Source organism: Sporosarcina sp. NCCP-2222 (assembly GCF_023168145.1).
Lineage (GTDB): Bacteria > Bacillota > Bacilli > Bacillales_A > Planococcaceae > Sporosarcina.
In genome coordinates this window covers 150,043-207,713 of the sequence record NZ_BQYK01000004.1, presented here as the reverse complement: position 1 = coordinate 207,713, position 57,671 = coordinate 150,043, and the positions used below count along the sequence as shown (strand labels likewise).

At 45.5% G+C, this 57,671-nt stretch carries 54 protein-coding genes, 1 pseudogene, 2 riboswitches and 1 other annotated feature (2 of these 58 only partly in view); of the genes and pseudogenes, 49 read left to right on the top strand and 6 right to left on the bottom strand.

Going from position 1 to position 57,671, the window contains the following annotated elements; translation table 11 throughout:
* A protein-coding gene (locus NCCP2222_RS10695) for a hypothetical protein (RefSeq protein WP_248512228.1) crosses the window boundary here: on the bottom strand, positions 1-381 show its 5' portion. The gene continues 150 nt to the left of window position 1, outside the view; the window shows 381 of its 531 coding nt (coding positions 1-381); the start codon lies at positions 379-381; its stop codon lies off the left edge, out of view.
* Positions 382-493: 112 nt separating this feature from the next.
* Between NCCP2222_RS10695 and NCCP2222_RS10690 the strand changes: the two genes are divergently transcribed.
* From NCCP2222_RS10690 to NCCP2222_RS10630, 13 genes are all read left to right on the top strand, one after another.
* Positions 494-994, top strand: coding sequence for a GNAT family N-acetyltransferase (locus tag NCCP2222_RS10690; protein ID WP_248512226.1), 501 nt, complete (start codon positions 494-496; stop codon positions 992-994).
* Positions 994-1,875, top strand: coding sequence for a phosphotransferase (locus NCCP2222_RS10685; protein WP_248512225.1), 882 nt, complete (start codon positions 994-996; stop codon positions 1,873-1,875). Before NCCP2222_RS10690 ends, NCCP2222_RS10685 begins: the two co-directional genes overlap by 1 nt.
* Complete coding sequence (locus NCCP2222_RS10680; protein WP_248512224.1) at positions 1,868-2,260, top strand: GNAT family N-acetyltransferase; 393 nt, start codon at positions 1,868-1,870, stop codon at positions 2,258-2,260. The genes NCCP2222_RS10685 and NCCP2222_RS10680 overlap by 8 nt, the downstream gene beginning before the upstream one ends.
* Positions 2,261-2,433: 173 nt before the next feature.
* The gene (locus tag NCCP2222_RS10675; RefSeq protein ID WP_248512223.1) at positions 2,434-3,534 is read left to right on the top strand and encodes an endospore germination permease; all 1,101 of its coding nucleotides are present in this window, start codon (positions 2,434-2,436) and stop codon (positions 3,532-3,534) included.
* A 17-nt stretch (positions 3,535-3,551) separates the two neighbouring features.
* Positions 3,552-5,018, top strand: a complete 1,467-nt coding sequence (locus NCCP2222_RS10670; protein WP_248512221.1) for a spore germination protein — start codon at positions 3,552-3,554, stop codon at positions 5,016-5,018.
* Positions 5,008-6,168 (top strand): Ger(x)C family spore germination protein, encoded by a 1,161-nt coding sequence (locus NCCP2222_RS10665; protein ID WP_248512218.1) that lies wholly within the window; start codon positions 5,008-5,010, stop codon positions 6,166-6,168. The genes NCCP2222_RS10670 and NCCP2222_RS10665 overlap by 11 nt, the downstream gene beginning before the upstream one ends.
* 138 nt (positions 6,169-6,306) lie before the next feature.
* A complete protein-coding gene (locus NCCP2222_RS10660; protein ID WP_248512217.1) occupies positions 6,307-6,831 on the top strand; it encodes a GrpB family protein in 525 nt (174 codons plus the stop codon).
* Between the two features lie 12 nt (positions 6,832-6,843).
* Positions 6,844-8,136, top strand: coding sequence for an acyl-CoA thioesterase/bile acid-CoA:amino acid N-acyltransferase family protein (locus tag NCCP2222_RS10655; RefSeq protein ID WP_248512214.1), 1,293 nt, complete (start codon positions 6,844-6,846; stop codon positions 8,134-8,136).
* A gap of 177 nt (positions 8,137-8,313) precedes the next feature.
* On the top strand, positions 8,314-8,826 hold the full coding sequence (locus NCCP2222_RS10650) for a D-glycero-alpha-D-manno-heptose-1,7-bisphosphate 7-phosphatase (protein ID WP_248512211.1): 513 nt from the start codon (positions 8,314-8,316) through the stop codon (positions 8,824-8,826).
* Positions 8,827-8,838: 12 nt separating this feature from the next.
* The gene (locus NCCP2222_RS10645) at positions 8,839-9,360 is read left to right on the top strand and encodes a shikimate kinase (RefSeq protein WP_248512209.1); all 522 of its coding nucleotides are present in this window, start codon (positions 8,839-8,841) and stop codon (positions 9,358-9,360) included.
* A 90-nt stretch (positions 9,361-9,450) separates the two neighbouring features.
* The gene (locus NCCP2222_RS10640) at positions 9,451-10,362 is read left to right on the top strand and encodes a nuclease-related domain-containing protein (RefSeq protein ID WP_248512204.1); all 912 of its coding nucleotides are present in this window, start codon (positions 9,451-9,453) and stop codon (positions 10,360-10,362) included.
* A gap of 459 nt (positions 10,363-10,821) precedes the next feature.
* On the top strand, positions 10,822-11,301 hold the full coding sequence (locus NCCP2222_RS10635; protein WP_248512202.1) for a DUF6530 family protein: 480 nt from the start codon (positions 10,822-10,824) through the stop codon (positions 11,299-11,301).
* A gap of 23 nt (positions 11,302-11,324) precedes the next feature.
* A complete protein-coding gene (locus NCCP2222_RS10630) occupies positions 11,325-12,701 on the top strand; it encodes an MATE family efflux transporter (protein WP_248512201.1) in 1,377 nt (458 codons plus the stop codon).
* A 28-nt stretch (positions 12,702-12,729) separates the two neighbouring features.
* On the opposite strand, the gene NCCP2222_RS10625 is transcribed toward NCCP2222_RS10630, so the two are convergent.
* A complete protein-coding gene (locus tag NCCP2222_RS10625) occupies positions 12,730-13,323 on the bottom strand; it encodes a uracil-DNA glycosylase (RefSeq protein ID WP_248512200.1) in 594 nt (197 codons plus the stop codon).
* A gap of 185 nt (positions 13,324-13,508) precedes the next feature.
* Between NCCP2222_RS10625 and NCCP2222_RS10620 the strand changes: the two genes are divergently transcribed.
* The 4 genes from NCCP2222_RS10620 to NCCP2222_RS10605 all read left to right on the top strand — a co-directional run bounded on the left by NCCP2222_RS10620 (position 13,509) and on the right by NCCP2222_RS10605 (position 17,677).
* Positions 13,509-14,030 carry a cysteine hydrolase family protein gene (locus tag NCCP2222_RS10620; RefSeq protein WP_248512199.1) on the top strand — a complete coding sequence of 174 codons (522 nt, stop codon included), beginning with the start codon at positions 13,509-13,511 and terminating at the stop codon, positions 14,028-14,030.
* Positions 14,031-14,056: 26 nt separating this feature from the next.
* Positions 14,057-14,830, top strand: coding sequence for a nucleotidyltransferase domain-containing protein (locus NCCP2222_RS10615; protein ID WP_248512197.1), 774 nt, complete (start codon positions 14,057-14,059; stop codon positions 14,828-14,830).
* Between the two features lie 131 nt (positions 14,831-14,961).
* Entirely contained in the window at positions 14,962-15,729 is a 768-nt protein-coding gene (locus NCCP2222_RS10610; RefSeq protein ID WP_248512196.1) for an ABC transporter ATP-binding protein, read from the top strand.
* Entirely contained in the window at positions 15,716-17,677 is a 1,962-nt protein-coding gene (locus NCCP2222_RS10605; protein WP_248512194.1) for an ABC transporter permease, read from the top strand. The genes NCCP2222_RS10610 and NCCP2222_RS10605 overlap by 14 nt, the downstream gene beginning before the upstream one ends.
* 28 nt (positions 17,678-17,705) lie before the next feature.
* Here the strand turns inward: NCCP2222_RS10605 and NCCP2222_RS10600 are convergent, their stop codons facing one another.
* Both NCCP2222_RS10600 and NCCP2222_RS10595 read right to left on the bottom strand, forming a co-directional pair.
* Positions 17,706-18,731, bottom strand: coding sequence for a sensor histidine kinase (locus NCCP2222_RS10600; protein ID WP_248512190.1), 1,026 nt, complete (start codon positions 18,729-18,731; stop codon positions 17,706-17,708).
* Positions 18,728-19,402: a response regulator transcription factor gene (locus tag NCCP2222_RS10595; protein ID WP_248512188.1), complete on the bottom strand. Its 675-nt coding sequence runs from the start codon at positions 19,400-19,402 to the stop codon at positions 18,728-18,730. Before NCCP2222_RS10595 ends, NCCP2222_RS10600 begins: the two co-directional genes overlap by 4 nt.
* Positions 19,403-19,849: 447 nt before the next feature.
* Here NCCP2222_RS10595 and NCCP2222_RS10590 point away from each other — a divergent pair, with 447 nt between their 5' ends.
* From NCCP2222_RS10590 to NCCP2222_RS10480, 23 genes are all read left to right on the top strand, one after another.
* Entirely contained in the window at positions 19,850-20,260 is a 411-nt protein-coding gene (locus tag NCCP2222_RS10590; RefSeq protein WP_248512185.1) for a hypothetical protein, read from the top strand.
* A gap of 986 nt (positions 20,261-21,246) precedes the next feature.
* The gene (locus NCCP2222_RS10585; RefSeq protein ID WP_248512547.1) at positions 21,247-21,924 is read left to right on the top strand and encodes a response regulator transcription factor; all 678 of its coding nucleotides are present in this window, start codon (positions 21,247-21,249) and stop codon (positions 21,922-21,924) included.
* On the top strand, positions 21,921-22,967 hold the full coding sequence (locus NCCP2222_RS10580) for a sensor histidine kinase (RefSeq protein ID WP_248512182.1): 1,047 nt from the start codon (positions 21,921-21,923) through the stop codon (positions 22,965-22,967). The genes NCCP2222_RS10585 and NCCP2222_RS10580 overlap by 4 nt, the downstream gene beginning before the upstream one ends.
* A gap of 135 nt (positions 22,968-23,102) precedes the next feature.
* Entirely contained in the window at positions 23,103-23,876 is a 774-nt protein-coding gene (locus NCCP2222_RS10575) for an ABC transporter ATP-binding protein (RefSeq protein ID WP_248512180.1), read from the top strand.
* Positions 23,854-25,800: an ABC transporter permease gene (locus NCCP2222_RS10570; RefSeq protein WP_248512178.1), complete on the top strand. Its 1,947-nt coding sequence runs from the start codon at positions 23,854-23,856 to the stop codon at positions 25,798-25,800. The genes NCCP2222_RS10575 and NCCP2222_RS10570 overlap by 23 nt, the downstream gene beginning before the upstream one ends.
* A 319-nt stretch (positions 25,801-26,119) precedes the next feature.
* Positions 26,120-27,514, top strand: coding sequence for an alanine/glycine:cation symporter family protein (locus tag NCCP2222_RS10565; RefSeq protein WP_248512175.1), 1,395 nt, complete (start codon positions 26,120-26,122; stop codon positions 27,512-27,514).
* Positions 27,515-27,672: 158 nt separating this feature from the next.
* The gene (locus NCCP2222_RS10560) at positions 27,673-29,136 is read left to right on the top strand and encodes a sensor histidine kinase (RefSeq protein WP_248512173.1); all 1,464 of its coding nucleotides are present in this window, start codon (positions 27,673-27,675) and stop codon (positions 29,134-29,136) included.
* Positions 29,105-29,674, top strand: coding sequence for an ANTAR domain-containing response regulator (locus tag NCCP2222_RS10555; protein ID WP_248512171.1), 570 nt, complete (start codon positions 29,105-29,107; stop codon positions 29,672-29,674). Before NCCP2222_RS10560 ends, NCCP2222_RS10555 begins: the two co-directional genes overlap by 32 nt.
* Before the next feature lie 159 nt (positions 29,675-29,833).
* Positions 29,834-31,126, top strand: coding sequence for an ethanolamine utilization protein EutH (gene eutH, locus NCCP2222_RS10550; RefSeq protein ID WP_248512168.1), 1,293 nt, complete (start codon positions 29,834-29,836; stop codon positions 31,124-31,126).
* A 30-nt stretch (positions 31,127-31,156) separates the two neighbouring features.
* The gene (gene eutS, locus NCCP2222_RS10545) at positions 31,157-31,498 is read left to right on the top strand and encodes an ethanolamine utilization microcompartment protein EutS (protein WP_238079619.1); all 342 of its coding nucleotides are present in this window, start codon (positions 31,157-31,159) and stop codon (positions 31,496-31,498) included.
* A gap of 13 nt (positions 31,499-31,511) precedes the next feature.
* Positions 31,512-32,024, top strand: a complete 513-nt coding sequence (locus NCCP2222_RS10540) for a EutP/PduV family microcompartment system protein (RefSeq protein WP_248512166.1) — start codon at positions 31,512-31,514, stop codon at positions 32,022-32,024.
* Positions 31,984-33,600: an ethanolamine ammonia-lyase reactivating factor EutA gene (locus tag NCCP2222_RS10535; RefSeq protein WP_248512162.1), complete on the top strand. Its 1,617-nt coding sequence runs from the start codon at positions 31,984-31,986 to the stop codon at positions 33,598-33,600. The genes NCCP2222_RS10540 and NCCP2222_RS10535 overlap by 41 nt, the downstream gene beginning before the upstream one ends.
* Positions 33,601-33,614: 14 nt before the next feature.
* The gene (locus tag NCCP2222_RS10530) at positions 33,615-34,979 is read left to right on the top strand and encodes an ethanolamine ammonia-lyase subunit EutB (protein WP_248512161.1); all 1,365 of its coding nucleotides are present in this window, start codon (positions 33,615-33,617) and stop codon (positions 34,977-34,979) included.
* 14 nt (positions 34,980-34,993) lie between these two features.
* Complete coding sequence (gene eutC / locus NCCP2222_RS10525; RefSeq protein ID WP_248512160.1) at positions 34,994-35,983, top strand: ethanolamine ammonia-lyase subunit EutC; 990 nt, start codon at positions 34,994-34,996, stop codon at positions 35,981-35,983.
* 13 nt (positions 35,984-35,996) lie between these two features.
* Positions 35,997-36,641 (top strand): ethanolamine utilization microcompartment protein EutL, encoded by a 645-nt coding sequence (gene eutL / locus NCCP2222_RS10520; protein WP_184204826.1) that lies wholly within the window; start codon positions 35,997-35,999, stop codon positions 36,639-36,641.
* A 36-nt stretch (positions 36,642-36,677) separates the two neighbouring features.
* Complete coding sequence (locus NCCP2222_RS10515; RefSeq protein ID WP_282570697.1) at positions 36,678-38,183, top strand: acetaldehyde dehydrogenase (acetylating); 1,506 nt, start codon at positions 36,678-36,680, stop codon at positions 38,181-38,183.
* A 202-nt stretch (positions 38,184-38,385) separates the two neighbouring features.
* The gene (locus NCCP2222_RS10510) at positions 38,386-38,673 is read left to right on the top strand and encodes a BMC domain-containing protein (protein ID WP_184204830.1); all 288 of its coding nucleotides are present in this window, start codon (positions 38,386-38,388) and stop codon (positions 38,671-38,673) included.
* A 38-nt stretch (positions 38,674-38,711) separates the two neighbouring features.
* Positions 38,712-39,575, top strand: a complete 864-nt coding sequence (pduL, locus tag NCCP2222_RS10505; protein WP_248512158.1) for a phosphate propanoyltransferase — start codon at positions 38,712-38,714, stop codon at positions 39,573-39,575.
* A gap of 15 nt (positions 39,576-39,590) precedes the next feature.
* Positions 39,591-39,893 carry a EutN/CcmL family microcompartment protein gene (locus tag NCCP2222_RS10500; protein WP_184204834.1) on the top strand — a complete coding sequence of 101 codons (303 nt, stop codon included), beginning with the start codon at positions 39,591-39,593 and terminating at the stop codon, positions 39,891-39,893.
* Positions 39,868-40,215: a BMC domain-containing protein gene (locus tag NCCP2222_RS10495; protein WP_248512156.1), complete on the top strand. Its 348-nt coding sequence runs from the start codon at positions 39,868-39,870 to the stop codon at positions 40,213-40,215. Before NCCP2222_RS10500 ends, NCCP2222_RS10495 begins: the two co-directional genes overlap by 26 nt.
* Before the next feature lie 93 nt (positions 40,216-40,308).
* Positions 40,309-41,250, top strand: a complete 942-nt coding sequence (gene mdh / locus NCCP2222_RS10490; RefSeq protein WP_248512154.1) for a malate dehydrogenase — start codon at positions 40,309-40,311, stop codon at positions 41,248-41,250.
* Between the two features lie 213 nt (positions 41,251-41,463).
* A complete protein-coding gene (locus NCCP2222_RS10485) occupies positions 41,464-43,569 on the top strand; it encodes a methyl-accepting chemotaxis protein (RefSeq protein WP_248512151.1) in 2,106 nt (701 codons plus the stop codon).
* A 20-nt stretch (positions 43,570-43,589) separates the two neighbouring features.
* A riboswitch (cobalamin riboswitch) is annotated at positions 43,590-43,765 on the top strand.
* Between the two features lie 152 nt (positions 43,766-43,917).
* Positions 43,918-44,733: a hypothetical protein gene (locus tag NCCP2222_RS10480; protein ID WP_248512149.1), complete on the top strand. Its 816-nt coding sequence runs from the start codon at positions 43,918-43,920 to the stop codon at positions 44,731-44,733.
* A 46-nt stretch (positions 44,734-44,779) separates the two neighbouring features.
* Here NCCP2222_RS10480 and argS read toward each other — a convergent pair whose 3' ends face one another.
* Positions 44,780-46,444 carry an arginine--tRNA ligase gene (gene argS, locus NCCP2222_RS10475; protein ID WP_248512148.1) on the bottom strand — a complete coding sequence of 555 codons (1,665 nt, stop codon included), beginning with the start codon at positions 46,442-46,444 and terminating at the stop codon, positions 44,780-44,782.
* 46 nt (positions 46,445-46,490) lie between these two features.
* Positions 46,491-46,700, bottom strand: a binding site (T-box leader).
* Between the two features lie 355 nt (positions 46,701-47,055).
* Here argS and NCCP2222_RS10465 point away from each other — a divergent pair.
* From NCCP2222_RS10465 to NCCP2222_RS10425, 9 genes and pseudogenes are all read left to right on the top strand, one after another.
* Positions 47,056-48,266: pseudogene (locus tag NCCP2222_RS10465) on the top strand (IS3 family transposase).
* Positions 48,267-48,626: 360 nt separating this feature from the next.
* The gene (locus NCCP2222_RS10460; RefSeq protein WP_248512145.1) at positions 48,627-49,874 is read left to right on the top strand and encodes an erythromycin esterase family protein; all 1,248 of its coding nucleotides are present in this window, start codon (positions 48,627-48,629) and stop codon (positions 49,872-49,874) included.
* A 183-nt stretch (positions 49,875-50,057) separates the two neighbouring features.
* A riboswitch (cobalamin riboswitch) is annotated at positions 50,058-50,235 on the top strand.
* Between the two features lie 178 nt (positions 50,236-50,413).
* On the top strand, positions 50,414-52,630 hold the full coding sequence (locus NCCP2222_RS10455; protein WP_248512544.1) for a ribonucleoside-diphosphate reductase subunit alpha: 2,217 nt from the start codon (positions 50,414-50,416) through the stop codon (positions 52,628-52,630).
* Entirely contained in the window at positions 52,615-53,064 is a 450-nt protein-coding gene (locus NCCP2222_RS10450) for a flavodoxin (protein ID WP_248512144.1), read from the top strand. The genes NCCP2222_RS10455 and NCCP2222_RS10450 overlap by 16 nt, the downstream gene beginning before the upstream one ends.
* Positions 53,034-54,071, top strand: coding sequence for a ribonucleotide-diphosphate reductase subunit beta (locus NCCP2222_RS10445; RefSeq protein ID WP_248512143.1), 1,038 nt, complete (start codon positions 53,034-53,036; stop codon positions 54,069-54,071). The genes NCCP2222_RS10450 and NCCP2222_RS10445 overlap by 31 nt, the downstream gene beginning before the upstream one ends.
* A 197-nt stretch (positions 54,072-54,268) precedes the next feature.
* Positions 54,269-54,571: a hypothetical protein gene (locus tag NCCP2222_RS10440; RefSeq protein WP_248512142.1), complete on the top strand. Its 303-nt coding sequence runs from the start codon at positions 54,269-54,271 to the stop codon at positions 54,569-54,571.
* A gap of 158 nt (positions 54,572-54,729) precedes the next feature.
* Positions 54,730-55,314 carry a TetR/AcrR family transcriptional regulator gene (locus NCCP2222_RS10435; protein WP_248512139.1) on the top strand — a complete coding sequence of 195 codons (585 nt, stop codon included), beginning with the start codon at positions 54,730-54,732 and terminating at the stop codon, positions 55,312-55,314.
* A gap of 13 nt (positions 55,315-55,327) precedes the next feature.
* On the top strand, positions 55,328-55,966 hold the full coding sequence (locus tag NCCP2222_RS10430) for a CPBP family intramembrane glutamic endopeptidase (protein WP_248512136.1): 639 nt from the start codon (positions 55,328-55,330) through the stop codon (positions 55,964-55,966).
* A 42-nt stretch (positions 55,967-56,008) separates the two neighbouring features.
* Complete coding sequence (locus NCCP2222_RS10425) at positions 56,009-57,277, top strand: serine hydrolase domain-containing protein (RefSeq protein ID WP_248512133.1); 1,269 nt, start codon at positions 56,009-56,011, stop codon at positions 57,275-57,277.
* A gap of 111 nt (positions 57,278-57,388) precedes the next feature.
* Here NCCP2222_RS10425 and NCCP2222_RS10420 read toward each other — a convergent pair whose 3' ends face one another.
* Positions 57,389-57,671: the 3' end of an MOSC domain-containing protein gene (locus tag NCCP2222_RS10420; protein WP_248512130.1), read on the bottom strand. Its footprint extends 401 nt past the window's final position; 283 of the gene's 684 nt are visible here — the last part of the coding sequence; the start codon falls outside the window, past its right edge; the stop codon is at positions 57,389-57,391.

Genomic DNA, 57,671 nt, shown 5'->3' with positions numbered 1-57,671 from the left:
ATAGCTGTGTCCCATGTCAGGAGCAGATTCGAATGACACTCCTTCTGTTACAAAAGGGAGGGAGCTCTTTCTCGAATCAATGAAAATGGTGGGGATTGTCAATTGCTTATAAATCTCGGCTAGTTCATCATCGGCAGCTTCGGATAATTCTTCCGGCATGATGAAGATCGCATCGAATTGTTCAGGGATACTCTTCACTTCATAAAGTAAATCATCGAACGATAGCTCTTGGAATCGAATTTTATCTGAATCGACGTCCGGTTGTTCCCCAATAATGCCTATCATTAAATCTTCTCCTTCATATGGTGGAAACTCGACGGACTTATCCTTGCTACAAGCAGCTAAAAGAAACATGATCAAAAGTAGGGCAATTCTTTTCATTGGCCATCCTCCTATGCTGGATGTATTCGACGCGCTTACAAATTCACCTCTCTAGAAAGAGGTATGTGAAGGGTAGAACGCGAAAGTAAGCAGTAAGAAAAGGGGGGATCTCATGTCAAAACAAGCACTGGATATTCGAAAAGCAACGGATGCTGTAGCGGTCATCACTTTATTAAAAGAAGTAGCGGCATGGTTGAAAGCGAATGAGATCGATCAATGGGGCTTTTTGTTGGAAGGTGGAGAAGATGAAGAGATCAGGCAGGCCATCCTGTCGGGAGATACATATGTGGTTCATCTGGAGAACGAGATGGTTGCTACCTTTACGCTTTACCCGCGCCAAAGTGAATGGGACGAATATATATGGGGAAAAGAGGACCAAGCTGACGTCCTGTATCTCCATCGGCTGGCAGTTGCACCTCGCATGATGAGGAAGGATCTTGGGAAGGAAATCTTGCATTGGATTTTGGATAACCATTCTCAACCGATCCGTCTGGATTGTGTATCAGGACATAAAAAGTTGGCGAAATTTTATGCCGAAAATGGGTTTACTCTCATTGGTGAATCGGAAGACGGCCATTATAAGTTTCAAAAAGAAGGTCAGGTGCTAAATTGATGATTGATACGCTACAAAACAAGGGCATTATCCCGAATGGAAACTATGAGCTTATAGAATTGAAAGGAGGGACAACAAGTGGACGTGTGTATCTCATTGTTGGGGAAGAAAAATTCATTTTAAAGTACGATCAACCAATCGGAATCGGGATTGTCGATCATTTTTATAACACCTATGGAACAATATATTTATTCCCGAGAGTATATGCTGTTGACATGGAAGAGGGATGGATACTGTATGAATACACGGATGGCACGACACATACGAATCGGGGACAGAAATCGGAATGGATGAAAATTCTAGTGACAAGGGTGTTAAACCAGTACAAACCATCTGACCCACAAGCGCCATGGGGCCGGGTTGGAGGCGAGCCTCGGTCGGCTTGGTCAGATTTTAATCGAAAGAGCTTAGAATATGCATATGAAAATGTAGGGGATTTATTATCCAACGAAGATTATTCCAGAATGGAATCATTTGTCGAGGAACTGGCGATGTATGATGCGAACGAATTAAAATATTACTTACATGGGGATACGGGTGTCCATAATTTCGTGTTCCAGAATGAGTGCCTGGCAGGTGTCATTGACCCTTCTCCTATGGTTGGCCCTATCCTCTATGATTTTACGTATGCATTTTGTTCCTCTCCGGATGACCTGACAGTAGAAGCGCTTCTTTCCTCTTTTGAACTGTTGGAATCAGTTCAGATGGAAACATCCCGGCTGATCAAGGAAGTTGTGTTCCAGTTATACACCCGGATCGGCATTTGTAAGCAAGCGCATCCTCATGATTTGGATGCCTATTTGGAGGCTTGGGCTTATTGGAGAGGGCTGTTGGATGCATGTCAGAAGACAACAGTTTCACAGGGCGATTTGAATGTATGAGGCAGTAATTAATCTAAAGATATCTGCTGAAGAAGTTCCTTTATTGAGAGAGTCCGTCGGTTGGGAAAAGCGGGAGACTGATTATCCGCTTCTGTTTGAACGATGCAACTTTTGGGTTGGTACCCGAAATGAGAAAGGTATGCTCGTTGGTTTTGGGTATATTGCAGGCATGAAGTTGCAACATGGGTATATGGAGGATATTATCGTCCATCCTAATTTTCGGAAATTAGGGATTGGCGTGAAGCTTGTCAGGACGCTGATAGATGAGGCAGACAGAAGAGGCATCGAAATCGTAACCACAACGTATAGTGATAAGCATGCACGGTTTTATGAGAAATGCGGATTTACTACTTGTAGCGGAGGACTATGGAGAAAAGACAAATAAATAAACTTTAGTAATGGATGATCTCGAATACTGAGGTCATCTTTTTTTCATTCAAACATTCATATTCTTATGCGGATACAAATTGAACAGACATAACTGTCTTTCTTGGCTGGTTATATTTACATTGTATGGTGTCAAGAATAAGAGGACAAACAAACGATAGAGGTTGTTACATGAAAAACACGGGCACGATCGGTATTTTGCATATCATCTTTTTAGCGATGACTGTTGTTGGTTTGAAAAATCATGTCACCATACTGCCGCCTTTGATAACTAAGGTAGGAAGGGACGGTTGGGCATCCGTTTTGATGGCAGCAGGTGCAACATCGCTTTGGTTGCTTCTTCTTGCATATGTAGTAAAAAAAATGAATGGCGTTCCGTTAAAAGATTGGCTGCAAGAAAAAATCGGGAAAGCTGGTTCTCGCTTTGTTAGATATGCAATTGCGTTGTTCCTTCTTATTTTAGCTTCTTTCACTTTAGATGAGACTTTACAATGGGTGAACGCGACCTTTTTGCCTGAGACTCCGTTTATTTTCATGTTACTCATTTATGTTACGCTGTGTGTTTATTTTGCTACGACGAGTCTACCCATTATTCTAATGGCTAATGTTCTTGTTTTGGCTGTTGTGGTCGTATTAGGTTTTTTTGTTTCATTTACCAATATTAAAGTAAAAAATTATGATTTATTACAGCCTTTTTTTGAACATGGGTTACGACCGATTGCGGAAGGGGCGATTTATCCAGGCTCTGGGTTCATTGAAATCACCTTGTTGCTGTTGATCCAGCACCGGAGTAAAAAACCACTTCGTTTTAAACATTTTTTCATCATACTCATGATTTTGTTGTTTTTAACATTAGGCCCGTTGATAGGCGCTATCACAGAATTTGGGCCGACTGAGGCTGCGAAGCAGAGGTATCCAGCGTATGAAGAATGGGGTCTTGTCAGCATCGGGCGGTTTATCGAACATGTTGACTTCCTCTCCATTTATCAATGGTTGACGGGGACTTTTATTAGGGTCGGTTTCCTTTTGTATATCGTAATTGATTTACTTGGGTGGGAGAAAAAGAAGAAACAAGTATGGAGGGTGATTGCTCCTGCTTTCTTTTTTATTTGTATCCCTCTACTGTCTTTAAGTGATCATAAATTTCTCATCCTAAAAGGCGAATTCCTGTTAAAGGGGAGCTTTGCAGTCTTCTTGCTGATGTCACTATTTTTTTTCGTCCTAACTATGTTCTCCCGCAAATCAAAGAAGAATGAAAGTGAGTCTAACTGAAGAGGGGGGAGTAAAGAATGCAACCAGATGAAGACATGATCACGATAGAGACATTAAGAAAGTTATTTGAAAAGTCAGCTGACATCTCATTTCAAGAGTATATGTTCAATGGCCAAAAAATTGATTTTATCATTTGTGAAGCGATGGTTGATCAACAAATGCTTCATGGGGTAGTCGTAAAACGAGTGCAAGAGTTTTGTGAAACGATGGAATTGGAAAAGGGACAATCTGCTACAAATATTCTGGAATATTTACATGTACCGGGATTGCAACAAGTGACAGAAAAAAGTGAAATCATCTCGTTAGTTTATACAGGTAATGTCATACTTTGTTTTTCCGAATCCAATATAATTCTCTCAAGCAATATTGCCAATAAGCCGAATCGAAAACCGGAAGAAACCAAATTAGAATCGGCCGTAAAGGGACCCCGTGATAATTTTATCGAAGATGTTGCTACGAATATCGCGATTATTAGGAAGAGGCTTCCTACAAATTCATTATGTGTAGAGAAGTTTACATTAGGCAAACGAAGCAAGACAACGGTCGCTCTTCTTTACTTTGACGACATAGCAGATAAGAAAACATTAAGTACACTTCAACAACGGTTGGGAGAAGTGGATACAGATATAGTGTTCAGTGCCGATGTTCTAATGGAAATGGTGGAGAAGAGCCCTCTTTTATTACCCTTACATGATTTAACAGGTCGGCCGGATAGTGCAGTTGAAGCTCTTGCGAGAGGGCGATTTATCATTTTTGTCGATGGTTCTTCATACGGCGTTATCACGCCGATGAATATCGGACTTCCTCTGAAGACGGGGGAAGATACTGAATATCCTATCATTACTAGTTCCTTTGAACGGTTGCTCCGTTATGCAGGATTGTTAATAGGTGGGATGCTTCCGGCATTTTGGCTGGCACTTACTACGTACCATCAGAATCAATTGCCGCTGCAACTCTTGGCAACAGTCGTTGAATCGGGAATCGGCCTGCCATTTCCAGCTGTAATTGAAATGCTGCTTATGATTTTTATGTTTGAGTTATTTCGAGAAGCGGGCTTGCGACTTCCTTCAGTCATTGGAGGAACCATTAGCGTGGTGGGAGGTCTCATCATCGGAGATGCGGCCATTAATGCAGGAATTACCAGTCCAGCTATGATAGTCGTGATTGCTTCTTCGACAATTGCCACATTCACTTTGGTCAATCAATCTCTTGTCACTGCGGTGAGTGTGATACGACTATTTTTTATAGCTTTTACTGCGTTTTTTGGACTGTTCGGTTTTTTTATAGCGTTTTTCTTTGTGCTTACTTCTTTAGCAAAAATCAGGATATATGACGTTCCCTATCTAAATTTTACTGCTGATCTAAGTTTATCAAATATTTCCAAGACGTTTTTGCGTCTTACCCCAGCACAGTATAACAAACGGCCAAAAATGTTGAAGCCCACGGATGAGACAAGGGCGAAAGAGGCAGATCGTGAATCATAAGAGAAAAAGTTTATTTATTTTAATAGTAGTAAGCCTTTTCCTTACAGGTTGTTGGAACCAAACTGAGCCAGAACGATTGCTTTATGTTCATGGTTTAGGAATTGATTACAAGGATGGAGAATTCCATGTATATGTTCAAATTATCGACTTTGCGAGCACAGCAAAATTGAGTCAACCGGCTCATTCCCGTGCACAATCAGAAGTTGGGCATGGAACCGGAAAAACAATGGACGAGGCAATTTTTAAACTTTATAATTCAGTGGATCGGCGTGTCTACTGGGGTCATTTATCATATATTGTCTTTTCGGAGAATGCCTTGGATGGAGGAGCGGTAAACTCAGTAATGGATAGTTTTATTCGATATCGCGATACACGTTATGAAGTCCAGTTATATGGAACAAACGATTCTGTCAAAAACGTATTACTGACTACTCCTATTATTAATACCGCTATTACCTTGTCGAAATTAGGAGATCCTCGTAGTTCATATGTACAAAATTCTTTTATCCATCCTACTACAATGCGTACAATGATTATCGGTTTAGATGAACCTGGTCATGACATGACAATCCCCTATGTAACCATAAAAGAGAATTGGGAAAGTGTGGAACAGAAAAGCCAGGTTGCAGATTTGGCAGGTTTCGGCATTCTGACGCCCAAGGAATTTAAAGGTTTTATCACACACGATAAGGCAAGAGGACTTCAATGGATGTCTAACAAATCAAAGAGAATTGAAGTATCCCTGAAGTCTGGGGAAAATGAAAAAAATCGGCAATCTTTAATTATAAATGGAGTTAAAACGAAAGTTAAACCCAAAGTACAGGGCTCCGAAGTTACTTTTGCAATTGACGTTAGTTTCGACATAGTTGTAGCATCGGTGCAAGGGAAAACGACTTATGGGAAGCTAATCAAAGAAGTCGAAGATCAAGTAGAGAAGGAAATTAGAGAGACCTATGATGAGGGGTTAAAATTAAATGCTGATGTCTATCGGTTATCCGAATATTTGTACCGGAAGGACGTGAAGTCGTGGAAACGTCTGCAGAAAGAAGGAAAGGTAGAGCTATCCGAAGAATCAATCGACTCCATAAATGTTCACGTAAGAAGGGTTAAATCGGGAAGAAAGTCATTGACCGAAAATTATGGTCCGTAAAAAAGGATTTACCATTGTTCCTCTCGAAGAAATCAGAGTCGGAACAGATAAAAAATTGGCATACGATACAAAGGCTCGTTCCGGTTCAAGGGGTGAGCTATTTTTTATGGAGAGAACTACACATGGTGAGGTGATTGGATGAGAAAAGTGGAGGTACTGACCTATTCGGATGAGTGGCCATTGAAGTTTCGAGAAGCTGCTAAGGAATTGCAACGTGTGTTTGGTTCCGAATTGCTCGCCATTCATCATATCGGCAGCACATCGGTCGTCGGCTTATCCGCAAAGCCAATTATCGATATCATGCCCGTTGTGAAGGAGATTGCGAGAATTGATTTCTTTAATCAAACTATGTTAGAGCTTGGGTATGAAGCAAAAGGGGAGAATGGTATTGTCGGGCGACGCTATTTTCAAAAAGGCGGGGATGAACGGACGCACCATATCCATGTATATGAAGAGGGGTCTCCGGAAATCGGGCGGCACCTCGCTTTCCGGGACTACTTGCGTGAGCATCCGGATATGGCCGAAAAGTATGGCGAGTTAAAAGAAGGACTTGCAAAGCGCTATCCGAGGGACGTTGCGGCGTATATCAGAGGAAAGGAACAACTGGCTTTGGAGATTGAGAGGGAGGCTTTGGAGTGGGTGCGAAAGAAGAAAAATAAATAGGGGGCGTAAATAGTGAATGAAGTTTTTAATAAGCCACGCTTGCACATTGATGTTAAGTCAGTGTTGATGGATCAATCCATTTCTATAAGAGTGAAAGGACTTATTGAGAATCAAAAAATTACAGTCAGATGCAAACGTACATCTTATTGGGGCACAAAAATTTATGAAATGGAGTCCTACGGTATTTACAAGGCAAACTCATCAGGTGTAATTGACCTACACAAAACTGCGTCAATCGAAGGTACATATAAAGGTATTGATGGAATGGGATTATTTTGGTCAATGCAAATAGTAAGCACAAAAGAAAATAACATGGAAATCTTGGACAAGCTTCAACCGCACATAGTGTTCATATCTATTGAAGAAGAAACACAGACGATTGATACACATATTATTGAACGTAGATGGATGGATGCAGCTGTTACTAGAACAGCAGTGAACGAGCAAGGGATAGTGGGAACGTTGTTTCATTCTTCAAACTCTATACCTAAGCCGACCTTGTTGGTTGGTGGTAGGTGGATCGGAAGGAGGGATTTACGAATTTCCTGCTCCCTATTGGCTTCACGTGGCTTTAATGTACTGTCATTGGGCTATTGGGGAATGGACCCGCTTTCAAGCGAGTTGGTCAATATTCCACTGGAGTTAGTAGGAAATGCGATTCAATGGCTAAAGCAAAAGAAAGAAATTGCAACCGATTTTATCGGGATGCATGGGACATCGAAAGGAGCCGAACTTGCCTTGCTGGCTGCTGTGCATTTTAAGGAGATTAAGGCAGTTGTTGCGTTAAATGGTTCCCCTGTAGCCCTTTGCGGTATTGTACCATGGACGGATGAGGCGGAATTACCACCTGCTTGGACGTTTGAAGGAAAACCAATATCTTATGCAAGAAGAGATAATTCGGTTGAAATCGCCAAAACGTGTTCCGCTTTGCGCGAAGCAGGGAAAAATCCACTTCGTACTTGGTATGATTATTTGACAGCAGATCCTGAAATAACAAAACAGGCGACTATTCCTGTTGAAAATATTAATGGCCCAATCCTTTTAATTTCAGGAATGGAAGATGCCTGTTTTGATTCAGTCGGTTTGAATGAAATTGCAATGAAAAGGTTGGGAACAAATAAATTCAAGCATGAGTACGAACATTTGACATACGAAAGGGCGGGACATGAAATTGGTATCCCTAACATTTCTATATCGGCCAGCGAGTTTACAGGGGGTACCAAATTCGATACCGCACAAGCGAGTCAAGATTCATGGGAAAAGACAATTGATTTTTTTAAAAGAGCAAGTCATACAGAATGTTGAGATGAGATTATTCTATACAAGTGATTTGTGAAAATAACAATTTTCTATATGGGTTGGAAATAATTTTGATGTAGTTTGAACGGGTGTCTGGGAGTTTATGATCTGAATGAGGTTACTATTATTATTACAAGGGACAGCGAATAGCTTCAAATAGCGCTGTCAAAAGGGGGGAGGGGGATGAAAGTTGCTTTTTTTGATCGGGATGGAACGATCATTAAAGATTATTTGGATGAGGAATGGACCGGTGTTTCGGAGCCTGTATTTCTTCCGGATGCGATTGATACATTGCGTCAAGTACGTCAGAAAGGTTATGACATCATTATTATTACAAATCAATATTTAATCAATGAAGGGTTCATTACAGTAAAGCAATATGAAACAGTTCAAGCCATGTTACTGTTGGAGTTGGAGAAACAGGGTGTTGATATTTTGGCTGTTTTTTATTGCCCGCATCGCAGAAATGAAGGCTGTAATTGCTGTAAACCGGAAACCGGCATGATACTGCAAGCGCTCGATGACTATCCTTCGATAGATTTGAAGAGTTCCTTTGTAATAGGAGATTCGGGAGTCGACATGGAGCTGGCAAGGAGAATGAACATGAGAGGATTTGGCATCAAGGTCTCAATACCGGAGGACGTGACAGACATCAAGCAAGTGAATGAAGTGGCGGATGTGCTGGGATACATATAGGGGTGGATAAATTTGAAGCTGTTCATTATGGGGATCGTGGCGAGCGGGAAAACAACATATGCCAAAAAACTATCCGAGCAATTAGGGCTCCCTTTCGTTGAATTGGATGCGGTTGTGTATCATGAGAAGGAGGGGCAGCGGGTGAAACGTGCACCGGACGAGCAGATGCAAGTAATTCAAGAAATTGACCGGGCAGGAGGATGGGTGATGGAAGGGGTCTACCGGCCTTCTTATCACGCGCTGTTTGATATGGCGGATGCGATTATTTGGCTGGATCCGCCTTTGAATAAAAGAAGATATCGTATTTTCCGCAGGCATGTGAAACAGGTTTTGGGGCTTGAGGCCTGCGCGTATAAGCCGGATTTTCAGATGCTGATCAATATGTATAAGTGGACAGAGGATTTTGAGCGGAAACGGCCGGTGCTGCAGGAATATTTGAAGCCGCATCGGCGGAAAGTGATTACAGTGAAGGGGAATCCTTGGTTGGATGGGGAGTTGAGAAATTTATTGCATTTGAATGAATCTTGTAAATAAAGTAGAATTCTAGATAACGGAAAGGAGTGAAGAACATTCATTAGTAAACAAAGAAGGAAGCCGCTGCTGTGGGAAGGCCTGCAGGCGGCGATGAAACGTTTGCCGGAGTACCACGAAAGTTTTCCCGCATTGCAAACAAAGCAAGCCGCCGTCCAAGCGGGTTTTGGAGGTGAGCAGGAGCTCGATAAGATTTTCGAGCGATATCCATTTTCCATGGAATATCAAGTATTTCACGATCTCTCTCTTTTCACTAGCGCCCCCTTTCAGCTAGACACATTGTTCATTACCCCCTGGTACGCCATTGTATTTGAAGTGAAAAATATGTCGGGTGAGCTGCTCGTCACTGAAAATCCACCTCAGCTTATTCGAACATTAGAATCAGGACAAGTGAGTCGCTTTAAAAGTCCGTTTACCCAATTGGAAAACAACTGCGCGTTGTTTACAGATTGGCTGAGCCGAAGAAGTGTTTCACTTCCGGTATATGGCGTCATAGTGCTCGCCTATCCAAGACAGCATATTGAGGTATTTGACACGACCGTACCTATTTTATTCCCTCAAGCTGTTCCCGCCTTCATTCGCAAGCTTCCGTCAGGAGTTCCCTTGTTGGACAAAGCGGTTTTTGCCGATTTGCTAGTAAACCTCCAAAAAAGTCATCGGCAGTTCATTCCTCCTCCAATCTGCACGACATTTTCCATTCCTTCTCAACATATTCAAACAGGCGTCATTTGCCCGAATTGCCATCGCCTCGGCATGAAAAAATATACGGGAGGCTGGCGATGTCTTTCATGTGGAAAGACAAGCAGGCACGCCCACAAACAAGCCATTCGGGAGTGGTTTCTCCTATTCGGAGGCGCCATGCGCAATCAAGACTGCCGCCACTTCCTTCATGTAGAACGACAACAAACGGCCCATCGATTATTAACCTCCATGGAACTAGAAAAAAAGGGCTCCTATCGAGATAGGACGTATAGTATGCGATTTGATACGGAACAGCGCACTTGATTGTGCGCTTTTTTAGTGGGCTGGAAAAGGAGAGTCGGTGGTAACGGGGTGTAGGTCGGTGGTAAAAGAGGTCAGGTCGGTGGTAAAGGGGAGAATCGGTGGTAAAGGAGCCTAGGTCGGTGGTAAGAGGTTGAGAGTCGGTGGTAAAGGAGCCCAGGTCGGTGGTAAACGGTCGAGAATCGGTGGTAAAGGCGCTCAAGACGGTGGTAAAGGTTGAGAGTCGGTGGTAAAGGAGTCCAGGTCGGTGGTAAGAGGTCGAGAATCGGTGGTAAAGGAGCCCAAGTCGGTGGTAAAGGCGTCCAAATCGGTGGTAACCGGCTACGCCTCGACAGTAAGGTTCACAAATCGACGTGCTTTCCAGAAAAGAAGGTGCGTCATTTTTTTATTGACAATATTTAGATGAAAGTATATATTTACTACACCAGTAATTTAGTAAATCAGTAAATGAGGAGAGTGGAAATGAAAATTCCTACACATTTGAAACATAAGCCGGTGATTGTAGCGGAGAATTATGCGAATATTGATGGTCGGACTGCGTATAAGACGGATGCGCAAGGGTTATCGCTCGGTCTGGCTCAGTGGAATGATCGGGGAAAGTTGGATATTTCGGCGAAGATTTGGCGACATACAGGAGGTAAGTGGTCTCGCCAATCGGAGGAGATGCCGCTGCATCGGGTCTTGGACTTGGCCATTTTGGTCTGCGAGGCGCAGCTTTATTTCCGGGAGGCCTATCGTCATGAAGATTTATATGATCCGGAAAATCCAATTATTAAGCGCGTCGGCCTGCAAGGGGATGCTATGACGGTGGAAGTATGCACGGAAAATGAGCAAATTAAAGAAGATATTCAATTGTTCCAACAAGCTTTAAACGAAGACGGTGAATTAATTGGCGAGCGATTACGTACACTGTCACACATCTTAAAGGAAATGGGTTATTAAATATAACTCAAGAGGATCTAATTATGAATCAAACGTTAGTACACGATGAAAAGGCTTTAAAGAAAGCGTTTATCGGCTTTTTAGTGCCAGTTATGCTGGCAAATATTTTACAATCCCTTGGTCAAATTTTTGGGATGTTTTTAGTAGGGAGATATCTGGGAGTCGATGCCTTGGCGGCGATTTCCGCGTTCTTCCCATTCTTCTTCTTCCTGATGGCTTTTGCAATCGGCCTTGGATCAGGCAGTTCCATCTTGGTCGGTCAGACTTATGGCGCGGGCAATGTCGATAAAATGAAGCAAGTCGTCGGTGTGACCTTGGCGGCGACCACGCTGTTGTCTGTCGTCGTTGCGATTTTTGGAGGATTTTTTATAGAGACGATTTTGCGCATCATGCAGACGCCGGAAAATATTTTTGAACAAAGTGTTTCCTATGCGCGCATCTTATTCTTTACCTTGCCGGTCATGTTCCTCTACATGGTATACACGACATTCCTGCGGGGCGTAGGCGATTCCAAGACACCGTTCATTTTCCTAGTGATCAGCGTTGTGGCCAATATCGCGTTTCTTCCTGCCCTCATGTTTGGCTGGCTCGGTTTACCGCAGCTTGGGTTAAACGGGGCAGCATATGCATCGGTTTTGTCCAATTTCATTACCTTGGTGCTATTGCTCCTATATTTGCACAAAAAACAACATAGCTTGCGGCTCGATCGGACGGTTTTGCAATACTTCAAATTGAAGAAGGATATTCTATCCTCCTTGGTGAAGCTAGCGATTCCGGCGAGCATTAGTATGGTTGCCATTTCAGTTGCAGAAATTGCCATCATTGGTTTCGTCAACATCTATGGCTCCAGTGCGACAGCAGCTTATGGCGTTGTCAATCAAATCGGCGGGTATGCACAGATGCCCGCGATGAGCATTGCGATCGCGACGTCCGTATTTGTCGCACAGGCACTTGGCGCAAGTTCAACTGAAATGATTCAACAAATCCGCCAGATCGGCGTCCGTTTGAATTACGTATTGGGCGGTATCTTTATCGGCGTTATGTATTTATTTGCTGAGCCGATTTTAGGTCTCTTTATCGATCATGCTGAGACTCTCTCCATTGCAAAGGATTATTTATTCATTACATTTTGGAGTTATCTCATCTTTGGTCATATGCAAACAGTTACGGCGACGATGCGTGCAACAGGCGTTGTTCTGTGGCCGACTATCTTTTTGGTGCTTACAATTTGGGCCATTGAGGTGCCGGCGGCGTATATCCTGTCTCACCATACGCCTCTCGGATTAAATGGTGTGTGGGCCGCTTATTCACTCGCCTTTTGTTTCAACTTCATTTTCCAATACACTTATTTCAAAACGAAATGGAAAAAGAAAACGCTGCAAGTTATGCTGCGTGATTAAACAACAAGAGAGTCCGCTGACAAAGTTGTCAAAGCGGGCTCTCTTTTTCATTCACTTTCTGCAGTCGGTTGGCGACAAAGGTTAAATCCTCTACCAATAGCTTATACAAATTCGGCCGGCGCCGGACGGCTAAGGGGTGATAGGCGACAGTGGTGGCATAGCCGTTTACATCGTACCAGTTGCCTCGCAACCCTTTGACATCCACTTCTGTATCTCCGAAAAATGACTGGACAGCTGCGTTTCCTAGACAAAGTACAAGAGAGGGGCATTGCCGTTCGAGCTGTTGGTTAAGATGCCGCATACAGATTGCGCGTGCCTGTTCTTTATCATACGCACGGACAGGCCTTCGCTTCAAAATATACGTCACGTACAATTGGTATGGTTCCAACCCCGCTTCGTTCGCTGCCTGTTGCAAGGTTTGTCTCGTTCCGCATAGCATAGGATTGCCTTCTTTGTCTTCCAAAGCACCTGGATAATCGAGCACAATCATGACAGGGGCTTTCGGATTCCCTTCATCCCACACCATTCGTGTTCCTTGCTTGTACAAGCCGCAATCCTGGCACCCCTGTTCGTCGGCAGGAACAGGTTCTTCAGGCCATCGTTTCGGGCAAAATGAATTCATCAGGTACTCCTCCCTTTCTCATAGGTTACCCACTTTCAAACAGTCTGCTCATGAAAAGAGAAAAGAAGGGTGTTTAAGAAACCGTCATTCTATGGGAAGTTGAAGAATCCTCCGAAGGAAGAAGGAATTCTTGGCATCGCAAGCGAAATATTATTGTAGAAACACTATGGGTGGGGGACGATGAAATGGAAGCTTTATTAGTAATCGATGTGCAAAACGGGATTGTGGAGCACGGGGAGTTTCAAGAGGAATTGGCGAGGATTGAAAAGATGATTCTTCATTTTAAGGAGAAGGGCAAACCGGTCATTTTCTTAAGGCATTTGGATTCGGTGGAGGAGAGTACTCTCTATGAAGGTTCCCGAGGGGCGGAGTTGCATGAGTCGATGAAGGGATATGCGGAGCAAGTGATTGAGAAGCGGACGCCGAGTTCATTTTATCAGACGAATTTGGCTGAAGTACTGGATGGATACGGTGTAAAGCATGTCTATATCACTGGCTTCATGACGGAGTTTTGCTGCTTGTTTACGTCGATTGCTGCGTTTGATCGGGGATATCAAGTGACGTTCATTGAAGATGCGACGGGCACGACGAACAACGGACAGACGTATGAGATGGCGGATCTTAATATTCGGGATTTCGTTGGGACGGTGCTCCATTGGTCCGAGGTTATAAATGTAGTGGATTTTGATGAGCTTGAGCTGCCGTAACACCGGTTCAGTTAGGATGTGAGGAAATGAAACAACAAGAGATTGCCGTACAGGTTATTTGTGAGAGCTTGAAAAAGGATCCGCATGTGGAAGCTGTTTTCTTGAAGGGTTCGATGGGCAGAGGCGAGCATGATGAGCATTCGGATATTGATATGTATTGTTTGGTGAGGCAAGGGGAGGAGACGGGTTTCCTTGAGAGGCGGCTTGAGCATCTGCGTGCTTATCGGGAAGTCATTTTTACTGATGATATTTTCATAGTCGCTCCTCAGCTGATTGCGGTATTTGATAATTACCTACATATAGATTTATTTGCGGTAACGCGGGAGTCGTTTCCAGGTCATGACCATTTCACCGTGTTGCATGACCCGCATGATGTCATGAAAGAATTTATTGTCACACAAGGTTTGGCGCTCTCTCTAGAAGAATACCGGGACGATGTGATGGATATCGCTTGGTTTTTATTCCAGTACCGCAAGTCGGCGGCACGGGGCAATGACATCTGGTCTGTGCGGATGCTGTCCAATGTGGTACACCATCTGGCGAGGGCCTTGCTGCATCGGTATGCACCGGAGCGGGCTCAACTTGGGTTAAAGACGGTTTCACAATCGTTGCCGGAAGAGTTGGCAGCAGAAATGATATCCATTCATGAAAGGGTGACCCCCTCCCGTCACGGTCAAGCGGCGGGCTTGGTCAGCAGTCTGCTCGCAACTGAGTATGAATGGATCCAAGAACAATTAAAAGAGGAGACACAAACGCTGGGATTTTTGCAGCGGATGATTGAGCTTCATGCAGTTGTGTAACCGTTATTCTTTTCGAAAAAGCCTTCCGAACAAAAATGTAAGATTCGGAGGGCTTTTTGTTCGTTCCTTCGATGGTTTGTGCTGCCACTGCGGGTTATGATGTTATCAAACCTAAACGTGGGGGATAAAAGATGGAAATTGTAGTAGAAGCGAAGGGCATACATAAAGTGTTTGGAACGAAAACGAATTTGATTCCTGTACTGGAAGGGGTGGATGTCACGGTCCATGAAGGCGAGTTTGTCGGGATTATGGGGCCATCTGGTGCAGGAAAAACGACTTTACTAAATATAATAGCGACAATCGATCAGCCGACTTCGGGGAGCATCCGAATTGATGGGACGGAGATTACTGGGATGCGTGACGAACCGTTATCCGAATTTCGGAGATCAAACTTGGGGTTCATCTTTCAAGACTATAATTTGCTTGATTCCTTGACGATTCGGGAAAATATCATGCTGCCGCTGGCTTTTGCCAATCAATCCTATGTGACGACCGATCTGAAGGTTAATGAAATTGCAGAAAAACTTGGAATTGCACCCATACTGGAACGTTATCCTTTTGAGACATCAGGCGGGCAAAAACAGAGAACAGCGGCGGCACGGGCGATTATTCATAACCCCAAGCTGGTTCTGGCGGATGAACCGACGGGCGCTTTGGACTCGAAAGCGTCGATGGATTTGCTAACTGCCTTCCAAATGATGAATCGAGAGTACCGCACGACGATTCTTATGGTGACGCATGATGCGTTTGCCGCGAGTTTCTGTGACCGTGTTATTTTCATGAAAGATGGAAGGCTGTTTACGGAACTGGTGAAGGGAGACAAGGACCGGAAGTGGTTTTTTGATCAACTTGTCACGACGCTGTCATCTCTGGGAGGCGGCCGTTATGACGTTATATGATGTCGTATTAAAAAACTTGAAGCATAATATTGGGAAATACGCGATCTATATTGCGTCCCTCGTTTTCAGTGTCCTCATCTATTTCACGTTTGTTTCACTTCAGTACAATGAACAAATTTCAGAGGCGTTCGGGCGTGATGACAAGATGGGGCCGCTGTTATCTGTCGTTTCTGTTTTGCTTGCCGTTTTCATGATCGTTTTCGTATGGTATTCGAATGCATTTTTCATTACCAATCGAAAGCAAGAAATCGGGTTGTATTCGTTAGTAGGCGGGACGAAAAAAGAAATCGGCCGAATGCTGTTTTATGAAAATGTGTGTCTTTGCCTCTTGGCGCTTGGCATTGGAATCGGGTTAGGACAACTATTCTCGACATTTTTCAGCATGATTCTTTTAAAGGTGATGGGGATCTCTCTCGTCGTTCATTTTTCAATCAACCTTGGTGCAGTTGTGCAAACAGCTTTTGTATTTGGTGCCATCATGTTAATTGCATCCCTTCACGGTTATTTACTCGTATATCGCTTCCGGTTAATTGAGTTGTTTCAAGCGAAACATCGAGTGCAAACACAGTGGAAGCCGTCCTATTTGCTTGCGGTGCTTGCTTTGGGTTTGATCGGTGCAGCCTATTGGAGCCTTTTACATGCCTATAACTCGGAAAGCTGGAGTAAACATTTTGGCCGAAACATGACACTCGCCCTTATCGTGCTGGTGGCAGGATCGTATTTATTGTTCCATACGAGCAGTAGCTTTTTCGTGGAATTATGGCAAAGAAGAAAGAAAGCCTATTACCGATGGAAGAATTTATTGACGCTGACACAGTTGAAAAGCCGTCTGAAAAGCAATGGTCTCTTGCTGACAGTCGTTTCCGTGCTCAATGGCATGACATTAGTTGCTTTCGGATTTGCCTATACAATGTATTTTAATACGATGCAAACACTGGATGACCATGTTCCGTATAGTTATCAGCTGGATGTGCAGTCAGTTGAAATGAATGACGAGATTACGAAGGTGCTGTACGAAAATAAGGAGCATCCTGTTCTCTTTGATGAGACTTTTGATTATTTAATGGTTCCGGGAACCGCAGAGGGGCTGGATACCGTACCGGGCGGCTATTTTTATTACGAGGAATCGTTTGCCGTGCTGCCTGTCTCTACGTATAACTTACTTGCGGAACAGCTTGGCCGGAATGAAATGAACCCGATTGATGCAGGGGAGACGGTCATGCTCGGCCGAAATTTTATTGGCTCCCAGCATGAGGAAGAGAATGTGGGGCGGACAGTGGAATTAACGGGCGAGGAAGGGGAATTCTCTTTCCGAGTTGTCGAAAACCGGATTGAATCACTTTTTTCGTATGATGTGCAGCCGTCCGTTTTGATTGTGGATAATGGAATGTATGAACGTTTGATAAAGGGTAACGCCGTTATGACGACACGTGTTGTTACGGTAGATAACCAGCTGGAGGCGGAAGCTCTTACAGAAGATTTGCGGACAGTTATTGCAAGCGGCGAGCCGAAGGAGGACTACCAGCGGGCACCTAAAGTGTTCTATAGTTTCACGGATAGCTATCAAACCGCGCAATCCATTTACGGCCTTCTTGTGTTTGTCTTCGGCTTTATGGGACTCGTCTTTTTAATCGCAACGGGGAGTGTCATTTATTTTAAAACATTGACGGAGGCTGCGGAGGATCGGAGACGGTACGAGATTCTGCGGAAGATCGGATTGAGCAGAAGGAAAGTGAAGCAAGTGATTGCCCGGCAGACGTATCTGTTATTTCTTCTGCCGCTGCTTGTCGGGATTGCTCATAGTTGTGTAATCCTTGGGTCGCTGTCAAAGGTGATGGACATTCAGTTTATCTACCCGGTCTCGATTTGTATTGCAGTCTACACTTGTCTTTATTGGGTTTATTACAAAATGACAGTCGCCACTGCGAATAAACTGGTCAATCCATAAACGGGAAGGGGGTTCGCCTCTTCCCGTTTTACTGTACCGTGGAATAGTAGCCAGGGTTTTTATGGAAACGGACGGTACATGTAGTGGATTCACCTTCTTGGGAATCAACAGTCAGTTCATGTCCGAGCTTGTCTACGATTTTCTTTGCAATGTAAAGGCCGATGCCGGTAGATTTACTGTGGTTACGGCCGTTTGTTCCGGTGAAGCCCAGCTGGAAAATCCGGCTCAAATCATGCTGTGGAATGCCGATACCGTCATCTGTGATTTGCAATCGGATTTCCTCGGTATCCTCCTCCGAACGTATAAGCACGGTGCCTTCGCTGCTGGCATATTTTAGCGCGTTGGAAATTAATTCGGTTAGGGCATGATTCAACCACTTTGGATCCGTATTCACTAAAAGCGGTTCCACTTGCAGCTCGATTTTTATCTTCCGGCGAATAAACTCCTTTGCCTGCTGCTTTACTAAGGAGCGGACCATTTTGTCTAGCTCCGTTTTGGTTACGACATAATCCTGTGCGAAGTGATCTGTTCGTGAGAAATAGAGCGCCTGCTCGACACTCCGTTCGATACGGGCTATTTCTTCCTGAAGGCTTTGGGTATCCGGCTGAGTTTTTGATTGTTCAAGGATCAGCTTGCTAATGGCAATTGGTGTTTTTATATCATGAAACCAAGTCGTCATGAATTCTAATGACTCTTTTTTATCTAGGCGGGTCGCAGTTAGCTGTTGCTGGTGTTCATTATAGATGGATTGGAAAAAGTCCAAATACAATTGTTGTTCGTATGTCTTGGCATCCCCCACGCCCTCCCGGATGAACATCCCTTTACTCCACCGGGAAGTGAGCGATTTGTATTGTTTATGGATAATGTAATAATCGAATGCCAGGTAAGCTATGAGAAAACACGCCGATACGACGTGAAGATATAATAAGTTTGTAAAATGGATCGACATAGTCGGCTCGACATACAGCATGATGGTTATGAACAACATAATCAAGAAGTACAAGGCAAGTAGCCGTTTTTGAAAACGTATGTATGAAAGGAACGAAGTCTTCATATTAACATGTACCCCTGTCCTTTTTTCGTTTGGATGTAGTCATCTAAGCCGTGTTCACTCAGCTTGCGCCGCAGCCGGTTAATATTGACGGTCAGCGTATTGTCGTCAATGAAATTCTCATCCTCCCACAAAGCAGCCATTAATTCATCCCGCAGGACAATTTCATTTTTATGCTCCAGCAAGATACAAAGAATCCGAAATTCATTTTTCGTCAGCTCGATTTCCCCGGCAGAACAGGTGAGCGCCGCTTTCTTGACATGCAGCTTCATATCGCGGTGAGACAGAATATCGGTTTCCGTTTGATGATACGTATAAGTCCGCCGAAGGAGCGCATGAATTTTAGTGAGCAGCATCTCCATGGAGAACGGTTTTTGGATAAAATCGTCCCCGCCCATATTGAGCGCCATCATCATATCCATCGTTTCTGTACGAGATGACAGAAACACAATGGGGACGTTCGAGTGGCGCCGGATTCGTTCACACCAATAGAACCCATTCATATAAGGCAGATTAATATCCAAGAGAACGAGGTGTGGCTGGACTTGCAGGAAAAAGTCCTCCACCTTCTGAAAATCCTCTGTTATGTATACGTCATATCCCCAACCCCTTAATTCCTGGGCGACGATGTTAGCGATTTTGGTTTCATCTTCCACGATAAGTATCGTGAACATATTCACTCCTCCTAAAGCTCCGAGACGGCATTGGTAACCCGATTGTATCATAAGCAATTGAGGGAAAAGGTGGTATGACAAAAATGTAAGTTATACTACTTTGTAACTAGTAATGAAAATGTGAGGAGCTGAATGAAGTTCGTTACTAAATAACGGAAAGCGGGTTTCTGAAAGAGTCAGATGAGTGTGTATGTAACCATCTATTCTAAAGACCAAGTTATTATTAGGCATTCATACTCTAAAGTAGTGACTGATGGTTAGATGAAAAGGATACAACAACGAGGATAGCTTTTTAGGTGTCATTTGTATAGCGGATTCTGAAGTTGTGTGCTTTCGAACGGATACTCTATTTCAAGATAGTTGAGCTGCTTAGAAGGTTCTTTTTACTTGTTAAAAAACACAATATGGGAACAATAAGGAGTAAACATAGAGCTGGGGTGCATCTTGATGGTTAAACCAAACTTGATTTTATTAGTATGTTTAGGTTTTGTATTTATCTGGTCGCAAAATCTAACTTCCGAAGCCCATTCTGAAGCAGAAGAGATGTACGTCACAACAGAGGACATTATTGCAGATATCGTTTTCCCGATTATTGATAAAAGAGTAATACAGGAGTATGGGGGAGATCCGCTTCTTGGCTGGGATTGGAAAAGAATTGAGGGTGTAACTTATAATGACAACCATACCTACGATGTTACAGTAAGGATTCAAATTCCTTCTGAAAATCATCTTAATACGAAAGAAGATTTAGTCATGGTAAGGATTTCTCCGTCCTGTAATAGTGGGAAGATTAATCAGCTGAAATGTAATCACGGGTTTAAAGTGGAAGTAGTAGATTATAAACATTTGTCACCATGAGAATTTGCACCTTTTTTAACATCGGGTGCTTTGTAGGTAGTAAAATATTTCCCTAAAAAAGCTCATGTTTGAGCTTTTTTAGTTTTATTTTTTTACTCACTGTTAAAATCATGCTATTTAACCTGTTATTTTTGTTGTTAATTCCACTTCCCCAACAACTGAACCCGTTGATAGTGGAAACGATCGGTTGGACCGGATGAGTATCACGTGAGAATTAACATGCCCTGGCCTGCTCCCTGGCGCGCTAAATGCCTTTGACCAATCAAGAAATTGATTTAATAGTTGAGTAGATTGCTGTCCTAAAAATATACGAGCGGTTCGGAGGGAAATACGAGCTGTTGTAGGATGATACGAGCTGTTCCAGGAAGATACGAGCGGTTAGAGACGAAATACGAGCAGTCCCCGAATTATACGAGCGGTTGGAGACGAGATACGAGCTGTCCTAGAAATATACGAGCGGTTCGGTCTGCAGCTAGTGATAAGAGACATGGGAAGTTAGACCATATGAACTTGCCGCGAGAATTAACTTGTCCTGACCTGCTCCATGGCGCGCTAAATGCCTTTGACCAATCAAGATTTTGATTGAGTCGGATTTATTCTTCTCCACAAGTATTTTACGAGCGGTTTGGAGGGAAATACGAGCAGTTAAACCAAGATACGAGCTGTCACAGGATTATACGAGCGGTTGAAGAGAGATACGAGCTGTTTCAGAATTATACGAGTGGTTGGAAACGAGATACGAGCTGTTCTAGAAATATACGAGCGGTTTGGTTTCCGGGGAATTGAAAAATGGTTGTTGCAGAAAATCCTATAGGATGATTCGCAGAATAGCTGTCGATTTGAAGTCAAGCGATTTACCCGGTAATAAAATTCGCATACCTGTAGCTCCCTCTCCCGAGCACACTTTCCATAATACATACCAACAGTCAAAAAATCATTCATTTCCGTTATACTAATCCTATAGGAAAGGGGACGGCGGGATGGATATGAAGATCTTTATTGTGGAGGATGATCGGGCGATTTTTGATTCGCTTCGGGAGCGGCTGGGGCAGTGGTCGTTTGAAGTGTCGGGGCCGGAGGATTTCCATGATGTGATGGGGTCGTTTCTGCGGGAGAAGCCGCAGCTGGTCATTTTGGATATTCAGCTTCCGGCGTTTGATGGGTTTCATTGGTGCCGGGAGATTCGGGCGGTGTCGAAGGTGCCGATTTTGTTTTTGTCGTCGCGTGATCATCCGCTTGATATGGTAATGGCGATGCAGATGGGGGCGGACGACTATATTCAAAAGCCGTTCCATTTGGACGTGCTCCTTGCGAAAGTGCAGGCGATTTTGCGGCGGACGTACGCGTACGGGGAAGAGGCGACCGATGTGTTGGAATGGAATGGGGCCGTCCTTGATTTGAAGCGGGGGATGATTCGGCGAGGCGGAGTCGATGTTGAGCTGACGAAAAATGAGTTTTTTATTTTGAATGTGCTGGTGGAAATGAAAGACCAAATCGTTTCACGCGATGACCTCATTCGAAAGCTTTGGGATGATTCCCATTTTGTGAACGACAATACATTGACGGTTAACGTTACGAGGCTGCGTCAGAAACTGGCGGAAATCGGGTTGGGAGATGCGATTGTCACAAAAAAGGGTCTCGGTTATATGGCGGTAACTGTATGAAGTGGAGCACGATGTTTTTCCACTATATGGCGGATCGGAAAAGTTGGCTGTTCTTCTTTCTAGCGGCGCTTGGTGTCATGGATGTGTTGATTTGGATTGACAAAGGTATAACACTCTCCCTCCATTCGTTACTGTACTTGAATGCTTTACTCATCTTTGGATTCGCACTATTTTTCGTTTGGCGCTTTTTCGCGGAAACCGCCTATCTTCGTTCGTTGCAACAGCTGCAACAGGCGATGGAAGGGGATTGGCAGGAAGTGTTACCAAAAGCGAACTATGCAACGGATCAGTTGACAAATGACATATTGCGGCAGGCCGCGGAAAGTTATTCAAGAAAGTTGGCGGAAGTGAAAGCGGCAAGTTTGATTGAGGCGGATTACACGGCAGCCTGGGTGCATGAAGTGAAGGCACCTCTGACAGCGATGAAGTTGACGATTGATGCCAACCGGGAGAATCCCGCCATTCGGAAAGTTGAGTCCGAATGGCTTCGGCTCCATCTCATGCTCGAACAACAGCTGTATATATCCCGCTTGCCGACGATGGAAGCAGATTACGTCATTGAGGAAGTAGATGCGTCAGGCCTCGTTATAGAGGAAGTGCGTGAACTGGCCTCGTGGTGTCTGGAAAAGAACATCGGCGTCGATTTAATTGGTGACGAAGCAAATGTGAGAACAGACCGGAAATGGTGCCGATTTATTCTCCGGCAGCTGATGACGAATGCGGTGAAATATAGCCCGGCTGGCAGCACGATTCGTGTCGAAACATCCGAAGACAATCGTGGGCATGTGGTGCTGTCTGTCATGGATGAAGGACAAGGCATACCAGCGCATGAATTGCCCCGAATTTTTGATAAGGGCTTTACAGGCGGGACAGGCAGGCTGCATAATGCGGCGACAGGACTTGGCTTGTATTTGGCAAAGACGGTTGCGGAGAAGATGGGGATTGCCATTACAGTTGACTCTTCAGTAGGCAAAGGGACAGCCATGCGACTGCAATTTCCGACAGAAAATGAGTTTGATCAAGTGAAACGGAATAGTAAATAATCTTCGATAGAGTGAACCTGACATGAACATGACAACATTGTCACATTGACTGGCTGCTTTGTCATGATAATCAAACGACGCATTTTCTTAAGCACGGTACGATAGGGACAACGAATAACAGGGAGGCCATACTAAATGGAACAAAATACAGTATTACATGCCCAAAATGTCCGGAAATCGTTCGGTGCGCGCGGAAATGTGCAAGAGGTGTTGCGGGGGATCGACTTGCGGGTGCTGGAAGGTGAGTTTGTCGGGATTATGGGTCCATCCGGTGCCGGGAAAACAACATTACTGAATGTGCTAGCCACGATAGACCGCACGACGGAGGGCTCTATTCTGATTGGGGATGCCGACATTTCCAAAATGAAGGATCGTGAGCTGTCCGCTTTTCGGCGCGATAAACTAGGGTTCATTTTCCAAGACTATAATTTGCTCGATACATTAACAGTGAAAGAGAACATTCTTCTTCCCGTGTCGCTCGGCAAAATGCATAAGCGTGTAGCAGAGGATCATTTCAAATCAATCGCAGACATTTTAGGAATCAAGGAGCTGGCGAATAAATACCCTCATGAAATATCGGGCGGGCAGAAGCAACGGACGTCTGCAGCGCGTGCACTCATTAACAAACCATCCCTCGTATTTGCTGACGAGCCGACAGGAGCGCTCGATTCCAAGTCTGCTTCTTCTTTGCTTGGCACCTTGGAGGATGTCAATAAACAACGCGGTGTCACGATTATGATGGTTACCCATGACCCAGTTGCTTCAAGCTATTGCAGCCGTGTCGTATTTTTAAAGGATGGGAAAATATATTCCGAATTGTATCGTGGTGACAAAACGAGACAGGCCTTCTTTCAGGAGATCTTGAAAGTGCAGGGCGTTCTCGGGGGTGACAGCGTTGACACTCTTTGATCTCGTCATCCGCAGCATGCGGAAAAACATAAAACATTATTATTTGTACTTTTTTGCTTTAATTTTTAGCGTCGTCTTGTATTTTGTGTTTGCTACGTTGCAACATGACCCAGCTGTTGTCAAACAGTCGGGCGGAACGATGGGGACTGCGTTCAAAGTGGCAGGAATTCTGCTGCTATTTATTGCAGGTACTTTCGTTGTCTATGCGAACGCGATCTTTTTAAAAAGAAGGAGCCGGGAAATTGGGTTATACCAGCTGATCGGGCTTACGAAGGGCGCGGTAGCCAGGCTCTTAATTTTGGAAAATACGCTGCTGAGTGCCGGGGCAATGGCAATTGGAATCGGTGCAGGGATGATTGTGTCACGCCTGTTTTTATTGCTGTTGATGAAGTTGGTCGGGTTTGATGGTTTCATTGAATTGACGTTTTCGAAGACGGCGGTTCTCCAGACGATTCTTGTTTTCATAGCCATCATTCTTCTAACGTCTCTTCAAATGTTAGTTGCGGTACGTCGTACGACATTGCTTGGTTTGTTTAATGCGGAAAAGCAAGGGGAACATCCAAAAAAGCCGAAAGCTGTCCGTTCTGCGTTTCTTGCAATCTTGGGCATTGGGCTTATTGCATTTGGCTATTGGCTTTCCGGCCGGATGATGAATGCTCTTCTGTTCATTAACATGCTCGTTGTATTAGCTACAACCATAACAGGAACATACCTATTATTCAGAGTGACAATTAGCTGGCTGTTTTATCAAGTCCGAAAACGCAAGCAAGGCCATCTTGGCTTGAATGGGAGCTTGTCCATTGCCACGCTTATGCATCGGATGAAAGGGAATGCCAATTCACTAACAATTATTACCGTTTTATCAGCAATGACTCTTGCTATGCTGGCGGGATCCTACTCCCTCTATTATTCAACCGGAAAAGAGACGCGCTCCATCTATCCTCATGATTTCATGTTTGGCGGGTATGGAGATGCGCAAGAGGAGAAGGAAACAAAGCAATTTACAGATGAGCTAGACCGGCAAGGAATCTCCTATTTATATACGCCGATTGAAGTGTTGAACTTGGATGGACGATTTTTTGAAGAGGAAACTATTACGTCATGGTTAAGTGAGATGTTTTCAGCAAACATTGTAAGTGAAAAGCAATTACAGCAAGCGGGAATCGACATCGAAATACCAGATGCCCGTACAGCTTATTTTTACGACGCATCTGTTTATTGGCTGATGAAAACAACGGAAGTCCCTTTTTCTGTAAAATTAACGAATCCGAAAAATGAGTTGGATGTTTCCATAACGAAGGTGAAGGAAGGCAATATACTCAACCCGCCTTTCGCAGGAACGCAGCTCGTTGTCGATGACGCATTTTATCAAGAGATTAAAGAGCAGTTTATCAATCAAGAAGAGACACATCGTGTCGGGACATTTTTTTCGGTTATGATTTTGAATAAAGATCAGCAAGCTGAAGCTTCAGAGATTTATCATGATTTTACGAAAGAGAATGACCGCTTAAACTTTGATTACTATGGTCAATATGAATCAACCATGCAATATACAGGGCTACTTATCTTCATTGCAGGCTTCCTCGGTCTCGTCTTCCTCATTTCCACAGGCAGTATTCTGTATTTCAAGCAAATGACGGAGGCCGATCAGGAGAAGAGAAGTTATGCGACATTGCGCCAATTAGGCTTTACAGTGCAGGATATTATGCGCGGCATTGTTCGTAAACAAGTGTTTGTTTTTGGAGTGCCGTTAGTAATTGGGTTGCTGCATTCTATTTTTGCTATAAAGGCAGCATCCTTTTTATTCATGTCAGACATAACCTTGCCCGCATCAATCGCAATGGCTATCTATGTTTTGATTTATCTTGTCTTTGCCTTGTTGACAGTGGGATACTACCGAAAAACAGTAAAAGCTGCTTTATAAAACAAGGTGATGAAGCCCTACTTTGGATGAATTAAATCTAATGGAATAGTTCCACTTCGGAAATCCTTATTATTGTCATAATAAACACATTGAAATCCCCTAATGACGATGATACACTACTTCAAGTCGGTAGTTTTTTCGAGCCGAAGATATATAGTTGCCTCGCGCGTTAAAGGCGGGGGCAGTAAGTTTCCTTCTTTTAAGGAACCGTCCGATTCCATGTTCGGGCGGTTTTTTCTTTTGTCCTGTATTTAGATGGCTAGATTGAGGGTATGGACAGTAGAGTATATATTTGTCGCATAGAGAAGGAGTGTATGACATGAAGGCGTTGGAGTGGCTGGTCGGACCAGCTAATGATTTCATTTGGACATACATATTAATCGGCCTATTGCTTTTAGTTGGTTTGTACTTTACGGTGCAGACAAGATTTGTCCAAGTACGTTTGTTTGGCGAGATGTTTCGTTTGATATTCGAGAAGAAGGGGAGCGACCATGGAGTTTCGGCGTTTCAGGCGTTTACGATTAGTGCGGCTTCACGCGTTGGAACGGGAAATGTGACGGGTGTCGCGCTCGCAATCGGAATCGGTGGGCCCGGGGCTGTGTTTTGGATGTGGATTATTGCATTAATTGGCATGGCGACTGCGTTTGTAGAGAGTACGCTCGCTCAAGTGTACAAAGTCCGGGATGGCAGTACTTTTCGTGGCGGCCCGGCCTATTATATGGAGAAGGCGCTGGGATTGCGGAACCTTGGTATTGTGTTCGCAATTCTTTTGACACTCTGTTTTGGTTTCATCTTTAACGCAGTTCAATCCAATACAATCAGCCAGTCGTTCCATGATGTGTTCAGTTTGCCGCATTGGTCGGTTGGCCTCGTTTTAGTTGTATTAACTGCAATTATTATATTTGGAGGAGTTCATCGGATTGTGAAAGTGACGCAAGCCATCGTGCCAATTATGGCAACGTTCTACTTGCTCATTGCATTATTTGTTTTGATCATGAATATTACTGAAATCCCGGGTATGATCGCCCTTATTTTTGAGCATGCATTTGGAATTAAAGAAATGGCCGGCGCGGGCATCGGCGCTGCGATGATGCAGGGGATCCGCCGTGGTTTATTCTCCAATGAAGCAGGCATGGGGAGCGTTCCAAATGCGGCTGCAACTGCGAACGTCTCGCATCCGGCTAAACAGGGCCTCGTTCAAAGTTTAGGTGTATTCTTCGACACAATTATTATCTGTTCGGCAACGGCCTTCATTATTATATTGGCGGGATTGTATGATACAGGTGAAGAGAGCGGCATTATTTTGACGCAATCGTCGATGGCGGTTCATGTCGGTTCGTGGGCTCCGTACTTTGTAGCCGTCGCAATCATGTTCTTCGCATTCAGCTCGATTGTCGGAAATTATTATTATGGTGAAACTAATATTGAATTCATTAAAGCGCATAAATCGTGGATGATCCTGTATCGAATTGCTGTTCTTGGTTTTGTCATGTTCGGCGCTTTGGCAAAAGTCGATATCGTCTGGAGCATGGCCGATCTGTTCATGGGCTTAATGGCAATCTTGAACTTGCTTGTCATTTTATTGCTTGGCAAGGTAGCCTTTAAAGTGTTGGAGGATTTTACGAGACAGCGGAAACTAGGAAAGGATCCGGTTTTTAAGCGAAGCACTATCCCAGATTTAAAGGGTGCTGAATGTTGGGATGAAACTAAATGATATTTTAAAAGAGTGATAGGAGCTTTACAGGCTCCTATCACTTTTTCTATTCTTATACTAAGTCATATAAAAAATGTAAGTATTGACCGGTCATATAAGAAGGACTATAATTGCATAAAAAATAATCCGACAATTATTTTTAGAGGGATGTGAGAAGTATGGTCACTTCTACGTTGGAGCAACTATGCATCCTCTACACTGATTTGACTTATGAGGATATTGGTAGGTTAGAGGAAGTCGCGTCGACGTTGCAATTATATGCTGATATGTCGGACTCCTATATGTTTATCGACTGCAAGATCAAGGATAATGATCATGCAATTGTCGTGGCAGAAGCTTTTCCACGCAATGCGAATAAAATTTATGAAAACTCTGTCGTCGGAAAAATTGTTTTCGAATCTTTTGAGCCCGGCGTTTTTTATAGCTATAAAAATGGAAAAAAGTCGATTATCCGCCAAGCTATCACACAAGAGGGGAAATCGGTCGATCAGACGGTCGTCCCTATCAAAAATAATTGCCATCAAGTCATCGGAGTACTGATTCAGGAAAAAGAAGTCCATTCAAAAACGATGTACGATGATGGAAACGGTGAAGCGGATTTGTCCATCGTTCCGGCACGCAATGGGGAATTTCTCGCTTCGGCTGTTGGCGGTCCGCCTGTCGTTTCTGATTTGTTGATGGAGATGCTTATCCTGACTGACGACAAAGATCAACTCATTTACACAAATCCCGTCGCGTTGAATTTCATATCAGAAATGAGCCGAGCAGAGGAAGTGGGCAATTCCAAAATTACAGAGCTGCTCCCATTTTTGACACCGGTTTATGACAATAAGGAAGATGTCTTCGTATTTGATTTGACAATCGATCGGAAGAGTTTGGTCGTGAAGAAAATAAAGCTGAAGAAAAAGGACAGAGGGGAGACGCTGCTCATCATCCAGGACTTGACCGAGCTGAGGATGAAAGAGAAGGAACTCATGATGAAATCGGTTGTCATCCAGGAAATCCATCATCGGGTGAAAAATAATTTGCAGACAATCGCCAGTCTGCTGCGGCTTCAAATGCGAGGATTGCCAGAGGACAGCCAAGCATCATTTGAGGATACGCTGAATAGAATTTATAGCATTTCATCTGTCTATGAAATAATTTTAGCTAAAGAACATGCCGATGATGACGATGTAAATATTATCGAATTAACGAGAAAAATCTGTTCCGCCATGGTACTGAATGATGTGCGCTCGAAAGTGGACTTGATTATTCAGCCGAATGGCAATAAAATAATTACATCCTCCAGGAAAGCGGTTTCACTTGCAATCATCGTCAACGAGCTTGTGCAAAACTCGTTGAAGCATGCATTTGACAAGGAGGGTGAAGGGGAAATCCGGATATGGTTCACTTCGGATCGAGACTTTCTCGAGCTCCATATTTCCGACAACGGAGTTGGAATGAAGGAGCCGAAACCGTCGCTAGGAACGGAAATTGTCCATAACCTTGTGACCAATGATTTGAATGGGGAATTTCTGTACGTTCCGCAAGAGGAAGGTACGCATGCCGTCGTGACATTTCCAGTGAGTCCGGAGGTGGAGATTTTCTATGAAAAAGAGGATATTAATAGCCGAAGATGAGTCGATCATCCGAATGGATCTCAAGTTAACATTAGAGGACCATGGGTATGAAGTGGTCGGTGAGGCGGGTGATGGCGATCGGGCGGTTGAGCTGGCGTTTCTCCATAAGCCGGACCTTGTCTTAATGGATATTAAGATGCCGAAAATCGACGGGCTGAAGGCGAGCCGGATTATAGGGACTCAATTGGATCTTCCGATACTGCTTATAACCGCATACAGCCAGAAAGAATTTGTCGAGAAGGCCCAGCAGGACAACATTGTCGGGTATTTGGTGAAACCGATTTCAGAGGCGAATCTGATACCGGCGATTGAAGTGGCGCTTCACCAATCCGAGAAAGCGAAGCGGCTGAAAGCGAGCATTCAAGACGTTAAGCGTGAAGTGGAAAAGCGTAAAACAATAGAACGGGCAAAAGGTTTATTGATGGAAAAAGAGAATCTCTCTGAACCTCAAGCATTCAAGAAAATGCGGGATGCCAGCATGTCCAGGCAACAGACAATGGAGTCGATTGCTATAGAAATCCTTGAGTTATACAAGTGAATAATTGAAGCAATGGCGCTTAAAGAAGACCTTTCTTTAGGCGTCTTTTTGTTTTGTTATATACCATAAATTGGTTAAGGTGGTGGTTTGGAATTTAGGCAATCTATCTCTTTATTTGGCAGTGACATTCATGTAATTTGATAAAAGGGGGAATTTATAGTGGAAATGATCGGTACAGTAATCGTCTGGATTATTATGATCTGTGCGGTGCTTGGTGCATTCGCGGCGATCAAAAATCCAGAGGATGGATTAGGAAAGGAATTCATGTCCGGTTTACACGCGGTAGGTCATATTTTCGTACCGGCTGCTGGTATCATGGCATCCATTCCATATTTGACTTGGTTTATTAGTAAATTTATCGGACCTGTGTTTGATGCTATTGGAGCAGACCCGGCGATTGCAGCAACAACGATTCTTGCATCGGATATGGGCGGGTATCAGCTTGCCGATGCACTGAAAACATCTTACGAAGGTTGGATCATGGCGCTTGTCGTAGGATTCATGTCCGGTGCGACTATTGTATTCTCCATTCCGATGGGACTTGCCATGCTGGATAAACGAGACCACAAGTATATGGCGCTTGGCGTTATGTCAGGGGTTTTGACGATTCCAATCGGTGCATTCATTGCATCAGTACTTATTGTGCTTTTCAATACGGACGTGCGTGATGTCATCAGCACGACAGCAACATCCAATTATGAATTTGTCATTAGTTACTTACAGATCTTTATTAACCTATTACCGTTGCTTGTCTTTGTAGTGGCAATCGCACTTGGATTGAAATTCTTCCCACGTGCTATGATTTCCGGTTTCATGGTGTTTGGCCGTGTGATGGACGCTGCGATTAAACTCGTCCTTGTCTTTTCAATTGTCGAAATTTTCACAGGCGTTTTCTCAACTGTTTTTGGCGCTTGGGGCTTCGACCCGATCATGGCAGACGAAAAAGATCAGTTCCGTGCATTGGAAACCGCCGGCTATATCGGTATCATGCTAGCTGGTGCTTTCCCAATGGTTTATTTGCTGCGTAAATATGCAGCGAAACCGCTTGAAGCGGGTGGACGCAAGCTTGGCTTGTCCTCGACGGGAAGTGCTGGTATTTTGGCGACAATGGCGAATATCTTGGCGATGTTCTCACTTGTCCGTTTCATGAGACCAAAAGATAAAGTCATCAATATCGCATTCGCGGTTTGTGCGGCTTTCTTGCTTGGAGACCATTTATCATTTACGGCCAACTTCCAGCCGACAATCATCTTACCAGTTATATTAGGTAAATTAACAGCAGGTGTTTGTGCAATTGCCATCGCCTACAAACTGTCTGTTCCGACCGCATTAAAGCTTGAGGAAAAAGACCGTGCCGAAGGTATCATCCGTCCAGGGGAATACTTGGAGGACGGCGAGGTTGAACAGCCGGCTGATAAGAAAGAGGAAGAAACTGTACTGACAAACGCGTAAATACAATAAACTGAGAGGGAAGTGCTTAGATTGAGCGAAGAAAAGAAACGATTCATACAGGAATTTGTCCCAGGGAAACAGCTTACGCTTAGCCATCTAATCGCTAATCCTGATCCGGATATGTTTCAAAAACTTGGCATTCAAGAAGCCGGAGCGCTGGGAATTATGACGTGCACACCGAGTGAAACGGTCATTATCGCAGGCGATTTGGCAACGAAGGCAGCCAATGTGAAGCTAGGATTCTTGGATCGGTTTACAGGAAGTCTGGTCATCGTAGGAAGTGTCTCGGAAGTTGAGATGGCGATGATGGAAATTAATCGATTCCTGTCCGAGAAACTTGGTTATACACCGGCGTCCATTACGAAATCGTAAGGAGTGAACGGACATGCAAAACAAAGCGATGTTGATCGGTGCTATTGGTGCCGGCAAATCGACGCTGACGAATGCGCTGCTAGGCAAGCAGGTTCCAGCTGTGAAAACACAGACGCTCATTTATTATGATTGGATCGTCGATACGCCTGGTGAATACACGGAAAATCCGTTGTTCTACAAAAATATTATGGCAACGGCTTTAGAAGTGTCTCATGTGTTTTATCTCCAAGATGCGACGAACGGCAAGACGATCTTTCCGCCGGGGTTTAGCATGGGAGTTCCGAAGATTGGGGTCGGAGTCATTACGAAATGTGATCATCCGGAAGCGGATGTGGAAAGAGCATTTCGTATGATGAAAGATATCATCTCAGAAGGCCCTGTTATCATCACGTCATCCGTTACAGGAGACGGCATAGCGCATTTGAAAGAGCTAGTGAAGTGTACTGACATGCGCTCGATGAAAGAGTATGTCCAGAAGACAGAGGATGACCATGTCAGGTTCATCGGCACTCTTTACACTGCCTAACAAGTTTGATATATTGGAGATAATACAAGTTCATGAAATCGGCAATGACGCCTTTACAACCCGGGGAGAAATCCCCCGGGTCTGTAGAGGCGTTTTTTTATTTCATTTTCCGAAATGGGGTGCGGGCGTGAACCAGTTCAATAAAAGGCATGAAACGATCATCAGTGCTGGCATTGACATTGGCACGAGCACAACGAAATTGATCATCAGCCGGTTTTCCTTAATGAATGTCGCAGGTACAACTCATGTACCGCGAATCGAAATCGTAGATAAAGAGATTTTATATAAAAGTCCAGTCTTTCGGACGCCACTCCTGGATGCATCGACGATTGACACCCAGGGAGTCGAACGGATCATCCGCTCGCAATATGCTGAGGCAGGCGTGACGCCATCTCAAATAGAGACCGGTGCCGTCATAATCACGGGAGAAACGGCGACAAAGCGCAATGCGAGTGAAATGCTCCATCATCTGTCGCATGAAGCCGGTGATTTCCTCGTTGCGACAGCAGGGCCGGATTTGGAAGGCATCATTGCGGCGAAAGGCTCGGGAGCGTATGACTATTCGGCGAAGAGCGGGAAAGTAATCGCGAACATTGATATCGGCGGGGGAACGGCCAATATGGCCGTTTACAAGGATAAGAAGCTGTTAGGCACTTGTACGATGCATATCGGCGGGCGTCTCATCGAGTTCGAGAATGGCATCGTCCGTTCCATTTCACCGCCGATCGAGCGGCTGCTGGCCGAACAAGGCTGGCGACTGCAGATCGGAGATCGAGCCGACAGCTCTGCTGTCCAGCAAGTGACAGATTTCATGGCCGGCTCACTTGGCCGGATACTAAGCAAGAATGTCACCTCGGAAGATCAAGTCCTGCTGCTCGGTCATGCGCCTTCTTGGCTGGATGACGTAGAAGCGGTCGTTTTCTCCGGCGGCGTATCCGAGTGTATGTACCAGCATGAGCTCGGACAGGTGCAGGTTGCAGCATACGATGATATCGGCAACCAGCTGGCAGCAGCATTGAGGCAAAATGGACGTTTGCAAACGTTCGAATGGATGGAGCCCGTAGAAACCGTAAGAGCAACCGTATTAGGGGCAGGCACACAGACGACGGAGATCAGTGGAGCAACAATTCAGGTGGCGCCGCATGAACTTCCTTTGAAAAACATCCCGATTTACCAGCATGATTTCATGTTTGATTTGCAACAAGGGCTGGATCTATTCGACTCAGCCATTACCGAGGCGATTGCGTTATACGATTCGACCCGGGAAGGGCAAAACTTCGCTTTATATATTTCAAATCTTCCCTACATGGGGTTCCGGGACATCCAATCGTTGTCCCAGGCGATTATCCGCTTGATGGAAAAACGGCCTGACCCATCGCAACCGATCATTTTGATCATCCAATCGGATCATGCCAAGGTGATCGGCCAGACGCTGGTCGCCATGAATGTACAACAGAGTGTCATTTGTGTGGATCAAATCAACGTGGAGACCGGCGATTACATTGATATCGGCAAGGCGCTCGATTCGGGTGTTGTACCGGTTGTCGTGAAAACGTTAACATTCCACACATCGTAAAGGAGGCGCTGCAATTGAATTTATCAACGGTATTAGGCGGCGAACGGTATGTATTCGCCGATTTGAAAGAAGTATTGGCTAAAGCAAATGAGGAAAAGTCGGGGGACCGGCTGGCCGGCATCGCAGCGGAAACGGTTCAAGAACGGATCGCGGCAAAAGCGGTTGTCAGCGATTTGCTAGTAAGCGATATCCGGAATAACCCACTCATCCCAATTGAAACAGATGAGGTATCCCGCATCATTGAAGGCGATATCAATGAAAGAGTATACAACGAAATTAAAAACTGGAGCATTGCAGAGCTGCGCGAGTACATTCTGAGCAATGATGTAGGCGACCGGGAATTAAAACGGCTCAGCCGGGGTTTAACTTCTGAAGTCATTGCAGCAGTGACGAAGCTCATGTCCAACTTGGATCTTGTCCATGCGGCGAATAAAATTGAAATCCTGTCCACTTGTAACATCACAATCGGTCAAAAGGGAACGCTTTCCTCCCGCTTACAGCCGAACCATCCGACAGACAATATCGATGGCATCATCGCTTCGTTAAAAGAAGGGCTGTCATACGGTATCGGAGATGCAGTCATTGGGATTAACCCGGTCGATGACTCCGTCGAAAGCGTGAAACGCATATTACATGCGACAAAGGATTTCATCAACGATTGGGAAATTCCTACGCAAAACTGTGTTCTTGCTCACGTGACGACGCAGATGAAAGCAATCCAGCAAGGTGCTCCTGCTGATATGATCTTCCAAAGTATCGCTGGAACGGAAAAAGCGCATCGCTCTTTCGGTATTTCGGCGGAATTGATTGCTGAAGCAAGAGATCTTGCTTTGAAACAAGGAACAGGTACTGGACCGCAAGTCATGTACTTTGAGACGGGCCAAGGTTCGGAACTGTCAGCGGAAGCTCATTACGGCATTGACCAGTTGACGCTGGAATCCAGAAACTATGGTTTCGCAAGACATTATGATCCGTACATCGTCAACACGGTTGTCGGATTCATCGGACCGGAGTATTTATATAACAGCAAACAGGTAATCCGGGCAGGGTTGGAAGACCATTTCATGGGTAAAATGCACGGCATCCCGATGGGCGTTGATATTTGCTACACGAACCATATTAAGGCAGACCAAAACGATATTGAAGATTTGAGCGTGCTCTTATCGGCTGCAGGTGTGAACTTCATTATCGCGGCGCCAATGGGTGACGATGTCATGCTGAATTACCAATCGATGAGCTACCATGATGTAGCGACACTTCTTCAAACACTCGGCAAAACGCCGGCACCTGAGTATTTGAAATGGCTCGAGAAGATGGGCATTTACGAAAATGGCAAGCTGAGCGCACGTGCTGGCGATGCTACATTGTTTAACCGATAGGAGGTGGATTTGGAATGAATGAACAGCTGATTGAACAAATAACCAAAATGGTTGTGGAAAAGCTTCAGGAAACGAAGGGGAAGGCAGAGAACCGGAAGTCGGATGAAGCGATGCCGGTCAACTTGTTTGCAGACGCACCGGTTGGCCAAGCGCTTGCAACAGAACATCCAGATGCTGGACCAGCCGGAGCTGTAACCTTCCACCGTACAACGGAACACAAACAGCCCGCCGTGCCTTCCAAAGTTGCTTCTACTGGAACATGTCACAAACAAGACGGAAACAAACAATCGGATGCCAAGGAAACGGAGTTGGCTGAGCTTCGCAAGAAAACGCCGGCCCGTGTAGGTGTCGGAAGAGCGGGTTCACGCCCGAAAACAAAAACATGGCTCCAATTCCGATTGGACCATGCGGCAGCTGTCGATGCCGTATACGGTGAAGTGCCGGACGAATTATTGGAACGCCTCGAACTGTTCCAAGTCCATTCCAAAGTGGCGGATAAGGAAGAGTATATCCGACGTCCCGATTTAGGGCGCAGGCTGTCGGATGAATCGAAACAGACAGTCATGGAGAAATGCAAGAAGGGGCCGACGGTTCAGATCGTTGCATCCAATGGCTTGAGTGCAAAAGCGATCGAGGAGAACTTGGAGGATGTCTACTTATCTCTCGAACAGTCTCTCCGCAACTTAAACATTGACATGGGTACGACTTTCTATGTGGATAAAGGCCGTGTCGCCCTGATGGACGAAATCGGCGAAATGCTGCAGCCGGATGTTGTCGTCATGTTAATTGGCGAACGTCCTGGCCTCGTGTCTGCCGAATCATTGAGCGCCTATCTTTGCTACCAACCGCGCATCGGCACGATTGAAGCGGATCGGATGGTTATTTCCAATATCCATAAGGGAGGCATTCCGCCGGTGGAAGCTGGAGCTTACTTAGGTACAGTCATCCAAAAAGTGCTGAAATATGAGGCGAGCGGTGTATCCCTTGTGAATAAAGAAGGCTAGGAGGCGGCAGACGATGAAAATCTATGCAGACATATTGTCTATGCAAGTCATCCCGAATGTGAATGAAGAGCTGGCGAAGAAATTCAATTTGAAGCCGTATCAGCGAAGCATCGGCCTTGTCACAACGACCATTGACGATGTCGGCTATACCGCGATTGACGAGGCGACAAAGAAGACCGATGTAGAAGTGGTGTATGCGAAAAGCTTCTATGCAGGTGCTGCACATGCATCAGGCCCGTTATCGGGTGAGTTTCTCGGAGTCATCGCTGGCCAGTCGCCGGAAGAAGTAAAGAGCGGTTTGGATTCGATACGGATCACGATTGAAAATGATGCCTATTTTGAAGCAATCAACGGAAATCCTGATCATGCACTTTATGCGCATACCGTTTCAAGCACCGGGACCTTTTTAGCAGAAATGGCGGGTATTCCGGTTGGACAGTCGTTAGCTTACCTCATTGCACCGCCGCTCGAAGCGATTGTCGGGTTGGATGCGGCCTTGAAGGCGGCGGATGTAACATTATGCGAGTTTTTTGCTCCCCCATCGGAAACGAACTTTGGCGGCGGTCTATTGACCGGCAGCCAATCATCGTGCCAGGCGGCAACAGATGCGTTCCGGGAAGCAATTCAAAATATGGCGAGAAACCCGCTTGGGTATTAATCGCCAATAGTAAGCAAGGAAGGAGTGATTGACTTGGTGCAGGCACTAGACGCTGATTTATTGGCCCTCCAAGAAATGCGAACAGCTGTCAAAACAGCAAAAGAAGCGCAACTTAAATTCATGAGCTACACGCAACAACAAGTAGACAACATTGTCAAAGCTGTTGCGGAAGCCGCCTTCAAGGAATCCGAACGTCTTGCCTATATGGCGGTGGAAGAAACAGGAATGGGCGTTGCGGTCCATAAGAAAATCAAGAATGAAGTGGGCTCCCGTGATGTATACGAAAGTATTAAAGACATGAAAACTGTCGGCATCATCGGAGAGGACAAAGTGAAAAAGGTCGTGGAAATCGCTGCTCCGTTCGGCGTGGTGGCGGGGATCATCCCGACAACCAATCCAACGTCGACTGCGTTCTTCAAAACACTCATTTCATTAAAAACTAGAAATGCGATTGTCGTCAGTCCCCATCCATATGCGGTAAATTGCACGCATGAAGCGTTGAAAGTGTGTGATGCAGCTGCAGTGAAAGCGGGTGCACCGGAAGGGTTGATTCAATGCTTGACGATGTCTTCCATGGAAGCGACGCAGCAATTGATGAAACATCCAGACGTCAATCTGATCCTGGCAACTGGTGGCGGTGCGCTCGTAAAAGCTGCTTACAGCTCGGGCAAGCCGGCCTATGGCGTTGGACCGGGGAACGTTCCCGTGTACATCGAGCGCTCGGCGAAAGTGGATAAAGCGGTCCGGGATATCGTCAACAGCAAATCGTTCGATTACGGCACCATTTGTGCGACAGAACAAGCGATTGTTGTTGATAAAAATATTCTGGAACTCGTCAACCGGGAATTGAAGAAAAACGGTGCTTACATTTTGTCGGATGAAGAGAAGCAAATCATGGAGAAAGTCATCTCTCCATTACCAGGCAAAGTGAACCCGAAAATTGTCGGCAAGAGTCCGCAAACGATTGCGAAACTGGCCGGCATCTCCATACCGGAAGGCACGCGTATCATCATTGGAATGGAAACGAAAGTCGGCAAGGATGTGCCGTTCTCACTCGAAAAGCTGTCTCCGGTCTTTGCGATGTATGTCGTAAATGACGTCAACCATGCGAAAGAAATTTGCTTGGCGTTGCTTAATATCGGCGGACGGGGCCACAGCCTCTCGATCCATACAGAGAATGATTCCATCGCCCGTGAATTCGCTGTAGAAATGCCGGTTTCCCGTATCATGGTCAACACGATGTCTTCCGTCGGAGCGGTCGGAGGGACGACAGGACTTATGCCTTCCTTCACATTAGGCTGCGGCACATTTGGCGGCAATATCACTTCCGATAATGTAACAGCAAAACACTTGCTGAACATTAAACGGATGGCATACGGCACAAAAGAAGTCACACTCCCTTCCCGCGAGGAAGAGAAAACGACAGATACAACCGATCAAGTCGTCTCAGAGGTCCTGACGAAAGTCGGATCCGATAGCGACATCGATCCGGAAGTCGTGAAAAACTTAGTCAGCGAGATTGTGAAGCAGTTGACGAAGTAAATTAAAATCCTTTGAGATTTCTTCAACACTTAGTTGATTGGAGTGGAAGGCGGCGACTCCAGCGGGAATAGCATGAGCTGAAGACCCCGCAGGAGCGTAGCGACGAGGAGGCTGAAGCCATGCCCGCGGAAAGCGTCCGCCTGAAACGGAAATCAACGTTTTATAGCATAAAAATACTAAAACCCATTAGGAGGAAACAAACATGAACAGAGAAGGTACAGCATTAGGAATGGTAGAAACTAAAGGTTTGATCGGTTCAATCGAAGCAGCAGACGCAATGGTGAAAGCGGCTAGCGTTAATCTTGTCGGTAAAGTACATGTCGGCGGCGGAATCGTAACAGTACTCGTACGCGGTGATGTAGGCGCAGTAAAAGCGGCAACTGATGCAGGCGCAGCAGCAGCACAGCGTGTAGGCGAATTGCTATCTGTCCACGTCATCCCAAGACCGCATAACGAATTGGAAATGATTCTTCCTAAAATGGAAGGCTGATTCCAAAGCGAAAATAACAGCAGAAAGGTGGAAGTGGAATGGATCAGCAATTGATTGAACGGATTGTCGGGGAAGTCCTCGGCCAGCTTTCAAAAGACGTGAGCCCATTGCCGGCCCACGCTGTTCCGATTGCCGTTTCTGCCCGCCACGTACATCTGAAACCTGAACATGTGGAAGCTCTGTTTGGAAAGGGTTATGAATTGACGAAGCGGTCCGACTTATCACAGCCGGGCCAATTCGCTTCTAACGAAACAGTGGTTGTGGCAGGACCGAAAGGCAGCATCGAACGGGTGCGCATTCTCGGTCCTGCACGTTCCCTTTCCCAAGTGGAAGTGAGCTTCACAGATGCCATGAAGTTAGGTGTTAAGCCGCCGCTTCGGGAGTCTGGCGATATCGAAGGGTCCGCTGGCATCACGCTCATCGGGCCAAAAGGCAGCATTTACTTGGAAGAGGGCTTGATTGTCGCCCAAGCGCATATTCATATGGCACCAGGCGATGCTTCTAGGTTCGGCGTACAAAATGGCGAGTATGTAACTGTTGAGGTGGATGGCATTCGTCCCGTGTCGTTTCGAAATGTGAAGATTCGCGTCTCCGAACGGTATCGGCTGGAAATGCATATCGACACGGACGAAGCAAATGCAGGGTTTATTACACAAGGAACAATCGGACGACTTGTGAAGCCGGGAACTGAAAAGGAAACGGCGAGGACAGAAAATCAGGTTCCGCCAAGTGCCCCTCAGCCCGCGAACAAATCGCATGAATTTAAGAAAAAGCTGCTATCCAATGAAGATATCCGTTCCATACAGGAACAGGACATCCTCCTTGAAAAAGGGACCATTGTGACAGCGCTTGCGAAAGATACAGCGAGGGAACTCGGTAAGACGATTTCCTTCAGAAAGTAGAAAAGGTGATTACGCATGCGAATGGGAAAAGTGATCGGTAACGTATGGGCAACACGCAAGGAAGAGGGCTTGCAAGGATTGAAATTGCTAATTATCCAGCCCATTGATGCATACGGGAATGCCATCCAGACGCAAATGGTGGCAGCAGACCGGATCGGTGCGGGGATTGGCGATGAAGTCCTGATTACGAGCGGCGGCTCCTCACGTTATATTATGAAAGACAATCCGATTCCTATCGATGCGGTAGTCATAGGAATCATTGATTCTACAGAAGTGAAGAGAGGCGAAATCGATGAGTCAAGCAATCGGAATGATTGAAACAAAAGGGTTGATCGGTTCCATTGAAGCGGCGGATGCCATGATTAAAGCATCCAATGTGTCCCTTGTGAAGCAAGAGATGGTAGATGGCGGGATTGTGACGGTTATCGTGCAAGGCGATGTCGGTGCAGTTCAGGCGGCTGTGGAAGCTGGACGGGACGCTGCTGCGCGTGTCGGCGAGCTTTTGGGATCTCATGTTATACCACGTCCAGACGAATCGGTCTACAGTATGGTAAAGCCTGCTCCTGCGGTCGAACCACAGGCTCCAATGCAGGAAAAGCAAGCGGAACCAGCTAAACCAAAATCAACTAAAAAGCAATAAGACGCAATGGCACCTGCAGGCAAGGGGCTTTTGATTCGTCTAAGCCAGACGCATCAAGTTCTTTTGCAGGCATTGATAAAGGAGATGAGCGAGTTGGCATTTCGCAGACATAAAATCGCCGTCATCGGAGCCGGGCATACCGGAGCCACTGTTGCTCTCATGATAGCGCAAAAAGAATTGGGCGACGTTGTTTTAGTGGACATCCCCGATCTGGTCAATCCGACAAAAGGGAAAGCGCTCGATTTATTGCAAACGAGCCCGGTCCAGCGGTTTGACTCCATGATCATCGGCACATCGGACTATGCCGATATCCAAGATGCCGATATGGTCATTGTAACGGCTGGTATTGCCCGGAAACCCGGCATGAGCCGTGATGATCTTGTCACGACAAACGCGAAAATCATGCGATCTGTTTCAGAACAGATTAAACAATATGCTCCTGAGAGCACCGTCCTCATTTTAAGCAATCCGGTCGATGCCATGACATATGTCTGCTACAAGACGACTGGTTTTCCGAAGCACCGTGTGATCGGCCAGTCCGGCGTGCTGGACACAGCCCGATTCAATACATTTGTAGCGGAAGAACTTAACATTTCCGTTGAGGATATCTCTGGATTCGTTCTGGGCGGGCACGGGGATGATATGGTACCGCTCGTGCGCTATTCCAATGCAGGCGGAATTCCGCTTGATAAAATCATTCCTGGGGACCGGCTTCAAGCCATTGTCGAGCGGACAAGAAAAGGCGGCGGTGAAATTGTGGCCCTTCTCGGTAACGGAAGTGCTTACTATGCGCCAGCAGCCGCTCTCGTCCAAATGGCAGAAGCGATCATTAAAGACAAAAAGCGTATTTTACCATCCATCGCCTACTTGGAAGGGGAATATGGCTATAAGGATATTTATCTAGGAGTTCCGACTGTTCTTGGCGGCAATGGAATTGAGAGCATCATTGAGCTTCCCTTAACCGACGAAGAGAAGCGAGCGCTTGATAAATCCGCGCAGTCTGTTCAGGTTGTGCTCGATATTTGCAATCGATAACCTTACTGAATTTATTCATAACCGCCTGGGTTGCAATTTATTGAAGATAAATAAAATATTCCTAGACAGATCCAAATTGGATGGTCTAGAAAAATAGTAAAAAAGCATTCCATTTTCGGAATGCTTTTTTAATGGTTAATTGACACAAATCCTTCAAATTTTTCTAGGTCGTACGATATAAGAGATAGAACATGAAATAGGAGGTAGCACCCAGTGGAAAAAAAGAGGAGTATTGCATGGAAATTATCCGGGCTAATCATCGGGTTGTTTGTCATCTTGTTTGTTGTATACACGGTGACAACGAGCACGTTTTTACATAAACAGAGCATGACCGACGCTGAAGAGTTTGCCGTGGAGAATTCCAAATTGAATGCAACGATTCTCAGCGAGCGTTTTGACCGGACAAATGAAATGTTGCATACCACCAAGCACATTTTTGAAACCTTGCAAGCGAATCATGATTTGACGACAGACGAAGTGATTCATGTTATCGAGAATAATTTGAAGAAGAACGAAGATGCCACGGGAATGGCAGCGGTTTTTGAAAAAGGTTTTATCCCATTGGATGGCAATATCCAAAGCGGACTCGTAGATTCAACAGACCGCTTCGTGCCGTACTTGTACAAGAAGGAAAATGGCATCGGCGTGGAACCGTTAAGTGGATATGACAATCCGGGTGAAGGGGATTGGTATTTAGTACCAAAAAATGAAAAGCGTGCTGTTTTGACCGAACCGTATGAGTATAATGCAGGTGGTCAAACGGTCTTAATGACTACCATCTCGGTTCCGCTGATGACGGAGTCCGGACAGTTTTTCGGCGTCTTGACGACGGATATATCGATCGATTTTCTAAATGACCTCGTTCAATCCATTAAGCCGGATGGCGGTTATGCTTCCATTATTACGAATGCAGGGGATTTGACGGCTAACAGCTTGAAGCCGGAAATGAACGGCACAAATATGCAGGATGCAATTGACTGGGCGCCAGTGAAAGCAAAGCTCGACCAAGGGGAAGCCGGAACGCTATACGTAGATTCTAAAAGCCTGAAGGAACTGGCTTTTAATTCGTTCGCCCCCATTACGCTTCCGAAGATCGACGAAGTTTGGACAGTGCAAACAGTAGTGCCGAAATCCAAAATATTGGAGACCTACAACGCCATTCTCCTCATGACGATTCTGGCGGCGGTCGTCATGATCGTCTTAATGACGGCGGCAACGGGTTGGTTCATCTTCAAACAATTAAAACCGCTTGCCTTCTTGCAGAAATCAATTGAAACGGCTGCAACAGGCGATATGACGAACTTTGTGGATGAAAAACATATTCGTAATGACGAAATTGGGGCTGTGGCAAAAGCTTATAATGATATGCTGCTTCAGACAAACGCAGCAATTCAGGCAGTTCAGCGTTCCTCGAATGAATTGAGCGATTCCTCTTCACATGTACACCATGCATTTGAAGAAATCGTAGCTTCCAGCGAGGAGGTTGCATTGGCGACAAACGAAATTGCCCAAGGTGCATCCAAGCAGTCAGAAGATACGGAAGAAACGAGCCGTGTCATGGCGGAGCTGGCGGAGCAGATCAATATTCTATCCCAGCTCTCGCAACGCATGAACGACCTGTCACATCGGACAATCGAATCGACGGAAAAAGGTATGTCGGAAGTGGCGAATCTGCGTGAACACAATGTATCCGCGAATGAGATGAATGCGAAAGTGAAGGAGCAAATGAGCGCGTTGTCATCCAAAATTGATGCGATCAATCAAGTGATCACGTCGATTCATGATATAACAGCACAGACAAATCTCCTTGCCTTGAACGCCAGCATTGAAGCGGCACGGGCAGGGGAGCACGGCAAAGGCTTTGCGGTCGTGGCGGAAGAAGTACGCAAACTTGCAGAGCAATCCCGCACGGAAACCGAAGTCATTCAGCAAACTGTTCAGGAGATTCTGGAGGAATCCAACCAAACGGCAGCTGTTATTGAAACAAATCTAAAAGCGATGGAAGGACAGAACGAATCGGTTTCAAGTACCGAGGCCTCCTTCCATCAAAATGCTGAGCTGACAGAGCGGATGAGTGAAGTCATTCAGGAATTAAATGCGGAACTGAACGAGATGCTGACGAATAAGGATCAAGCGATGCTTTCCATCCAGAGTGTGTCGGCTGTATCCGAAGAGACGGCAGCATCAGCAGAACAAGTGAGTGCGTCGTCGGCAGCGCAGCAAACAGAATTGGAGCGGGTGGCAGATTCAACGACCCGCATGAAAAATATAGCCAATGAGTTGCAAGAAGTGGTCGAGCGCTTTAAACTACAAGTATAGTCTCGAAAAAATTGAATAGCATATATTGAACGATGAAATGGTACCGTAACGGTTTAATAGGGAATCCGGAAATCCGGAGCTGTCCCCGCAACTGTAAGCGCAGACGACCACCGATAAGCCACTATAGGCAACTATGGGAAGGCGGGTGGAAGGAGGAAGCGCAAGCCAGGAGACCTGCCATCCATCGTCATAGCAACACTTTCTTCGGGGGTTGAGAGGTGGAGGCGAAACGGATCCCGGTCCATCGGGCTTTTTAGGGTTCCAATTTGTTTCCTAATGATCAATTATGAGCAATCGCTCTGCCGAAGTGGCAGGCGGTTGCTCTTTTTCATTGAAAGGAGACGGAAGATGAGAGCGATTCAACAGGAGTATGGCATTGGTGCTGAATTTAATGAGAAGTTTCCGGAATACCTGACACTTGAAAAAACACGTTATACGGAACGGGACATGGATAGGTTAGAAAGGGAATTGACAGCCCGGTTTTATTCCGCATCAATTTCCAATGAAGACGACCTGCTATTTCTTGCAATGAAAGCAATGCAGCAGGAACAGGTGGACCGGATAGGGAAAGTGGTGGAAACGTATTGGGCTTTGTCGAACGGGTTTATTACACTTTCCGAGGAATTGGTGAGTGCATTATGTGGAACCGTCACTCCATTGGAGAATGAGAAAAAGAGGTGGAGTGTTTCAAATCAACATGTGACAGGGCTGTTGAAAGAAGGTATACCTTTTACGGCGAGCCTGCCTGACCTCTTTTTAGAGAGAGTATTAGAGTGCGGTTCGTGGGAGATGTTTTCAAAAGGAGTGGTGGAGACGAGAGGAGTCTCCGCCATTGGCCTGATGAAAGAACTGCTTGGGCAACAAATAAAGAGCAGGCAGCCAGACTTCTTCTTTGAAGACCAAGTGGATCCTGTATTGCCTAAAAAGATTCTTTCAGCTGGTTCCACCTTGCATGTGGAACGAATTCGGCAGAGAAATAGGATTAACCAGATTGTCGCCATTCAAGTGCGTCTCGTCAACAATATATTGAGTTATTTGGATGATGGCGCGGCATGGATTGCTCCGATTACTTTTGAATTGCCGGCCGCCTATAAAGTGATTGATTTATATCATCTGCAGATGCACGCATGGAAAAACGGAGCGCGTCTGACCGTTTGCATATAAAGTAACACGACCTGTGCTGTGGGCTGCGCAGGTCGTGTTTTTATAATCACATTTCCCGGGGTGCTTGCATGCCAAGCAATCGCATCGATTCCTCCAATACAATGCTGACGCTTTGGACGAGGGATAAACGGAACGATTGGTTGGTGGCATCGGATAGTATATGGACATTGCCATAGAACGAATTGAAAGCCTGCGCTAGATCGATTGCATACTTGGCAATGATGGAAGGGTCTAGTTCCACTGTTGCTCTTTGGACGGCTTCCGGGAATTGCTGGAGCTGCGTAATGATTTCCCATTCATAATCATTTACAGAAGAGATGCCCTCATCTCCGCGCCCATCGGCTTTCCGCAATACAGCATGAGCCCGGGCGCAGCTATATTGAAGATAGGGGCCCGTTTCGCCTTCGGTTTGCAGCATTTTTTCCAGGTCGAATTCAATATCATGTTTCCGATGCTGCTTCAAGTCGCTGAAAAGGATGGCACCGACACCAACCGCTTTAGCTACTTCTTCTTTATTTTCCAAGGAAGGATTCTTCGCTTCAATGTTTCGCTTGGCGAGTTCAATGGCTTCCTTCAGCACTTCCTCCAGCAAAACAAGCTTCCCTTTCCGGGTCGACATCTTTTTGCCATCTTTTAGGATCATACCGAAGGGGACATGTGTAATGTCTTGTGCCCAATCGCATCCCAATTGTTTAAGCACTAATTTAATTTGTTGGAAATGAAGACTTTGTTCATTCCCGACAACGTAAATGGATTTCTCAAAACCATAAGTCGTTTTCCGATCGAGCGCAGCTGCCAAATCACGTGTTGCGTATAGCGTAGCGCCGTCCGATTTCTTAATTAAACACGGCGGCATCTCCTCGCCGAGGTCAACCACAAGCGCACCATCTGATTCTGTGAGCAATCCTTCCGAATCCAGCCATTCCACAACCGGATCCATCTTATCGTTGTAGTAGGCTTCGCCGTTATATGAATCGAAGGTGACGCCTAGTAATTCATAAATACGCTGGAATTCGTTCAGCGACTCCTCCTTGAACCATTTCCAAAGGGCCAGGGCATCCGGCTCGCCATCCTCCAATGCTTTAAAGGCGGCTCTTCCTTCGTCATTTAAAGATGGATCTATCTCGGCTTCTTCATGGAAACGGATGTACAGCTGAAGAAGTGTCTTGATCGGTGCCTGTTCAACTGCTTCCTGACTGCCCCATTTACGATAGGCTGTCAGCAGCTTGCCGAATTGGGTGCCCCAGTCACCGATATAATTGATTTTGACCGGTTGGTACCCCGATTTCTCCAGCAATAAAGCGATCGAATTGCCGATGACCGTGGAGCGCAGATGGCCCATGGAGAAGGGTTTCGCAATATTAGGTGATGACATATCGATCGTCACCACACCATCTGCGCCAATTGTTGACGACCCGTAAGTGGGACCCTTAGCCAAAATGGGGCGGAGAACAGGTTCCGCAGCGGCATCCCGTTGAAGAAACAGATTGACATAGCCATTCACAGCTTCCGTCTTTTCGATTGCAGGATGCGAAACCGCTGCCGCAATCTCCTCCGCAATAAGCTTCGGCGCCTTCCGCAACGTCTTCGCCATCGAAAAACAAGGCAACGCATAATCGCCCATTTGCGAATGTAGCGGCCGCTCCACCATTTGCGGTTCGAGTGGCACAGGACTCGCCGTTTGCAACGCCTCTATCACAACTTGTTTCATACAATGAACCCCTTTTTTTAGAAAATAAAAAAGCCCCCGTCTCAATCAATGAGACGGAAGCTCGTTCCGCGGTACCACTCAAATTGCCCGATCCGTCGGGCCACCTTTCTCCTAACGGCGAGACACCGGCCTTTCCTACTTCCTTCAGAAAAGCATCTACGAAGTGCGCTTCATGAACCTTCTTCCGCCAGGCTTCCACCATCCCCGGCTCGCTTTGAAAGAAAAGGAGCATTACTCTCTTCGTCAACGATATTGTATATCAATGTAGCAAACCGGCGGGATGCCTGTCAATGGGCAAAATTTTTTAAAGATGCTTTATGGAACTTGGTGAATAGAAGGAAGGGGACGAGAAGGTTTACCTAGAGAAAGGACCGTTTGGACTTGCACGAGAAATAACAAGTCCTCGCCTGCTCAATGGCGCGCAGAATGCCTTTGACCAACTAAGAATTTGAATTGATAGTTTGTGCTGGTATTATACGAGCGGTTCGGAGGAAAATACGAGAGGTTGGGAACAGGATACGAGCTGTTGTGAAGGTAGTATAAAAAGTGGACACGGTTTTGTGAGTGTGTTTCGATTGAGACACGAATAAAACGGACGGAGTTGTGCCCAAATGAGTAAACGAATTGACGATGCGTTGAAGGAGCATTTAATTAAACTTGTAGTAGAAGAAGGAAAGAAACAGACAGAGGTTTCTCGGGAAATGGGAGTCGGTGTTAGCACCTTGAGAAGATGGGTAAGCGACTACCGGAAGAAGCAGCAGGCAGAACAGAACGGCCAGGAATACCTCACACCGACTGAGCAGATGAAACGGCAACGAGCGTTGGAGAAAGAAATTCGGGAACTGCAGGAGGAAAATGAAATCTTAAAAAAGGCCATGCACATCTTCTCCAAAAACCCGAAGTAATCTATGCGTTTATCGAGAAGCATTCGGAAGAATACCGCGTGAATAAGATGTGCAAAGTGCTCGGTGTGTCAAAAAGCGGTTACTACAAATGGCTTGGCAGACAGAAAAGCGACACGCAACTCAAAAAGGAGAAGGCACAAGCCCAAATCAAACGGATCTTCCATGCGAAAAGAGAAGTGTATGGCAGTCCACGAATCAAGAGAGAACTGGAGAAAGTAGGCATGGTTTTATCCGAGAAGACTGTCGCGAACTACATGCACGAGCTTGGACTATCTGCGACGGTTCCGTTCAAATATACCGTGACGACCCAATCCAATCACGAACATCCCATCTATCCCAATCTGTTAAACCGGGAGTTTCATGCGGAAGCACCCAACCGAGTGTGGGTCGTGGATATCACCTACATTTGGACAAGCGAGGGTTGGCTGTACTTGGCGACCGTCATGGACCTATTCTCCCGAAAAATCATTGGCTTTAATCTGGCTACCACCTTAAGCAAGGAGCTGCCGCTCTTGGCATTAGAACGGGCCTTTCAGTTTCGCTCGCCAGAAAAGGGATTGATCCATCACTCCGACCAAGGGTCACAGTATGCATCCCATGACTATATTGCCCTCCTCACGGAGAAGCAGTGCAAAATCAGCATGAGCCGCAAGGGTGACTGTTATGACAACGCATGTATTGAATCTTTTCACGCGACCATTAAGAAAGAACTAATCTATCGCCGGGGTTTCAAAACGAAGAAAGAAGCGGGAAAAGTGGTGCTAGAGTATATTATCTCCTTTTACAATGAACAGCGAAGCCATTCGACATTGGCATACCAAACACCAAATGAATTTGAGAGGTTGTACGAAGAGTCACGGAAGAAAAATGGGCAAGAACCACTCGCAACTTTCGTGGAAGAGCAGTTGTCACTTTAACTGCTCTTTCACGAAAGTACACCAAGCGAAGCGCGGTAGGCATTTGAAAGTGAACCGCTCACGAAAACGTGTCTACGAACTTGACAGAAGTCCAGTTCGGAGGGAAATACGAGAGGTTGGGAACAGGATACGAGCGGTTGCAGGGTTATACGAGCGGTTGCAGAGGGATAGGAGCTGTTCCGGGATTATACGAGAGGTTGGAGACGAGATACGAGCGGTTCGGTCTCCAGTTGGCGCATGGGACTCATTTACCTGGATCGACCTTCCCCAGCCGGTGATGATTAATGGCCATAACGAATAAAACCTGACCGTTTCTCCGCATGCCGCTTGGGTATGCTATGAGAGAGAGGAGAGATGGTCATGGCGAAGAAGTTGAGAGAGGCGATCGAGCGGTTCGCGATGCCGCTGGATGAGCAGGCGCTGGATGCACTCGTGGAAGCGGCAGGGCATGCTGAAGTGGTGATGATCGGAGAGGCTTCCCACGGGACGCACGAATTTTACAAGATCCGTGCGGAGCTTTCTAAACGACTCATTCAAGAAAAAGGGTTCACAATTGTGGCAGTGGAAGGGGATTGGCCGGCTGCTGCAGCTGTAAACCGCTTTATTAAAGGGTTTGAAGAGGACGGATCCGCCGGAGATGTATTGCTAAATTCATTTGGACGCTGGCCGACGTGGATGTGGGTGAATGAAGAAGTGAAGGAGTTTGTCGAATGGCTAAAACAGCACAATGATGACTTACCTGAGAATAGAAAGGCAGGATTTTATGGGATAGACATGTATAGTTTGTACGAATCAATCGATGAATTGCTCAAGTTTTTATCCGAAAATCCTCAGTATGGAACGGATTTTACTTTGGCAAAACAGGCGTTTTCTTGTTTTGAACCGTACAATCGGATGCCCGAGCATTATGCCCTGTCGACTGCTCATTTTTCCGATGAGTGCATTAGTGAAGTTGCTACGCTGCTTTCATCCATCCGGCGGAATGAAGAACGTTTTGCCAGTCACCATGAAGAGGATCTTAACGTCACGATGAATGCTCTTGTCGCCAAAAATGCGGAGGCCTACTACCGGGAAATGATGCAAGACGACGCCATCTCTTGGAACACACGTGATTTGCATATGGTGGAAGCAATCAATGAATTAAAGAAATACCATGGACCCGATGCCAAGCTGATTATTTGGGAACATAATACCCATATTGGCGACGCATCCGAAACGTCTATGAAAGACGACAACATGATCAATGTCGGGCAGCTCATCCGGGAGGAATACGGGCACAATAATACTTTTGCCATTGGATTTGGGACCTACGAAGGATCGGTCATTGCAGCAGATAGCTGGGGCGCTCCTCTGGAAAGGATGACAGTTCCGCCTGCTAAGTTCAATACATGGGAAGGGCAAATGCACGCAGCTGGCGCAGAGGATAAAGTACTTTTATTCACAGAAGATAACCGTCAGTTGTTCAATGAATGGATCGGCCACCGCGCCATTGGGGTTGTCTACAATCCAGAATTCGAAGCATATGGCAATTTTGTCCCCTCACGTGTTGGCAGCCGGTATGATGGATTTATTTTTATAGACCAATCAACAGCATTACATCCTTTTTAGAGCCGTGCAGCTGCTTGCACGGCTTTTTGGATGAACGAAGCATTTTTGATGGAGGCATCAATAAGTCAGTGTATAATGTTAAAGAATTTGAAAAACCCTCAAAAAAGAATTCAAATTCTTTTTACCTATTTACGATTAAACCACAACATGTTAGGGTAGTAGATGTACATAAAGCACAACATATAGTATTTAACGATAGATTGGTACCGTATTCGGTTTAATAGGGAATCCGCAAATTGGAGCTGTCCCCGCAACTGTACGTGCTGACGACCTGCTGACAACCACTGTGGCATATGCCATGGGAAGGTGGCGGGGAGGAGGAAGCGCAAGCCAGTAGACCTGCCGTCCATCGTAAAGCGACACTTTCTTCGGGGGTTGAGAGGTGGGAGCGAGCGGGTTTTTCGCCTTTCCATCCGAAGGGAGTTCGACCTGATCTGTTTCCTACATACATCCATCAGCGATGTCTCACCGAAAAGGTGGGGCGTCGTTTTTTTATTGCCTAACATCCTATAAGCACGAAAGGAGCCAAACTGATGACAATGATTCAAGAAAACACAAAGGTGACTGACATTCTGGCGCAATTAAAGGAGGAATTCGGCGAGGGCCAAATTTCTGCTTTAGAAACGGCGAGCCAAAAGTGGCTGGAACGCCATCCAGGCGAAAGTAAGGAAAGCTGGGCGAAAGCGATGGTTTTGGAGGCGCTTAGCAATATTGACGAAGCGTCTACTCATTGGACATTTGTCGCATCTCGAATTTACTTGGACTCTGTATACGAACAGCAGCGGGCCATTCGCGGTACAGAAGTATATGCTGATTTTGCCGGTCACGTCGAACGGCTCGTTTACCAAGGATTGTATACGCCGGAACTGCTTGATCGCTACTCTTCAGAAGAGCTCACAACTATTGGGACATTCATCGAGCCGGAGCGGGACAAGCTGCTTACATATATTGGACTGAAAACGTTAATGGACCGCTATGCGGCTGTTGATTTTAATAAAAAACCGGTTGAGCTGCCACAAGAACGCTGGCTCATCATTGCTATGACACTTATGCAAAAGGAGACGGACAATCGTCTAGGCAAAATTGCAGAAGCATACTGGGCGATGAGCAACCTGTATATGACCGTTGCCACTCCAACGCTAGCAAACGCGGGCAAGCCGCATGGCCAATTGTCCAGCTGCTTCATCGACACAGTGGACGACTCCTTGCAAGGCATTTATGACAGCAATACTGATATCGCGAATCTCTCAAAATACGGAGGCGGCATCGGAGTTTACATGGGCAAAGTGCGCTCCAGAGGTTCTTCTATCAGAGGGTTCAAAGGGGCATCGAGCGGCGTCCTTCCGTGGATCAAACAACTGAACAATACGGCGGTAAGTGTCGATCAACTCGGGCAGCGCCAAGGTGCTATTGCCGTCTACCTCGATGTGTGGCATAAAGACATTTTCACGTTTCTAGACTTGAAGCTGAATAACGGAGATGACCGCTTGCGTGCACATGATATTTTCACAGGCGTCTGTATGCCGGATATTTTCATGGAGCAGGTCGAAGCACGCGGAGACTGGCATTTATTCGATCCGCATGAGGTCCGGACGGTAATGGGCTACTCCCTGGAAGATTTTTATGATGAAACAAAAGGATCTGGATCGTTCCGTGAAAAGTACGAGGAATGCTCAAACCATCCGCAATTGACGAAAGAGACCGTACCTGCGATCGAAGTAATGAAACGCATTATGCGCAGCCAGCTTGAAACGGGCACACCGTTCATGTTCTACCGGGATGAAGTGAACCGGATGAACCCGAATAAGCATGAGGGCATGGTGTATTCAAGTAATCTCTGTTCGGAAATCATGCAAAATCAAAGCGCCACACAATTCGAGTCGGTCACGCTAGAAGATGATATCGTCGTCACACGATCGAAGCCGGGCGATTTTGTTGTCTGCAACTTATCTTCCATCAACTTAGGGCGAGCAGTACCTGCAGGTGTATTGGAGCGGCTTCTGACCATTCAAGTGCGCATGCTCGATAATGTCATTGATTTGAATAAAATCCCTGTCGTCCAAGCACAGCGGACAAATTCACGCTACCGTGGAATTGGGCTTGGCACGTTCGGTTGGCATCATCTATTGGCGCTTAAAGGCATCCAATGGGAATCAGAAGAAGCGGTTCGGTACGCGGATGAACTCTATGAACAAATCGCCTTTTTGACAATCAAGTCCTCAATGGAGCTGGCGAAGGAAAAAGGGGCATACCCGTTATTTGAGGGTTCTGATTGGCAGACAGGTGACTATTTTGAACACCGGAATTATGATTCTAAAGTGTGGCGGGAATTACGTTTCGACGTTCAGGCGAACGGCATTCGCAACGGCTATCTGATGGCGGTGGCTCCGAACAGTTCGACATCGGTCATTGCCGGTTCTACAGCTTCCATCGATCCAGTTTTCAAGCCGTTCTATCATGAGGAGAAGAAAGATTACAAGCTCCCGGTTGTTGCGCCTGACCTGGACCATCACACATACAATGTGTACCGTCGATCGGCCTATATTGTTGACCAGCGTTGGTCGATCAAACAGAATGCAGCGCGCCAGAAGCATGTCGACCAATCGATTTCATTTAATATATACGTACCAAATAATATCCGCGCGTCTGTCCTGCTTGAGCTTCACTTGCAAGCCTGGAAGTCCGGCATGAAGACGACGTACTATACACGTTCTACTGCATCGGACATCGAGGAGTGCGAATGGTGTCATTCCTAATTGCCTATGCATCCTGGAGCGGCAATACCGAAGAAGTGGCGGAATTGATACGGGATGCGCTAGGCAGAGAAGGAATTGATACGACAATGTACCGGATTGGTTTTGGTACGGTTCCCGATCCGAGGGAGTATGAGGCGATGGTAATCGGATCTTTCACATGGGATAAAGGCGCAACGCCGGATGAAGTGAAGGATTTCGTAGCAGCAATCGGCTACAAACCGGAGCCTGTCTATGTCTTCGGAACAGGGGACACGCAATTCGGAGGGGACGACCTGTTTTGTCATGCAGCCGTCAAGCTCGCCCGATTCTATGCATCGGGCTGCCCGCCCCTCAAAATCGAACAGAGCCCCCGCGGCATCCAAGAAGAGAAAGTCATCGAATGGACGAAAGGAGTATATGAACATTGGTTACACTTACACGAGTTAAAGTGCTGAATCCGGCCAACCCAAACAAAGCAACAGCGATATTCGGTGGAAAGGCGAGCGGCATCCTAAATTGGAATGACCTTGCGCATCCCCATTTTTATACACTCCGTCAACGGATCCGGTCATTATTCTGGACGGCAAACGAGGTCGATATGACACAAGACGTCAAGCAGTTCCCGAACTTGTCCAAAGCCGAGCAGGATGCTTTCCTGAAAATTATTGGCCTGCTTGCGACGCTCGACGGCCCACAGACGGTCATCGCAATGAAAATCGCCGATTTCACGACAGATCCTTCGGTAAAATCCATTATGGCGACGATTGCCGATCAGGAAAGTGAACATAATCACAGCTATGCCTATGTGCTTTCTTCCGTAACGACGCTTGACAAGCAAAACGCCTCATTTGAAATGGGCCGCGCTGACGAAGTGCTCATAAAGCGGAATGAACGGATTGTCGAGATCTACAATGAATTCGCTGAAAACCCGACAATCGAGACTGTGCTGAAGTCGATGGTCTACACGACGCTGCTCGAAGGTCTGTTTTTCTACAGCGGCTTCGCATTCTTCTACAATTTGGCGCGCCATCAGAAAATGGTCGGCACCTCAACGATGATCTCGTATATTAACCGAGATGAGCTGCAACACGGTAAGGCAATCAGTGACATCTTCCGTGCAGCGCTTGCGGAAAATCCGGAGTACAACACGGAGGAATTCACAGAATGGATCTATGATCAATTCCGCCACTCTGTTGAACAGGAAATCATCTGGAGCCGCTATGTTTTGGGAGAAATCGACGGCATTGATCTCGACGAAATGGCGGGCTATGTCAAATACCGGGCCAACAAGATGCTTCGTATGCTTGGACTAAGTGAAATCTACCCTGAGTTCACAGACAACCCAATGAAATGGATCCGCGCTTATGTTGACAATTTTGACGACACGAAAACAGATTTCTTTGAACAGACATCCCGGCAGTACGTAAAAACGAGCGATTTGAATGGGTTTGATGATTTGTAAGAGCTAATAAGCATGCATGGCTATAAAGCTATGCATGTTTTTTAACGTAATGGTCTAGACAGATGGCCAGCACATCCGAAATCAGGGGACACACTTAAATAACTCGATTATTATTCTGATAAGATACACCCTTGCGTATAGATATAATTTACAGTACATTGGAAATCGATTGCCTAAACCTTTGGAGGTGTAGATTCGTGAATAGTTTTCATATCGTCTTGCATGCCATCAACTTAGTCTTATTGGCAGCTATCTGTCTTTTTTTTCTTTTCGGTTCGTTTAGTATTAGCCCACCCATCGATAACCCTATCGGTGACATATTTACATACTGTTCTATTGTTTTTATGTTCGGCCTGTGGGCAGTTAATTACTGGTTCCAATACACGCGACAGAAGCAAAAATGGATTCTGCCAGTAGCCGGAACTGTCCTTTACATTGCCATCGTATTGTTTGTCGTGGGGATTGTTTTCCCCTTCATAGGCAAATTGTTTATTGAATAATCTATCATCTATAAATAAGTATGTCGATTCTGATTCTAGTTTGGATTGCTGTATCTCATACGCAATCCCGTGTCTGCCTTTTCATTGACATAGCTGCAGTATCAAGATATATTATTTTTGATTGACTTGTCAGTCAACCTACAGGGAGGAGAGCAGCAATGCCAAAAACCGAACAACAAAATCAGGAACTTCGAGATGCGAGAAGGGAACAAATTCTACGTGTTGCAACTTCTATTTTTGCGAGGAAAGGGATGGCAGGGACGAAAATTAGCGAGATTGCTAAAGAGGCAAAATTAAGCCATGGACTCGTCTATCACTACTTTTCTTCAAAAGAAGAAATCTTCACTGAACTCGTTCGAAATGCCGCTTCATCGTCCATCAATGTTATCCACCTGGCAAACGCACAGCCTGGCAAGGCAACAGACAAAATGTACTGGATGACGACTCAAATACTGCAAAGTTTAAAAGGTGAAAATAGATTATTATATTTACTCATGATGCAAGCAAGTACATCGGAAACGGTACCTGCCGAAGTACTGGACATCTTGAAGAAACACTCTCCGGTCATGCAAACAATTCCTTTAATCATGGAAGCGCAAGCAGAGGGGGACTTTCAAAAGGCAGATCCAATTATGTTAGCCACTACTTACTATGCGCTCATACAAGGGCTTGCAATGAACAAAATTCAGTGGGAGGACTGTCCGTTGCCGGATGCCGATACCATTTTGAAGGTCATGAGATAGGGGGAGCGGGGAAGTGGGTAGAAGAAACACGTTCATTTTATTATCACCACCACTAATCATTTTGATTGGATGGGTAACTGCCAAGATTTTCACTCCCATTATTCAAGAATGGGCATGGATTCCATTAGCGCTTGTTTACTGGCTTGTATTGGGTATTTGCATAGGGATCGGCAAAGGGGAAGAACGGTTGTCTGCTTGGGTTCAGAAGCCTTTACCAACAAAGTTAACAATTGCGGGGATGCTGTTAGGGATGTTTCCCTTGTCTGTATTATTTACCAATATCCATCTGTTCGACTCAATTGGTCTTGTGATACTGTGGCTAGCTTTTGCGATCATCAATCCATGGTTCGAGGAATATTATTGGCGTGGAATTCTTCTCGATAGCACGCTGAAAGTCATGCCCAAATGGCTGGGGATCGGGTATTCGACAATCTTTTTCGTAGCGAGCCATCCGCTCATGTGGGGCGTTTTTTCCATTGCGAATCGCAGCTCCCATGTTGTCATCTTCCTATCAATTATAGGAGTCGTTTGGTCACTTATGTATCTTCGTTCGAAAAGTTTGCGGTGGGTGATTGTCTCCCATTGCATCGTCGATATCGGGATTATTACGGTTCTCGTCTTTTTGAATATCTATATCCCGCCGAATGGATGAGAAAATTTTGTGTTGATATGATGGTGTGGGGAGGGAATCCAAATGCAACAATACCAACGTAAACTTGAAGCTTATATGAATCAATACATGGACTTATGGGATTTTTACGGAGTGATTCTAGTGACTCGAAAAGGCGAGGTGCTGTTTGAGGAAGCATACGGATATGCCAGCATTGAGTTTGGAATAAAAAATGAAATGGATACGCGCTTCTCACTCGCTTCCGTTTCTAAGCAGTTTACAGCCTTCGCAATTATGCTTCTTCATGAAAAGAACATGCTGGACCTTGATAAACCGGCTAAATTATACTTGCCTGCCGCGTTGGAAACTGACGAGTCGATCACGATCCATCACTTACTGTCTCATACGTCTGGGTTATATAATTTCACTAATTTCGAAAATGACTTTTTTGCTGGTTACAACAGAATGGACTATTCCCGGGACGTTTTTTTTCAATGTTATATTAATAAACAGCCTACTAAGTTGCCAGGAACAATCTTTGATTACAATAACTCAAATTATAATTTGCTGGCATGGATCATAGAACATGTTTCAGGAGAAACATACAGGGACTTTCTAAGAAATCACATATTCGTGCCTTTGGATATGTTAAATAGCGATGTGGATGATGGCTGCAAGACGATAAAAAACAAGGCGAGCAATTATGTGCATGATTTTGATGAAATCATCAAATCCCCGTACCATAATGAGAAGTTCAGCATTGGGGCAGGAGCCATCGTTTCAAATTGTGAGGATTTATACAAATGGTATTCGTGCTTGCGAGATCGAAAATTGCTGTCAGAGAAAGGGTATGCCCGATTTTTTAGAGAGAATTTGAATAAATACTGTTACGGATTGGAGCACCAGCGTTGTTACGATACAGGTAGCTATTCTCACGGTGGCGATCATCTTGGAATCTGCACCTTTGCGCAGTATTTTTTTGATGAAGATGTTTGTATCCTCCTTCTTTCCAATAATGAAGCAATCAATCAATACAGGCTGGGCAAAGCAATCGCTGATATTCTGCACGATGTTGAAGTAGATGCTCCGACAAAACATGAAGAGCTTCCCCTAGACGAAAGGAAGCTTCAAGCGTATTGCGGCACCTATTTGAAAGATAAAATTAAAGTAGAATTACATGGCGGCAAATTGTACTTTACTAGATTTACCGGCAATCTTCACATTGAGATCTATCCAGTCAGCGAAGGGAAATTTGCCCGCAGATTTTCTGACCAAATGACACCATACAGTATTGTGGAGAATGAAAACGGCAATATGTCCTTTTTCGGCTATGAGAAAGCTAATATGAAATAAAATAAATCGCATAGATGTGCCGCGTAGCACGTTTCGTTCGTTCAATTTCTTAATTCAGCCATTAGGAAATTGAACTTTTTTGGATTAAGATAGAGGCGGTAGCTGCTGGCTTCATCTCTCGCCTGACAATCGTTCCCTCGTATCCACCTCATTGCCCTCCAGCCTTCTCTCAAATGTCTTTCGCCAGTTTGCAGACAGCTCATTCACTTCTATTATTCGCTGTACCGCATTCAAATCGCTCTTATCATGATGCATAATCCGATTAGCTTCTGCGACGGAGATGGCCTTTTCTTGTGAATGGAGCCGGATCAATTCATCTGAGGGGGATACCATTCCCTCTTGCAGCACTCGAAAATAAAAACCTGTAAATCCGGAGTTTTGAACAAGCAATGGC

What these genes read in the sequence shown, in the direction of transcription:
- NCCP2222_RS10690 (WP_248512226.1), top strand. Translation starts at nt 494, where the DNA reads ATGTCAAAACAAGCACTGGATATTCGAAAAGCAACGGATGCTGTAGCG.
- NCCP2222_RS10685 (WP_248512225.1), top strand. Translation starts at nt 994, where the DNA reads ATGATTGATACGCTACAAAACAAGGGCATTATCCCGAATGGAAACTAT.
- NCCP2222_RS10680 (WP_248512224.1), top strand. Translation starts at nt 1,868, where the DNA reads ATGTATGAGGCAGTAATTAATCTAAAGATATCTGCTGAAGAAGTTCCT.
- NCCP2222_RS10675 (WP_248512223.1), top strand. Translation starts at nt 2,434, where the DNA reads ATGAAAAACACGGGCACGATCGGTATTTTGCATATCATCTTTTTAGCG.
- NCCP2222_RS10670 (WP_248512221.1), top strand. Translation starts at nt 3,552, where the DNA reads ATGCAACCAGATGAAGACATGATCACGATAGAGACATTAAGAAAGTTA.
- NCCP2222_RS10660 (WP_248512217.1), top strand. Translation starts at nt 6,307, where the DNA reads ATGAGAAAAGTGGAGGTACTGACCTATTCGGATGAGTGGCCATTGAAG.
- NCCP2222_RS10650 (WP_248512211.1), top strand. Translation starts at nt 8,314, where the DNA reads ATGAAAGTTGCTTTTTTTGATCGGGATGGAACGATCATTAAAGATTAT.
- NCCP2222_RS10640 (WP_248512204.1), top strand. Translation starts at nt 9,451, where the DNA reads ATGAAACGTTTGCCGGAGTACCACGAAAGTTTTCCCGCATTGCAAACA.
- NCCP2222_RS10635 (WP_248512202.1), top strand. Translation starts at nt 10,822, where the DNA reads ATGAAAATTCCTACACATTTGAAACATAAGCCGGTGATTGTAGCGGAG.
- NCCP2222_RS10630 (WP_248512201.1), top strand. Translation starts at nt 11,325, where the DNA reads ATGAATCAAACGTTAGTACACGATGAAAAGGCTTTAAAGAAAGCGTTT.
- NCCP2222_RS10625 (WP_248512200.1), bottom strand. Translation starts at nt 13,323, where the DNA reads ATGAATTCATTTTGCCCGAAACGATGGCCTGAAGAACCTGTTCCTGCC.
- NCCP2222_RS10620 (WP_248512199.1), top strand. Translation starts at nt 13,509, where the DNA reads ATGGAAGCTTTATTAGTAATCGATGTGCAAAACGGGATTGTGGAGCAC.
- NCCP2222_RS10615 (WP_248512197.1), top strand. Translation starts at nt 14,057, where the DNA reads ATGAAACAACAAGAGATTGCCGTACAGGTTATTTGTGAGAGCTTGAAA.
- NCCP2222_RS10610 (WP_248512196.1), top strand. Translation starts at nt 14,962, where the DNA reads ATGGAAATTGTAGTAGAAGCGAAGGGCATACATAAAGTGTTTGGAACG.
- NCCP2222_RS10605 (WP_248512194.1), top strand. Translation starts at nt 15,716, where the DNA reads ATGACGTTATATGATGTCGTATTAAAAAACTTGAAGCATAATATTGGG.
- NCCP2222_RS10600 (WP_248512190.1), bottom strand. Translation starts at nt 18,731, where the DNA reads ATGAAGACTTCGTTCCTTTCATACATACGTTTTCAAAAACGGCTACTT.
- NCCP2222_RS10595 (WP_248512188.1), bottom strand. Translation starts at nt 19,402, where the DNA reads ATGTTCACGATACTTATCGTGGAAGATGAAACCAAAATCGCTAACATC.
- NCCP2222_RS10590 (WP_248512185.1), top strand. Translation starts at nt 19,850, where the DNA reads ATGGTTAAACCAAACTTGATTTTATTAGTATGTTTAGGTTTTGTATTT.
- NCCP2222_RS10585 (WP_248512547.1), top strand. Translation starts at nt 21,247, where the DNA reads ATGAAGATCTTTATTGTGGAGGATGATCGGGCGATTTTTGATTCGCTT.
- NCCP2222_RS10580 (WP_248512182.1), top strand. Translation starts at nt 21,921, where the DNA reads ATGAAGTGGAGCACGATGTTTTTCCACTATATGGCGGATCGGAAAAGT.
- NCCP2222_RS10575 (WP_248512180.1), top strand. Translation starts at nt 23,103, where the DNA reads ATGGAACAAAATACAGTATTACATGCCCAAAATGTCCGGAAATCGTTC.
- NCCP2222_RS10565 (WP_248512175.1), top strand. Translation starts at nt 26,120, where the DNA reads ATGAAGGCGTTGGAGTGGCTGGTCGGACCAGCTAATGATTTCATTTGG.
- NCCP2222_RS10560 (WP_248512173.1), top strand. Translation starts at nt 27,673, where the DNA reads ATGGTCACTTCTACGTTGGAGCAACTATGCATCCTCTACACTGATTTG.
- NCCP2222_RS10555 (WP_248512171.1), top strand. Translation starts at nt 29,105, where the DNA reads ATGAAAAAGAGGATATTAATAGCCGAAGATGAGTCGATCATCCGAATG.
- NCCP2222_RS10540 (WP_248512166.1), top strand. Translation starts at nt 31,512, where the DNA reads ATGCAAAACAAAGCGATGTTGATCGGTGCTATTGGTGCCGGCAAATCG.
- NCCP2222_RS10535 (WP_248512162.1), top strand. Translation starts at nt 31,984, where the DNA reads ATGACCATGTCAGGTTCATCGGCACTCTTTACACTGCCTAACAAGTTT.
- eutC (WP_248512160.1), top strand. Translation starts at nt 34,994, where the DNA reads ATGAATGAACAGCTGATTGAACAAATAACCAAAATGGTTGTGGAAAAG.
- eutL (WP_184204826.1), top strand. Translation starts at nt 35,997, where the DNA reads ATGAAAATCTATGCAGACATATTGTCTATGCAAGTCATCCCGAATGTG.
- NCCP2222_RS10510 (WP_184204830.1), top strand. Translation starts at nt 38,386, where the DNA reads ATGAACAGAGAAGGTACAGCATTAGGAATGGTAGAAACTAAAGGTTTG.
- pduL (WP_248512158.1), top strand. Translation starts at nt 38,712, where the DNA reads ATGGATCAGCAATTGATTGAACGGATTGTCGGGGAAGTCCTCGGCCAG.
- NCCP2222_RS10500 (WP_184204834.1), top strand. Translation starts at nt 39,591, where the DNA reads ATGCGAATGGGAAAAGTGATCGGTAACGTATGGGCAACACGCAAGGAA.
- NCCP2222_RS10495 (WP_248512156.1), top strand. Translation starts at nt 39,868, where the DNA reads ATGAGTCAAGCAATCGGAATGATTGAAACAAAAGGGTTGATCGGTTCC.
- NCCP2222_RS10480 (WP_248512149.1), top strand. Translation starts at nt 43,918, where the DNA reads ATGAGAGCGATTCAACAGGAGTATGGCATTGGTGCTGAATTTAATGAG.
- argS (WP_248512148.1), bottom strand. Translation starts at nt 46,444, where the DNA reads ATGAAACAAGTTGTGATAGAGGCGTTGCAAACGGCGAGTCCTGTGCCA.
- NCCP2222_RS10460 (WP_248512145.1), top strand. Translation starts at nt 48,627, where the DNA reads ATGGCGAAGAAGTTGAGAGAGGCGATCGAGCGGTTCGCGATGCCGCTG.
- NCCP2222_RS10455 (WP_248512544.1), top strand. Translation starts at nt 50,414, where the DNA reads ATGATTCAAGAAAACACAAAGGTGACTGACATTCTGGCGCAATTAAAG.
- NCCP2222_RS10450 (WP_248512144.1), top strand. Translation starts at nt 52,615, where the DNA reads ATGGTGTCATTCCTAATTGCCTATGCATCCTGGAGCGGCAATACCGAA.
- NCCP2222_RS10435 (WP_248512139.1), top strand. Translation starts at nt 54,730, where the DNA reads ATGCCAAAAACCGAACAACAAAATCAGGAACTTCGAGATGCGAGAAGG.
- NCCP2222_RS10425 (WP_248512133.1), top strand. Translation starts at nt 56,009, where the DNA reads ATGCAACAATACCAACGTAAACTTGAAGCTTATATGAATCAATACATG.